Origin of the sequence: Corynebacterium ihumii, from assembly GCF_028609825.1 — a bacterium.
Classification (GTDB): Bacteria; Actinomycetota; Actinomycetes; order Mycobacteriales; family Mycobacteriaceae; genus Corynebacterium; species Corynebacterium afermentans.
Genome location: NZ_CP063190.1, coordinates 1,464,733 through 1,522,403 on the forward strand (window position 1 = coordinate 1,464,733; position 57,671 = coordinate 1,522,403).

50 protein-coding genes (2 of these 50 only partly in view) are annotated in these 57,671 nt (G+C 65.6%); 17 read left to right on the forward strand and 33 right to left on the reverse strand.

The window, feature by feature from the left end:
• The 5 genes in view from CIHUM_RS07200 to CIHUM_RS07220 are tightly spaced (at most 59 nt apart) and all read left to right on the forward strand, a layout consistent with a single transcriptional unit that may run on beyond the window.
• On the forward strand, positions 1–197 hold the final stretch of the coding sequence (locus CIHUM_RS07200; RefSeq protein WP_243427139.1) for a DUF4921 family protein. The gene continues 1,144 nt to the left of window position 1, outside the view; the window shows 197 of its 1,341 coding nt (coding positions 1,145–1,341); its start codon lies beyond the left edge, outside the window; the stop codon is at positions 195–197.
• Positions 198–200: 3 nt separating this feature from the next.
• Positions 201–1,454 (forward strand): amidohydrolase, encoded by a 1,254-nt coding sequence (locus CIHUM_RS07205; protein ID WP_034998617.1) that lies wholly within the window; start codon positions 201–203, stop codon positions 1,452–1,454.
• Positions 1,455–1,506: 52 nt separating this feature from the next.
• Entirely contained in the window at positions 1,507–3,891 is a 2,385-nt protein-coding gene (locus tag CIHUM_RS07210) for a glycogen/starch/alpha-glucan phosphorylase (RefSeq protein ID WP_034998615.1), read from the forward strand.
• Between the two features lie 59 nt (positions 3,892–3,950).
• Positions 3,951–5,792, forward strand: a complete 1,842-nt coding sequence (locus CIHUM_RS07215; RefSeq protein ID WP_034998613.1) for a chorismate-binding protein — start codon at positions 3,951–3,953, stop codon at positions 5,790–5,792.
• Positions 5,785–6,525, forward strand: coding sequence for an aminotransferase class IV (locus CIHUM_RS07220; RefSeq protein ID WP_034998612.1), 741 nt, complete (start codon positions 5,785–5,787; stop codon positions 6,523–6,525). Before CIHUM_RS07215 ends, CIHUM_RS07220 begins: the two co-directional genes overlap by 8 nt.
• Positions 6,526–6,563: 38 nt before the next feature.
• Here the strand turns inward: CIHUM_RS07220 and CIHUM_RS07225 are convergent, their stop codons facing one another.
• The 8 genes from CIHUM_RS07225 to CIHUM_RS07260 are packed head-to-tail and all read right to left on the reverse strand — an operon-like array spanning position 6,564 to position 15,728.
• Complete coding sequence (locus CIHUM_RS07225; protein ID WP_034998610.1) at positions 6,564–8,975, reverse strand: excinuclease ABC subunit UvrA; 2,412 nt, start codon at positions 8,973–8,975, stop codon at positions 6,564–6,566.
• 18 nt (positions 8,976–8,993) lie between these two features.
• A complete protein-coding gene (gene pyk / locus CIHUM_RS07230; protein WP_034998608.1) occupies positions 8,994–10,418 on the reverse strand; it encodes a pyruvate kinase in 1,425 nt (474 codons plus the stop codon).
• Entirely contained in the window at positions 10,411–11,361 is a 951-nt protein-coding gene (lgt, locus tag CIHUM_RS07235) for a prolipoprotein diacylglyceryl transferase (protein WP_074432022.1), read from the reverse strand. Before lgt ends, pyk begins: the two co-directional genes overlap by 8 nt.
• A gap of 26 nt (positions 11,362–11,387) precedes the next feature.
• Entirely contained in the window at positions 11,388–12,206 is an 819-nt protein-coding gene (locus tag CIHUM_RS07240) for an indole-3-glycerol phosphate synthase TrpC (protein WP_034998605.1), read from the reverse strand.
• A 44-nt stretch (positions 12,207–12,250) separates the two neighbouring features.
• On the reverse strand, positions 12,251–12,952 hold the full coding sequence (locus tag CIHUM_RS07245; RefSeq protein ID WP_034998603.1) for a TIGR02234 family membrane protein: 702 nt from the start codon (positions 12,950–12,952) through the stop codon (positions 12,251–12,253).
• A 3-nt stretch (positions 12,953–12,955) separates the two neighbouring features.
• Positions 12,956–13,768 carry an inositol monophosphatase family protein gene (locus CIHUM_RS07250; protein WP_316244761.1) on the reverse strand — a complete coding sequence of 271 codons (813 nt, stop codon included), beginning with the start codon at positions 13,766–13,768 and terminating at the stop codon, positions 12,956–12,958.
• 4 nt (positions 13,769–13,772) lie between these two features.
• Positions 13,773–14,402, reverse strand: coding sequence for a type 1 glutamine amidotransferase family protein (locus CIHUM_RS07255; protein ID WP_034998601.1), 630 nt, complete (start codon positions 14,400–14,402; stop codon positions 13,773–13,775).
• Positions 14,403–14,429: 27 nt separating this feature from the next.
• Positions 14,430–15,728 (reverse strand): MFS transporter, encoded by a 1,299-nt coding sequence (locus CIHUM_RS07260; protein ID WP_051106356.1) that lies wholly within the window; start codon positions 15,726–15,728, stop codon positions 14,430–14,432.
• 282 nt (positions 15,729–16,010) lie between these two features.
• On the opposite strand from CIHUM_RS07260, the gene CIHUM_RS07265 reads away from it, so the two are divergent.
• Positions 16,011–17,063 (forward strand): YbjN domain-containing protein, encoded by a 1,053-nt coding sequence (locus tag CIHUM_RS07265; RefSeq protein ID WP_034998599.1) that lies wholly within the window; start codon positions 16,011–16,013, stop codon positions 17,061–17,063.
• Here the strand turns inward: CIHUM_RS07265 and CIHUM_RS07270 are convergent.
• Positions 17,060–17,515: a hypothetical protein gene (locus CIHUM_RS07270; protein ID WP_034998598.1), complete on the reverse strand. Its 456-nt coding sequence runs from the start codon at positions 17,513–17,515 to the stop codon at positions 17,060–17,062. The two genes, CIHUM_RS07265 and CIHUM_RS07270, sit on opposite strands and share 4 nt — an antisense overlap.
• A 53-nt stretch (positions 17,516–17,568) precedes the next feature.
• Complete coding sequence (locus CIHUM_RS07275) at positions 17,569–18,309, reverse strand: hypothetical protein (protein WP_034998590.1); 741 nt, start codon at positions 18,307–18,309, stop codon at positions 17,569–17,571.
• 246 nt (positions 18,310–18,555) lie between these two features.
• Between CIHUM_RS07275 and CIHUM_RS07280 the strand changes: the two genes are divergently transcribed.
• The 6 genes from CIHUM_RS07280 to CIHUM_RS07305 are packed head-to-tail and all read left to right on the forward strand — an operon-like array spanning position 18,556 to position 26,775.
• Positions 18,556–19,104 (forward strand): TetR family transcriptional regulator, encoded by a 549-nt coding sequence (locus CIHUM_RS07280; RefSeq protein WP_034998588.1) that lies wholly within the window; start codon positions 18,556–18,558, stop codon positions 19,102–19,104.
• 22 nt (positions 19,105–19,126) lie between these two features.
• Entirely contained in the window at positions 19,127–21,295 is a 2,169-nt protein-coding gene (gene glgX, locus CIHUM_RS07285) for a glycogen debranching protein GlgX (RefSeq protein WP_273680171.1), read from the forward strand.
• Complete coding sequence (locus CIHUM_RS07290; RefSeq protein ID WP_034998584.1) at positions 21,295–22,689, forward strand: exonuclease domain-containing protein; 1,395 nt, start codon at positions 21,295–21,297, stop codon at positions 22,687–22,689. The genes glgX and CIHUM_RS07290 overlap by 1 nt, the downstream gene beginning before the upstream one ends.
• 54 nt (positions 22,690–22,743) lie before the next feature.
• Positions 22,744–23,325, forward strand: a complete 582-nt coding sequence (locus CIHUM_RS07295; protein ID WP_063938781.1) for a hypothetical protein — start codon at positions 22,744–22,746, stop codon at positions 23,323–23,325.
• A gap of 10 nt (positions 23,326–23,335) precedes the next feature.
• Positions 23,336–25,711, forward strand: coding sequence for a malto-oligosyltrehalose synthase (treY, locus tag CIHUM_RS07300; protein ID WP_034998582.1), 2,376 nt, complete (start codon positions 23,336–23,338; stop codon positions 25,709–25,711).
• 14 nt (positions 25,712–25,725) lie between these two features.
• Positions 25,726–26,775 (forward strand): GTP pyrophosphokinase, encoded by a 1,050-nt coding sequence (locus tag CIHUM_RS07305; protein ID WP_392389860.1) that lies wholly within the window; start codon positions 25,726–25,728, stop codon positions 26,773–26,775.
• Position 26,776: 1 nt separating this feature from the next.
• Here the strand turns inward: CIHUM_RS07305 and CIHUM_RS07310 are convergent, their stop codons facing one another.
• The 4 genes from CIHUM_RS07310 to ilvA are packed head-to-tail and all read right to left on the reverse strand — an operon-like array spanning position 26,777 to position 29,362.
• Positions 26,777–27,145 (reverse strand): RNA-binding S4 domain-containing protein, encoded by a 369-nt coding sequence (locus CIHUM_RS07310; protein WP_034999225.1) that lies wholly within the window; start codon positions 27,143–27,145, stop codon positions 26,777–26,779.
• A gap of 16 nt (positions 27,146–27,161) precedes the next feature.
• Entirely contained in the window at positions 27,162–27,395 is a 234-nt protein-coding gene (locus tag CIHUM_RS07315) for a hypothetical protein (RefSeq protein ID WP_034998578.1), read from the reverse strand.
• A 19-nt stretch (positions 27,396–27,414) separates the two neighbouring features.
• Positions 27,415–28,056 carry a YigZ family protein gene (locus CIHUM_RS07320; RefSeq protein WP_034998576.1) on the reverse strand — a complete coding sequence of 214 codons (642 nt, stop codon included), beginning with the start codon at positions 28,054–28,056 and terminating at the stop codon, positions 27,415–27,417.
• A 4-nt stretch (positions 28,057–28,060) separates the two neighbouring features.
• Positions 28,061–29,362 (reverse strand): threonine ammonia-lyase IlvA, encoded by a 1,302-nt coding sequence (gene ilvA, locus CIHUM_RS07325; protein WP_034998575.1) that lies wholly within the window; start codon positions 29,360–29,362, stop codon positions 28,061–28,063.
• A gap of 136 nt (positions 29,363–29,498) precedes the next feature.
• Here ilvA and CIHUM_RS07330 point away from each other — a divergent pair, with 136 nt between their 5' ends.
• From CIHUM_RS07330 to CIHUM_RS07340, 3 genes are all read left to right on the forward strand, one after another.
• Complete coding sequence (locus CIHUM_RS07330) at positions 29,499–31,358, forward strand: choice-of-anchor I family protein (RefSeq protein ID WP_034998573.1); 1,860 nt, start codon at positions 29,499–29,501, stop codon at positions 31,356–31,358.
• Between the two features lie 153 nt (positions 31,359–31,511).
• A complete protein-coding gene (locus CIHUM_RS07335) occupies positions 31,512–31,967 on the forward strand; it encodes a hypothetical protein (RefSeq protein ID WP_034998571.1) in 456 nt (151 codons plus the stop codon).
• Between the two features lie 36 nt (positions 31,968–32,003).
• Complete coding sequence (locus CIHUM_RS07340; RefSeq protein WP_051106353.1) at positions 32,004–32,525, forward strand: hypothetical protein; 522 nt, start codon at positions 32,004–32,006, stop codon at positions 32,523–32,525.
• Between the two features lie 73 nt (positions 32,526–32,598).
• Here the strand turns inward: CIHUM_RS07340 and dnaE are convergent, their stop codons facing one another.
• The 7 genes from dnaE to lspA form a co-directional block, all read right to left on the reverse strand.
• Complete coding sequence (gene dnaE, locus CIHUM_RS07345; RefSeq protein WP_034999224.1) at positions 32,599–36,159, reverse strand: DNA polymerase III subunit alpha; 3,561 nt, start codon at positions 36,157–36,159, stop codon at positions 32,599–32,601.
• A gap of 57 nt (positions 36,160–36,216) precedes the next feature.
• Entirely contained in the window at positions 36,217–37,485 is a 1,269-nt protein-coding gene (locus tag CIHUM_RS07350; protein WP_034998565.1) for an ABC transporter permease, read from the reverse strand.
• On the reverse strand, positions 37,486–38,223 hold the full coding sequence (locus CIHUM_RS07355) for an ABC transporter ATP-binding protein (RefSeq protein WP_392389859.1): 738 nt from the start codon (positions 38,221–38,223) through the stop codon (positions 37,486–37,488).
• Positions 38,224–39,915: an efflux RND transporter periplasmic adaptor subunit gene (locus tag CIHUM_RS07360; RefSeq protein ID WP_158293371.1), complete on the reverse strand. Its 1,692-nt coding sequence runs from the start codon at positions 39,913–39,915 to the stop codon at positions 38,224–38,226.
• A 114-nt stretch (positions 39,916–40,029) separates the two neighbouring features.
• A complete protein-coding gene (locus CIHUM_RS07365; protein WP_051106352.1) occupies positions 40,030–40,524 on the reverse strand; it encodes a hypothetical protein in 495 nt (164 codons plus the stop codon).
• Complete coding sequence (locus tag CIHUM_RS07370) at positions 40,525–41,454, reverse strand: RluA family pseudouridine synthase (RefSeq protein ID WP_034998563.1); 930 nt, start codon at positions 41,452–41,454, stop codon at positions 40,525–40,527.
• Positions 41,444–41,953, reverse strand: coding sequence for a signal peptidase II (gene lspA, locus CIHUM_RS07375; protein ID WP_051106351.1), 510 nt, complete (start codon positions 41,951–41,953; stop codon positions 41,444–41,446). Before lspA ends, CIHUM_RS07370 begins: the two co-directional genes overlap by 11 nt.
• A 72-nt stretch (positions 41,954–42,025) precedes the next feature.
• Here lspA and CIHUM_RS07380 point away from each other — a divergent pair, with 72 nt between their 5' ends.
• Positions 42,026–42,964: a hypothetical protein gene (locus CIHUM_RS07380; protein WP_051106350.1), complete on the forward strand. Its 939-nt coding sequence runs from the start codon at positions 42,026–42,028 to the stop codon at positions 42,962–42,964.
• Here the strand turns inward: CIHUM_RS07380 and CIHUM_RS07385 are convergent.
• Positions 42,961–43,539 (reverse strand): WKL family lipoprotein, encoded by a 579-nt coding sequence (locus CIHUM_RS07385; protein WP_034998562.1) that lies wholly within the window; start codon positions 43,537–43,539, stop codon positions 42,961–42,963. The genes CIHUM_RS07380 and CIHUM_RS07385 overlap by 4 nt on opposite strands.
• Before the next feature lie 74 nt (positions 43,540–43,613).
• On the opposite strand from CIHUM_RS07385, the gene CIHUM_RS07390 reads away from it, so the two are divergent.
• Complete coding sequence (locus tag CIHUM_RS07390) at positions 43,614–44,504, forward strand: asparaginase (protein ID WP_034998557.1); 891 nt, start codon at positions 43,614–43,616, stop codon at positions 44,502–44,504.
• On the opposite strand, the gene CIHUM_RS07395 is transcribed toward CIHUM_RS07390, so the two are convergent.
• From CIHUM_RS07395 to murC, 11 genes are all read right to left on the reverse strand, one after another.
• Complete coding sequence (locus CIHUM_RS07395) at positions 44,493–45,875, reverse strand: DNA polymerase IV (protein ID WP_034999217.1); 1,383 nt, start codon at positions 45,873–45,875, stop codon at positions 44,493–44,495. The genes CIHUM_RS07390 and CIHUM_RS07395 overlap by 12 nt on opposite strands.
• 43 nt (positions 45,876–45,918) lie before the next feature.
• A complete protein-coding gene (locus CIHUM_RS07400; protein ID WP_034998555.1) occupies positions 45,919–47,217 on the reverse strand; it encodes an HNH endonuclease signature motif containing protein in 1,299 nt (432 codons plus the stop codon).
• A gap of 386 nt (positions 47,218–47,603) precedes the next feature.
• A complete protein-coding gene (gene ileS / locus CIHUM_RS07405) occupies positions 47,604–50,780 on the reverse strand; it encodes an isoleucine--tRNA ligase (protein WP_034998553.1) in 3,177 nt (1,058 codons plus the stop codon).
• Between the two features lie 239 nt (positions 50,781–51,019).
• On the reverse strand, positions 51,020–51,985 hold the full coding sequence (locus CIHUM_RS07410; protein ID WP_034998552.1) for a DivIVA domain-containing protein: 966 nt from the start codon (positions 51,983–51,985) through the stop codon (positions 51,020–51,022).
• A gap of 126 nt (positions 51,986–52,111) precedes the next feature.
• On the reverse strand, positions 52,112–52,423 hold the full coding sequence (locus CIHUM_RS07415; RefSeq protein WP_034998551.1) for a YggT family protein: 312 nt from the start codon (positions 52,421–52,423) through the stop codon (positions 52,112–52,114).
• Positions 52,424–52,441: 18 nt separating this feature from the next.
• The gene (locus CIHUM_RS07420) at positions 52,442–52,936 is read right to left on the reverse strand and encodes a cell division protein SepF (protein WP_034998550.1); all 495 of its coding nucleotides are present in this window, start codon (positions 52,934–52,936) and stop codon (positions 52,442–52,444) included.
• Between the two features lie 39 nt (positions 52,937–52,975).
• Entirely contained in the window at positions 52,976–53,674 is a 699-nt protein-coding gene (locus CIHUM_RS07425; protein WP_034998549.1) for a YggS family pyridoxal phosphate-dependent enzyme, read from the reverse strand.
• Positions 53,667–54,392 carry a peptidoglycan editing factor PgeF gene (gene pgeF, locus CIHUM_RS07430; protein WP_034998547.1) on the reverse strand — a complete coding sequence of 242 codons (726 nt, stop codon included), beginning with the start codon at positions 54,390–54,392 and terminating at the stop codon, positions 53,667–53,669. Before pgeF ends, CIHUM_RS07425 begins: the two co-directional genes overlap by 8 nt.
• A 14-nt stretch (positions 54,393–54,406) precedes the next feature.
• Positions 54,407–55,597 (reverse strand): cell division protein FtsZ, encoded by a 1,191-nt coding sequence (ftsZ, locus tag CIHUM_RS07435; RefSeq protein WP_051106411.1) that lies wholly within the window; start codon positions 55,595–55,597, stop codon positions 54,407–54,409.
• Positions 55,598–55,730: 133 nt separating this feature from the next.
• Positions 55,731–56,378 carry a cell division protein FtsQ/DivIB gene (locus CIHUM_RS07440; protein ID WP_034998543.1) on the reverse strand — a complete coding sequence of 216 codons (648 nt, stop codon included), beginning with the start codon at positions 56,376–56,378 and terminating at the stop codon, positions 55,731–55,733.
• A 1-nt stretch (position 56,379) separates the two neighbouring features.
• Positions 56,380–57,671, reverse strand: partial view of a UDP-N-acetylmuramate--L-alanine ligase gene (murC, locus tag CIHUM_RS07445; RefSeq protein ID WP_273680172.1) — the 3' portion only. 130 nt of this gene lie beyond the right edge of the window; 1,292 of the gene's 1,422 nt are visible here — the last part of the coding sequence; its start codon lies beyond the right edge, outside the window; its stop codon occupies positions 56,380–56,382.

Here is a 57,671-nt window from a genome sequence, read left to right on the forward strand (position 1 = left end):
TTTCCACCCTCGCCGGCTTCGAGGGCGGCACGCAGATTTACGTGAACACGCTGTCGCCGTTTGATATGCGCGATCGCGCCACGGCTGCACTTCGCACCTTGCGTAGCGACGGACACGTGGCCCCCTCCCTGCGCATCGCCGAGGAATGCACCCCGGCGCCCAATCTATTGCGATATAACCCAAATTTGGAGAGATGAATTTTGAGTAATATTTCCGAGATTTTGCGCTCCTACTCCGTGGACGAGGTGTGGCAGCGCCGCCTCTACGAGCTGCTGCACGCCAACCCGGAGCTGTCCATGCAGGAGGAGGAGACCTACAGCCGCCTGATGATGGAGCTTTCGCGCTTCGACTGCGAGGTCATCGCCCCCATCGGCAAGTTCGGCATCTGCGCCGTCTTCGAAAACGGCCAGGGCCCGACAGTGATGCACCGCGCGGATTTCGACGGCTTGCCGGTGACCGAGCAGACCGGCGCGCCGTACGCATCCCACACGGTGGCCAAGACTGCCGACGGGCAAACCGTGGGCACCATGCACGCCTGCGGCCACGACATCCACACCACCGCACTGCTGAGCATGTGCGACTTTTTGGACAACACCCGCGAGCAGTGGTCCGGCACGTTCATCGCCCTGTTCCAGCCGGGCGAGGAGATCGGCGCCGGCGCCCAGGACATGGCCGACGGCGGCCTGACCGAGAAGGTGCCCGCCCCGGACGTGGTCTTCGGCCAACACGTCATGCCGGGCCGCGCCGGAGAGGTGATGTCCAAGCCGGGCCCGCAGTTCGCCGCCTGCGACTCCATCCGCATCAAAATCCCGGGTCGCGCCGCTCACGGCTCCATGCCGCACAACGCCATCGACCCCACCTACACCGCGGCGATGATCATTGCCCGCCTGCAGGCGATCGTGGGCCGCGAGGTAGACCCGGCGGACTTCGCCGTGGTCACCGTGGCCAGCATGCACGCCGGCACCACCAACAACATCATCCCGGGTGAGGCCGAGCTGGTGCTCAACTGCCGCTTCTACTCCGACCGGGTCAAGGCGAAGGTCTACTCCGCCATCAAGCGCGTGGTCCACGCCGAGGTGCTGGCCTCCGGCTCGCTGGAACAGGCCATGATCTCCTTTTTCGCCCACGGCGAGCTGCTGGACAACGACGAGGAAGTGTTCACCCGCGTGCGCGAGCAGTTCGACGGCGTCTTCGGCGACGCCTCCGTCACTGCCGACCCGAAGACCGTCTCCGAGGACTTCCCCGTCATCGGCCAGGCATACGGCGCGCCGTACTTCTTCTGGCTCGTCGGCTGCACGCCTCACGACGTGTGGGACAAGGCCATGGAAGAAGACCGCGTCGGCGAGGACGTGCCCGTCAACCACATGTCCACCTTCCTGCCGGAGTACGAACCCACCATCGACGCCTCCACCCGCGCGGGACTGACCGCCGCGCTGAGCTACCTGGCCAAGTAGCGCGGCCGCGGTCACCTGCACACACCCGGCAGCGCCGGTACGCTCGGGAGACATGACTGCATCTCAGCCAGCATTCGAGCAGACCGTCGAGGGCCACGTCCGTAGCTTCTCCGGCCGCGCGCCGCAGGACTCCACGGTGAAGAAGTTCTGGACGGGCCTGTCCGCCGCCACTGTCGAGCAGATCGCCGACAACTGGGCGAAAACCCGCAACACGTACAAGACCACCCGCCGTGCGGCGTACTTCTCGGCGGAGTTCCTGGAGGGTCGGGCGCTGCTGAATAACCTGACTAACCTTGGGCTCGTCGATAAGGCGAAAGCAATTGCGGAGGACAACGGCTTCGAGCTTTCAGACGTGCTGGAGGCCGAGCACGATGCCGCCCTGGGCAACGGCGGCCTGGGGCGCCTGGCCGCCTGCTTCCTCGATTCCGCCGCCGAGCAGGACTTCCCGCTGACCGGCTACGGCCTGCTCTACCGCTACGGGCTGTTCCGCCAGGAGTTCGAGGACGGCTTCCAGCGCGAGCACCCGGACGCGTGGAAGGAGTCGTTCTACCCCTTCATCATCCGCCGCGGTTCCGAGCAGCGCATTGTGAAGTTCGACGACATGCACGTGCGCGCCATCCCGTACGACATGCCGATCACCGGCTACGGCACGGACAACGTGGGCACGCTGCGCCTGTGGGACGCCTCCCCGATCGCCGAGTTCGACTACGACGCGTTCAACTCCCAGCGCTTCGCCGACGCGATCCTTGAGCGCGAGGCAGTCCACGACATCACGCGCGTGCTCTACCCCAACGACTCCACCTACGCCGGCAAGCTGCTTCGCGTTCGCCAGCAGTACTTCTTCTGCTCCGCATCGCTGCAGGAACTCATCGACGATTACATCGCCGCCCACGGCGACGACCTGCGCAACTTCCACAAATACAACTCCATCCAGCTCAACGACACCCACCCGGTGCTGGGCATCCCGGAGCTGATGCGCCTGCTAATGGACGAGCACGGCCTCGGCTGGGACGACGCCTGGGAGGTGACAACTCACACGTTCGCCTACACCAACCACACGGTGCTGCAGGAGGCGCTGGAGACGTGGGAGGAGTCCATCTTCAAGCAGCTGTTCTGGCGCATTTGGGAGATCGTGGAGGAAATCGACCGCCGCTACCGCCTGGACATGGAGTCCCGCGGCGTGGACGCGGACACGGCGCACCACTACTCCCCGGTGCACGACGGGCGCGTGCACATGGCGTGGATCGCCTGCTACGCCTCCTACTCCGTCAACGGCGTGGCGGCGCTACACACGGAGATCATCAAACGCGACACGCTCGGCTTCTGGCACGGCCTTTACCCGGAGCGCTTCAACAGCAAAACCAACGGTGTCACGCCGCGCCGCTGGCTGCGCATGTGCAACCCCCGCCTGTCCGCACTGCTGGATCGCCTCGCCGGTTCCGACGAGTGGGTCACCGACCTGGACAAACTCAAGGAGCTTCGCCCGCTTATGGACGACCCAAAGGTGCTCAGCGAACTCCGCGACATCAAGTCGGCGAACAAGCGCGACTTCGCGGAGTGGATCGCCGCCCGCCAGGGTGTGGAGATCGACCCGGACTCCATCTTTGATACACAGATCAAGCGCCTGCACGAGTACAAGCGACAGTTGATGAACGCGCTGTACATCCTGGATTTGTACTTCCGCATCACGGTCGACGGCGAGCAGGACGTGCCGAAGCGCACCTTCATCTTCGGCGCGAAGGCCGCCCCCGGCTACGTCACGGCCAAGGGCATCATCAAGCTCATCAACACCATCGCGGAGCTTGTGAACAACGACCCGGATGCCTCGAAGTACATCCACGTGGTGTTCGTGGAGAACTACAACGTCTCGCCTGCAGAGCAGATCATTCCCGCCACCGACGTCTCCGAGCAGATCTCCACCGCCGGCAAAGAAGCTTCGGGCACGTCGAACATGAAGTTCATGATGAACGGCGCGCTCACCCTGGGCACCATGGACGGCGCGAACGTGGAGATCGTCGACGCTGTCGGCGAGGACAACGCCTACATCTTCGGCGCCCGCGAGGAGGAGCTGCCGGAGCTGAAGGCGCACTACAACCCGCGCCAGGTGGCCGAACAGACCCCGGGACTTATGCGCGCCCTCGACGCGCTCGTGGACGGCACGTTGGACGACCGCGGCACCGGCGCCTTCCACGACATCCGCGCCTCGCTTCTGGAGGACAACGGCTACGGCGAGCAGGACGTCTACTACGTCCTCGGCGATTTCGCCGCCTACCGCGAGGCCCGCGACCGCATGGCCGCGGACTACTACGCCGACCCGGACGGGTGGGCGCGCAAGTGCTGGATCAACATCTGCGAGTCCGGCCGCTTCTCCTCCGACCGCACGATCCGCGACTACGCCGAGGATGTGTGGAAGATCGAGCCCACCCCGATCAGCTAACGAGTCGCGCACCATGCGCTTCAAGGTGACGCTGTCACCCTCTATACGATCACGGCACAATGATTCTGCTCGTTGACAATTACGACTCATATACATTCAACCTCGCCCACCTGGTCGCGCAGGCCGCCGGCCACGAGCCCCTGGTGGTCCCCGCGGGCGAGGCCGCTGATCTTCCTCAGCGTGTGCGCGCCGGCGAGTTCAGCCACGTTGTCATCTCCCCCGGCCCCGGCACCCCGGAGCGCGAGGAGGATTTCGGCGCGTCCCGGCGCGTCATCGAAGCAGCCGCCGACGCCGACATTCCGCTGCTCGGCGTGTGCTTGGGCCACCAGGGCTTGGCCATGCTGGCCGGTGCGGCCGTGACCCGCGCGCCTGAGCCGCGCCACGGGTTTGTCTCCACCGTCACCCATTCCGGCGAAGGCATCTTTGCCGGCATCCCGCAGGATTTTGAGGTGGTGCGCTACCACTCGCTTCACGTTGACAAGGTCCCCGGCATCACCGTCCACGCCCGCAGCGAGGACGGCGTCATCCAGGCGCTTAAGGTCGACGGGTTGAATCACTGGGGCGTGCAATTCCACCCCGAGTCGGTGCTCACCCAGCACGGCGCGGCGATCATGCGCAATTTTCTCGGCGGCTGGCGCCTGCTCCACCGCGAGGTGCCCGGCGTGCTCGACTGCCAGCGGGTATTCAACGCCATCAGGTGCGACGGCAACGACGCGTTCTTCCTCGACTCCGCCGACGCGCGCGGGCGTTTCTCCATCCTCGGCGACACCGCGGGAACGCTGTCGCGCTCCATGAGCTATTCGCTTGACGACGGCAACGTGCTCGACACCCTCGACGCCGAACTGTCCACCCCAGTTGTTGATGCGCCCGACCTGCCGTTTAACGGCGGGTGGATCGGGTACTTGGGCTACGAGTGCGCGCAGCTGACCATGCCGATTACGCTGCGCCACCACTCGCCCTACCCGGACGCGTATTTCGTGCGCCCGCAGTCATTCATCGTCTACGACCACCAGGCCGAAACCGCGCACCTGTGCGCCCTGGCGGGTGACGGCGATACCGGCTTGCTCGACCGGCTGGAGCAGGCATTGAAGGGGGCGGAGGGGGCCGGAGGGACGTCGATAGGCGAAGGCTCCTGGAGCAACCCGGACTACCTGGGCAGCATCGAGCAGGCCCAGGAGTTGCTCCGCGCGGGCGAGAGTTACGAGGTGTGCTTAACCGACACCTACACCGCCGAAGCGACCGGTGATATTTACCGCCAGCTGCGCGAACACAACCCCGCGCCGTACGCCGCGCACCTGATCTTCGACGGCGTGGAGGTCGCCAGTGCCTCGCCCGAGCGCTTCCTCACCGTGCGCGGCCGCGAGGTGGAGGCCAAACCGATCAAGGGCACCATCGCCGCCGACCAGGATCCCGCGCTGCTTGACGACGACAAAACCCGCGCCGAAAACCTCATGATCGTGGACCTGTTGCGCAACGACCTTGCCCGCGTCTGCGAACCGGGCACCGTGCGCGTGCCCGGGCTGATGCAGGTGGAGTCGTACGCGACGGTGCACCAGTTGGTTTCCACCATTACCGGGCATCTGCGCGAGGGCCACACTGCCGTCGACGCGGTGCGCGCGACGTTCCCGCCTGGCTCCATGACCGGCGCGCCGAAACTGCGCACCTGCGAAATCATCGACCGCTTAGAGACCTCCCCGCGCGGCGTCTACTCCGGCGCGCTGGGCTACTTCGGCTTCGACGGTCAGGCCGACCTGTCGGTGGTCATCCGCACCGCCGTGCGCGCCGGCGACACTATCACCGTGGGCGCGGGCGACGCGATCGTGCTCGCCTCCGACCCCGAGTCCGAACTCGCCGAGCGCAACCTCAAGGCCCAGTCCGTGTTGGGAGCATGGGATGCGTAGGTACGCCTGGCGCGGCGACTTCGTCGAGTGCGACGTCCCCGACGGCCCCCTCGATGTGGCCGACTCGTGGCGCCACTCGAACGGCCGCACCAACGGTCTTCACCTGCACCTGGAGCGTTTCGCCCGATCTGCTGGACCGCTGCCCGACGGGTTCGTCGACAAGCTCATGCCGCTGCTGCGAGACGGCGAGCTGTTTCCCCGCATCGCGTTGTCGCAGGGGCTTTTGCTTCTCGACGTCCGCCCCGCCCCTCCCCCTCGCTCGTCTACCACGTTGACGTACACGCAGGCTCCCGACCCGCGCACCCAGCCCGAGGTGAAGGGCCCCGACTTCGCCGCATTTCACGCATACCGTTCGCGGTACCAGGTGGAGGGCACGGACGACACGGTGATCGTCGATAAGCATGGCTCCATGCTGGAGACCACCACCGGCGCGCTCGTGATGTGGGACGGCGACACCCTGTGCGTTCCCGACGGAGTGTGGCTGCCGAGTATCACCCTGCACCAGGTTGTTTCGAGGGCTGAACGGCTAGGTATTCGCATCGAGCGGCGTCGGCTCACGCCCGAGCTCGCTTCCGCACACCCCCTGTGGTTCCTCAACTCTCTGCACGGCATCAGCCCGGTTCGCGAACTGCACGTCGGCGACACCGTGATCACTTCCCCGGCACACCCTTGTTTCGACGAGTGGCGCGACTGGTGGTGGGGCGGCTTCACGGTCGAATGGCCCGGATGCTGAAAAAACTATGCAGCTGCATAGTCCCCACACCCAGCGACCTACGCCGACGGCTCGGCGAGCACCTTCCCGGTCGCGGTATCGCGCTCGGCCAGCTGCGCCGGGGTGCCGGTGGCGACGATCTGCCCGCCGTCGGCGCCAGCGCCCGGGCCCATCTCGATCACGCGGTCGGCCTGAGCGATTACGGAGAGGTCGTGCTCGACCACGATCACGGTCTGTCCCGCGTCGACCAGGCTGTTGAGTTCTTGCACCAGCAGAGCAACGTCGGCGGGGTGCAAACCTGTGGTCGGCTCGTCCAACAAGTACACGGTGTGGCCCCGGCGCGAGTTGCGGGAGCGCTGCAGCTCCGTGGCCAGCTTGATGCGTTGCGCCTCGCCGCCGGAAAGTTCTGGCGCGCCCTGGCCGAGGCGCAGGTAGCCCAGCCCCACCGCCTGCAGGGTTTCCACGGCGCGAAGGATCTTCGGCTCGTTAGCGAACACGTCCGCGGCTTCGTCGACAGTCAGCTCCAGCACTTCCGCAATAGTCAGGCCCTCCCACGTCACCTCGAGGGTCTCGTCGTTGTAGCGCGCGCCGCCGCAGTCCGGGCAGGTGGTGTACGACCCAGGCAGGAACACCAGCTCCACCTCGATCTTGCCGGCGCCGCCGCAGGTCGGACACTGGCCTTGCTTCACGTTGTAAGAAAAGCGCGACACGGTCCACTTGCGCCGCTTCGCCTCGTCGGTGCCGGCGAACAGTTTGCGCACACCGTCGAAAAGCCCGGTGTAGGTGGCCAGCGTCGAGCGCGGCGTGCGCCCGATGGGCTTCTGGGTGATCTGCACGACTCGGCTCACCGCGTCGAAGCCTTCTTGCTTATCGACGCCCCACTCGCCGTCCTGCCCCACCTCGTCGTCCTCATCGACGACGGTGGATGCCGCCTCGCGCAGCACCCCGGCGAGCACGGTGCTCACCAGCGTGGACTTGCCGGAGCCGGACACGCCGGCCACGGCGGTGAACTGGCCCATCCCAAACGACACGTTCAATCCATCGATGGAGCGGGCCGAAACGCCGGCCAAAGACAGTTCCCCGGTGGCGGTGCGGGGGTCGTCGTTAAGCGACGGCGCCCGGTGCGCCAGCGCTTTCGCGGTGGGCGCGTCGCCGGTGTACTCGCTGGTGGGGCCGGCATACACCACCTCGCCGCCGCGCTCGCCAGCGAGCGGGCCGACGTCCACGAGATAGTCGGTCTGGGCGACCAGTTCCATGTCGTGCTCGACCAAGAGCACCGAGTTGCCGGCGTCGATGAAGCGGCGGCAAATGTCCAGCACCGCGCCGCGCTCGGCGGGGTGCAGGCCGGCGGACGGCTCGTCCAGCACATACGCCACGCCGAACAGGCCCGAGCGCAGCTGGGCGGACAGGCGGATGCGCTGCAGCTCACCGGCGGACAGCGTCGGCGCGGGACGGTCCAGGCTTAAGTGCGCAAGGCCCAAATCAAGCGCGGACTGCAGGGCGGGCAGGATCTGCTTGAGCAGCAGGTCCTCGGCCGAGCCCTCAGACGGTTCCTGCGCTGCCAGCACCTCGTAGACCTTATCCAACGGCAGGGCACCGAGCTCGTCGATAGGCATCCCTGCGTAGGTGACCTTAAGTGCCTCCGGGTTGAGGCGGCGACCGTGGCAGGTCTCGCACACGCGCGACTCCATGTAGGACAGCACGCGTTTGCGCAGGGTATCCGACTGGGTCTCGGCGAGCGTGTTGGTCAAATACGACGCCACCGAGCGCCACGTGCCCTTGTAGTTGCGCTGGATCTGGTCTTCGCCGCGCAGGGGCTTGACGGTGACCACGGGGCGCTCCTCGGTAAACAGGATCCACTCGCGGTCCTCTTGAGGCAGCTCCTGCCAGGGCGAATCCAGGTCGTAGCCCAGGGTGGCCAGAATGTCGTGGAAGTTTTTGCCGGCCCACGCGCCCGGCCATGCCTGAATGGCCCCGTCCTCGATGGACAGCGTCGGGTCCGGCACCATGGATTTCTCGGTGGGCTCGTGCACCACGCCGGTGCCCTGGCACGTCGGGCACATGCCCTCGGGCGTGTTCGGGGAGAACGAGTCGGAGTACAGCCCCTTTGGGTTGCCGCCGGCGCGCGAGTACAGCAGGCGGATGCTGTTGGACAGCGCGGAGACGGTGCCCACGGTCGAGCGCGCGCCGCCGCCGGAGGTGGACTGCTCCAGCGCCACCGTCGGTGGCAGCCCCTCCACCGAGCCGACCTGCGGATCCACCGCGGAGCCGATCAGGCGGCGGGCGAACGGCGCGACCGATTCGAGGTAGCGGCGCTGGCCCTCGCCGTGGATGGTGCCGAACGCGAGCGAAGACTTGCCGGAGCCGGACACACCGGTCACCGCAACGAGTGTGCCGCGCGGGATGTCCACATCCACGTTGCGGAGGTTGTGCAGGTGGGCGTCGCGAACTTCGATTCCGGTTTCTGGCATGCCCACCAGCCTAACTACTTAGGGGTTGCGCGTGTCCTCGCCGAGTTGGTGGACGTGAATGGTGTTCGTCGTGCCCGCAACACCCGGCGGGGTGCCGGCGACAACGACCATGGTGTCGCCCTCCTTGTACTGCTCCATTGCCAAAAGCTGGCGGTCCACCACCTTGATCATGTCGTCGGTGCTGTGGACCTGCTCGCACAGGAACGTCTCCGCGCCCCACGTCATGGCCAGCTGCGAGCGCACCTGCTGCACCGGCGTGAACACCAGAAGCGGCAGGTCCGGGTGCAGGCGCGCCACGCGGCGTGCGGTGTCGCCGGAGGTGGTGAACGTGACAATCGCGCGTGCGTTGAGGCGGTCGGCGATGTCGTTGGCCGAGTAGGACACCACGCCGCGCTTCGTGCGCGGGATGTGGTTCAGCGGCGGCACGCTGCCCATGGTCTCGGCGGAGCGGACGATGCGGCTCATGGTGCGCACCACGTTGTGCGGATCGACGCCCACAGACGTCTCGCCCGAGAGCATGACGCCGTCCGCGCCGTCAAGCACCGCGTTGGCCACATCAGACGCCTCGGCGCGCGTCGGGCGCGAGTTCTCAATCATGGAGTCGAGCATCTGCGTAGCGACGATCACCGGCTTGGCATTCTCGCGCGCAATCTGGATCACGCGCTTCTGCACTGCCGGGACCTGCTCGAGCGGGATCTCCACGCCTAGGTCGCCGCGGGCGACCATCACTGCGTCGAACGCGAGGATGATGGATTCCAGCGCGTCCACAGCCTCGGGCTTTTCAAGCTTGGCGACGACAGGCACACGCCGGCCGACCTCATCCATGATCTCGTGGACCTGCTCCACATCCGCCGGAGAACGCACGAACGACAGGGCGATAATGTCCACGCCGAGCTCGAGCGCGAAGCGCAGATCAGCCTTGTCCTTCTCGCTCAGCGCCGGCACGGAGATGTCCATGCCCGGAAGCGAGACACCCTTGTTGTTGGACACCGGGCCGCCCTCGGTGACGCGGCAGACCACGTCGTTGCCGTCAACCTCGGTGCAGACCAGGCCAACTTTGCCGTCGTCCACGAGCAGGCGGTCGCCCGGCTTCGCGTCCTGGGCGAGCTGCTTGTAGGTGGTGGACACGCGGTCGTGCGTGCCTTCGACGTCGTCCACGGTGATGCGGACAGTCTCGCCGGTTTCCCAGTAGGTCTTGCCGTCGCCTTCAAAGCGGCCGAGGCGGATCTTCGGCCCCTGCAGGTCCGCCAGGATGCCCACGGCGTGGCCGGTTTCGTCGGTGGCCTCGCGGACCCAGCGGTAATTCTGTTCGTGGTCCGGGTAGTCGCCGTGCGAGAAGTTCAAACGCGCCACGTCCATGCCGTCGCGCACGAGTCCCAAAATCGCATCCTTGCTGGCTACAGCCGGGCCGAGGGTGCAGACGATCTTTGTCCTTCTATCCACGTGTACCAACCTCACCTTCGTAGGTGTCATTCGTGTTCTTCAGCGCCCCACGGTACTCCCGATCCTGGGAGTCTGCCGTGGGCGCTCGGTTGTACTCCGGGTCCACCTCCTCCGGGGTCTCCCTGCCCTTTTGCAGCATGAAGAAGACCACCACGGCGACGATGAACAAGATGGCGGACACCCACGTGTTCACGCGCAGGCCGAGGATCAGGTTCGCCTCGTCGCGGCGCATGAACTCGATGAAGAAGCGGCCCAGCGTGTAGCCGGCCACGTACAGCCAGAACACACGGCCGTGGCCGAGACGGAAGCGGCGATCCGCCCAGATGAGCACGAAAAACACCGCCACGTTCCAGATCAGCTCGTAGAGGAACGTCGGGTGCACGCTCGCGATCACCTCGCCGGTGGAGCGGCCCGTCAACGGGGCGTACTGGCCGGCTTCGTTCACGCGGTAGTAGATATCCAGCGCCCACGGCACATTCGTCTCCGCGCCGTAGAGCTCCTGGTTGAAGTAGTTGCCCAACCGGCCGATGCCCTGGGCGAGGATCACCGACGGCGCGATCGCGTCCGCAAGCGGTGCAATCGGCAATCCCTTGCGCCGCATCATCACCCACACCGCCAAAGCGCCGAGCGCGACCGCGCCGATGATGCCTAGGCCACCTGCGGTGATGTTGAAGGCCTGCCAGGGGTTTTTGCCCTCGCCGAAGTACTTCTGGTGGTCCGTGATCACGTGGTACAGGCGCCCGCCGATGATGCCGGCGGGGATGATCACAATCGCTGCGTCCCACACCGTCTCCGGGTTGCCGCCGCGCGCTTTGTAGCGGCGCAGCGAGATCGCCATCGCGACGATGATGCCGGTGATGATGCACAGCGCGTAGGCGCGGATGGGAATGGGACCGAGGTACCACACGCCCTGCGGCGGCGACGGGATGTTAGCCAAGTTCAGCGTTTGCACGCCAAACAGTGTGCCATTTAGCGTCGCGACGGGCACGCGGGGTGCTGGCCTGCGGTGGCCAGCGAGCGCGTCGCCGAGAGCACATCGCCGGCGGCCATGACGGCCTCCGCCGCGAGCACGGCGTCCGCGCCGCAGGAGGCTGCGTTGATCAGATCGCGCGGGGTGGACACGCCGCCCAGACTAATTTTGATTACCTCGCTGGGAAGACCGGGCGCGATCTCGGCGAAGGCGTTGCGGTTCAAATTGTTGGTGTCGAAAGTCCAGGAGTTCACCGCCACGACGGTCACGCCCGCGCGCAGCGCTCGGTCCGCCTCCTCCGGGGTGCGCACCTCCGCCACGGCGGCTATGCCGAGGGACTCGGCGCGGTCCAGCAGCGCCTCGAAGCGGGCCTGGTCCAAGATGCCCACCTGCAGCGGGATGGCGTCGGCGCCGTAGCAGCGGGCCTCGTGAATCTGGTACGGGTCCACGATCACGTCGCGGCACACCATCGGCAGTTCCACCGCTGCCCTGGCCTGGGCCATGTCTGCCAGGGAGCCGTCGAAACGCAACCGTTCCGTCTGGCACGCGATGAGGTGGGCTCCACCGGCCTCGATGTTTTGCGCCAGCGCCTCGATGCTGGAATGCCCCGCGCCGGTGGGACCGAAGACCGGAGAGTTGCGCTTGATCTCCACGATCAAGCTGCAGCCATGACGCAAAAGCGCCGCCCGGGCGTCCCGGGTCGGCGCCATATCGCGCGAGCGCGCTTTGATCTCTTTGAAGGAAACGGCGGCCTCACGCTTGGCAACGTCGCGAAGCACACCAGCGACGACATCGTCGAGTGTGCTCGGTGCCGGCATGGCTACCTCCCAGTTGCAAGGGGCCTGGCCTGTCACGGATAAGGCTAGCGGGTGGACTTCGAGGATCGGAAATCCGGTCCGCCCCCGCCGCCGCGCGGATCGGTCGGATCAATATCTGCGCTGATCGCGTCCCACAGCACACGGCCGGACTGGGGGTCCTCCTCCAAGTCCTCGCGCACCTTCTCCCGGCGCACCGTTTCCTTCTCGTACTTGTTCTGCCGCGGCGAATCCTCGCCCGGCCGCGCGACCAGCAGCACCCCGCCGGCCAGTCCGAGCACCGCCGCCACCAGCGCCAACCCGGGGCCGAACGCTTGCGTCGTAGTAGAGGTGATATCCGCCCACTGCGCAATCGCCGGCGCGGAATTGCCCTGCTGCGCCTCGTCCGCACCCGCCGTGAGCAGAGCGTGCACACGCTCCGGATCCGCCCCGCCAACCAGCAAACGCACCGCCGGCACCGCCAAGCCCACGGACGCCACTGCGCAGATGGCGCCGATGACGCGGCGGCCGAGACGTCGTAAAGCAAATGCCGCGACCATCCCTGCGAGCAGCAGCACGGCAATAGCACCGGTCTCCGTGGACCAGTCCGCACCGTTGACACTTGCCTCGCCGCCGCCGGAGATGTCTTCGACGAATTCCGCGCGCACCCAATCCATCCGCGAGCTGATCCAGGTCAGCGCGCCCGCGACACCAAGTGCGACCGCCCCTTTGCGGGCGGCCTTCTTGTCTGGTTGTGCAGCTGTAGTCATGCGTTAAGCCTCCTCGCCCGCATCATTTTGGACCGTTTGTAGCGCCTCCATCACCGCGGCGTGGGCTTTGGCGGTGCCCACCACAGCCCCAACCTTGCTGGGCTTCCACGGCGTGCCGTCGCCGGCGGTGGCCACCGCTCCCGCGCTGCGCGCCAGCAGGATGCCCGCGGAGTTATCCCACACGTGCGGCGAGAAACTCACCGCGGCCTGGTAGATACCTTGAGCCGCAAACGCAAGGTCGATGCCCACCGAGCCGGAAATCCGCGGACGCAGGTGCGCCCGCGCCAGCTCGCCGGCCAGGTCCAGACGCTGGCTGGTCGGCATACGTCTGCGGTCGCGGGAGTGCAGGGAGCCGACGCCCACGTGCGGCGCGGACGTGGCCGCGCTCACCGGCGGCAGCGCCGCGCCGTTGAGGTGCACCGGCTCGCCGTCGATGGCTGTCATGCGCATCTCCAGCAGCGGCGCATCCACCACCGCCACCACCGGCTGCCGCTCCACCAGCAGGGAGACCAGGATCGCGCAGTTGGGGTTGCCAGTGGAATAGTTCGACGTACCGTCGATGGGGTCCACCACCCAGCAGGCGTGCTCGTCCAGTTCGCCGCCCTGCTCCTCACCGAACACGCCGATGCCGGTCGCGCCGGTGAGCTTGTCGCGCAAAAGTTCCTCCACCGCCAGGTCCGCGGCGGTAGCGAAGTCGCCAGAGCCTTTGTGCAGGGCGGGCGCGGCCCCGAGTTCGTTGACGAAGATCTCTCGGGCAGCGTCAACCGCCGCCTCCGCGGCCTGCAGGTGGCCCATCAGCTCCGTCATACCCGTCATCGCGCTACCCCAGCTGGGCGATCCAGTTTCGTAGCACGCCGGCGCCAGCCTCGCCGGAGGCCTCGGGGTGGAAACGCGTCGCCCACAGTGGGCCGTTTTCCACCGCGGCGAGCACCTCGCCCGCCCAGCTCAGCTTGGGGTAGGCAATGAACTCGTCCTCTTGCAGCTCAAAGTTGCGGGCGCCGGTGGCAGCGTTGAACTCGAATTCCTGCGCACCGTCAAGCATCAGCGAACCCTGCGCAGGCGCAACCTCCGCTCGTTCAACGGGGGCATCTAGCTTCTCGACGCCTCCCGGCCACTCCCCGAACCCAGCCGCGCCATCCGCGCCGCGCTCGAACAGCGCGTCCATGGCGGCGCCAACCACAAGCACCGGGCGCGAACCGGCGAGGCGCTGCCCCACAACGCGGTCCGCCTGGGCTTTGTGCAGAGCACGCAGCGCCTCGGCGGCATCAACGGAGACGGCAATAACGAGACCATCCGCGGCGACGGCATTCGCCGGGTCAGAGGTGACCTCCGTGTCCACACCTTCAGCCCGCAACGCAGCGTGCAGCGCCGTCACCGCGGGATCCGCGCCCGCAAACGGGTCGAACACCGCAACAGCGGCAGTTTTCGGGCTGGAGGTTGTCTCGCTCATAGGTGCGTAGTGTAGCCCCCACGCTGCCTACTGGCGCTTGCGCGGGTAGGGCCGCGGCACCTGCACCGACTTCAAGCGCGCGGACAGGTTGTTGACTTCCACCACGCGGTGGCGGCCCAGCTGGCGGTCCAGCAGCGTAATTGCCAGGCCGATGGTGATCACGGCAGACGCGATGCCGAACACCGGGGCAAACGCCATCTGCGCCACCAACATGCCGTAGAACGTGGAGCCCAAGCCGGTGCCGCCGTCGAAGCCGATGTTCCAGATCGCGGAGGCCTCCGAGGTCTTGTGGCGCGGCAGGCGGTAGAACAGCATCGTCAGCGCCTCGTTTTGCACTCCGCCGAAGCCGGCGCCGTAGAACAGCGCGGCGATGAGCATGGTCCACGCGGGCAGCTCCATGGACAGGATCATGGCCATCAGCGCCACACCGACAGCGGCGATGATCTGGCACGGGATGACGACGGAGCCCGGGTAGCCGCGGCGGTCCATAATGCGGCCGGCGACGTAGCGCGCGACCATCGCAGCAAAGTTGAGGACGGCAAGCATCACGCCCGCCAGCGCAGCGCCCGATACCGGGTCGAGCTCGCGCATGGACACCGGCAGGAAGTTCGTGATCGCGCCGTATGCGGTAGTGACAAACATCAAGGCGAGCGCCGGCACGAGCGCGAGGTGCCACATGGGCACGCGCACGCTTTGCTGCGTTTCAGCGTCCGGGTCCGCCGGTGGGATGGGCGGGATAGCCAGGCAGGCCACCAGCGAAACCGCGCCGATGGAGGCGGCGATCACGTACACCGCGTCGTAGCCGATTTTATCCACCAACGCCAGGCCGGACGGCAGCGCCACCATCTGCGCCAGGCCCACGACCATGCCGAAGATGCCGGTGGCGCTGCCCAGCAGGCGCAGCGGGACAAGCTCGGCGATGATGGCGGCTTCCGCCACGGACAGCGCACCGAAGCCGATGCCGCGGATCGCACTGACGGTCAACAGCGGCACGGCGTCCATGCCGAGCATGTAGCCGAACGCGGGGATGCCCAGCAGCAGCGAGGAGATGGCCAGCACCCAGCCGAAGCCGAACGTCTTCAGCGCCTTTGGGGTGAAAATTTGGGTGATCACGGTGGCGAACATGAACACGCCGGTGGAAAGCCCTGCCAGGGAGGCTGGCTGGCCAGCGTCGATCACGGCTGTGGGGACCACAGGCAGCAGCAACGCCCACGCCGCGAAGGCCGAGGCCACCGCAACGAGGACCGGGATCAGGCCCCGGGCGCGCCACACGTTGGTCAGCGATTCAACTTCCCCACGGGTCAGCGGCTGTTTGGACCATGCCATCTCACATCACCTCCATAAGCGCGAGGGCTGCGAAAAGCAGGGCCATGACAGCTAAAAGCGCAAGCACCGCGGTAAATGCACGGGGTGCTCCGCGTTGATAGCTGGACCAGACTCCGCCGACGAGAAGCCCCGCCACAAGGCTGAGCACCACCACCAAAATCGGATTCCCGACAGCGGACACCGCAAAGACCTCCTTCGCAACCAAGTCGATTCGGCCGTCATTGTAGACGCTGCGTAGGAATCCATGGATGCTGCCTTCACAGTGGGCGTTATGCTCGCTGTATGGGAAAGCACGCTGCACCGGCGGGCCCTCAGCGCCCCGGCGAGGTCACGCTCGAGCGCGTCGCTGCACTGCTGGAGGGCCTCGGCTTCGAACCGCTGGTGCGCCCGGACCGCGTGGTCATCGGTGCACACGCTTTCACCGTGGCCCTGTGGGTGGATTACTCGCGCCCAATGGCGCTGGTCATTGACACTGCGGAGCGCATCCCCACCGACTTCGAGCACGCGATGGCGCTCGCCCGCTTTATCAATACCTGGAACCACGACCGAGTTGGCCCGTGGGCGAGCTACCGTCTGATGGAGTCCGGGGATCTGTGCGCGCGCATGCGCCGCGGCGTGCACATCAAGCATGGGCTTAGCGACGATCAACTGGCCGCCGAATTGTTAGACACGCTCGAGCACGCGGCCGCGTTTTACCGGCGGTTGCGCGAACGATTCTTGGACGCGGGCCTGGACCAGCCCCTGCCGCCGCAGCTGATGCGCGCCCAGGACACCGAACTGCTGCTGGGCCGGCATCCCTTGCTGCGCCACTTGCCGCGCGGCGGGCGGCAGGAGGTGTCCACCGCACCGGAGCTCTACCGCGAAGTGGAAGGGCCCGCAGGTGAGATCGCGCCGGTGGGCGTGAGCGATCTCACCGACGCGTTGGAGCAGCTGGAATTCCGCTACGGGGTCGGCGAGGACGACGTGATCGCCACCGGTGTCAACAGCGTGCCGTTTGCGCTGACTATCGAAGGCAAACCGGGACCGCGCTACGCCCGGGTGACAGGCATGTGGGACACCGGCCGCGACGCCCTCGACGCGTTCTTGCCGCTGTGGCTGGTGTGCAACGACGTCAACGAGCGCACGTGCGCCACGGCCGCTTACCTGCACGAATTCGACGGCACCGCCCACATGCACGCCGAGTCCACCATGCTCGTGGCTGAGGGCGCCGCACCCGAGCAGGTCAGCGAATTTGTCATCTCTGCGATGGCGGCGTGCTTGGCGGCCATCGACCACGTCAGCCAGCAGACGGCTGGCCAGTCAGTGGTGGATTGGCCCGGCAGAGGCGCTAACTAGCGCTCTTGCCTGGTGTAGGCCAAAAGGTTGGCGGTCCAGTACACCAGCACCGCCGCGAACGGGCCCGCTGCCCAGGCGACACCTGGTCGCACGGGCGGCACCATGGTCAACGTGTCGCCGTCCGTAAGCGCCTCGGGCGCCGGCAGGGGGTGCATAAGTCCCACGAACCAGCCGCCGAAGATGTAGAGCGCCACGGCGGCTACCGCGCTGACGATTCCGGCCCAGATCAGCCAGGCCACGGAGCCACGGACTTTCCCGCGCTTCGCGGCAACCAGCGCCACCACCGCCACCACAACACCGGCCAGGGTGGTCAGCAGAGCGAACGAGCCGAAGCCTGCGAATTCGGCGTTGACGGGGCTTTCCGCCTGGTCCACGCGCAGCCCGCCGCCTTCAACCACGCCGATGTACGCGGGCCGCACGAGCGCCCACATCCCACCGCCGAGGATGCCCAAAACGCAACCGAGCGCCAGGAGCCCAGCTCCGGCGCTCAGTGTGGATCTACGGTTTAGTTGCACAGCTTCCAGCGGCCGTCTTCCTTCTGGAAGATCATGGTCGAGGTTTCCTCGCCGTGCTCGCTCTTCGCGGTCAGGCTCGCCGACGCGCGGTCGCCGTCGATACGCACGTCATCCAGGCTGACCTCCGTCTCCGGCAGCTCGATGCCCTGGCCCTGCTCCTCGGCGAGGCGGCTGGCCTCCTGGACCTGCTCCAGGCTCATGCCCTGGCGCTCAAGCTCCTCGAGCATCGGCTCGGTCACGGCCTTGCACGAGTTCTCCAGGATGGTCGGGGTCCAGTCCGCAAACGATCCCGGGTTGAGCACGGCGCGGGCGGTATCTTCCAACTCCCGGCGGTCGTCCTCGCTGCCTTCCTCACCGTTGGCCAACGGCTCATTGGTGTTTTCCGGCATGCCGTTTTCAAACGGGTTGACCAGTGTCGGCGGCTGCTCCTCGCCACCCTGTGCCTGGTTGGACTTCTGCTTGTCGTCCGACTTGTCTTCCTTTTTCTTTTCCTTCTCGGAAGTCTTCGAAGTCTTCTCGGACTTTGCAGACTTCTCGGTCTTTTCAGACTTCGCGGACTTCTCCGCAGAGGCTTCCGTGGAAGAGTTCGCGGCGGACGCCTCAGGCGCCTCGGCGGCGGTGGACAGACCGCCGGAGGTTCCTTCATCGTCGGACCCGCACGCGGTGAGCGGGAGTACGAGGGCGAGCGCCGCCGTCGTCACTGCCAAGCCCTTCTTCGTTTGCAACTTCACGGTATACCTGTACCTCTCGTTGTCGGACCCGCCCGGAAATTCGGTGCGGGCTGGCACCCGCGACTGTGTTTTTCTGTGTTTTTCGGCATCAGCACATGCAGTCGCGGTGAAGATCCATTCAGAAATAGTACCAACTACTCACTGTTGCACTCGTTGGACATCTATATAAGCATTCTGGAGGCTTTCTGTGAGGACGCGTAGAGCCTTTTCGGCCGCAGGTGACCTTTGTGCGTCTATGTTGGAGGAATGCTATTAACCCGTGAGCGCATCACCGAAGCGGCGTTGGCCATCCTCGCCGAGTACGGGCTCGCGGACGTGTCCATGCGCCGGGTAGCCACCTCACTTTCGGTCGCGCCCGGAGCGTTGTACTGGCACATCTCCAACAAGCAGGAACTCATCGCCACCATGGCGGAAGAGCTTGTGCAGGTGCTTATCAACGGCCCCCTGCCGGACCCCGCATGTCTGAGCCGAAAGCTGCGCGAAGCGCTGCTTGCCACCCGCGACGGCGCGGAGGTCGTCGTCGCGGCGGTGAGCCAGCCCGGCTCGCAGGTGCAAAAGGAGTTGGAAACCCGGTTCGCGGCGTCGGTTAGGGCGTGGCTGGGCGAAGCGGCGTCGGAAAGCAATGTGCGCATCGCCGCCAGAGGTTTGCTGCGACTGACCTTGGGCGACGCGGCGGTGCAGCAATCCGCCGCGCAGCTGGCGCAGGCCACTGGCGCGCCTGCGGAGTCGGACGGCGCAGGCGAGCACGCCGCGGCGGTGACCTTCCTGCTCGACGGCCTAAAGCGAAGTGTCTGAGGGGGCACTAAGCTGTGACCCCATGAGTGAGACCATCGTCTGGCCCGGTTCTTCTTACCCCCTGGGCTCCACCTTCGACGGCGCAGGCACGAACTTCGCACTGTTCTCCGGCGTCGCGGAGAAGGTGGAGCTTTGCCTTATCAACGACGACGGAGCGGAGACCCGCATCCCGCTGGAGGAAGTGGACAACCACGTCTGGCACGCCTACCTGCCCGGAGTGAGCCCGGGCCAGCGCTACGGCTACCGCGTGCACGGGCCGTGGGATCCGCACAACGGCAAACGCTGCGATCCGAGCAAGCTGCTGGTGGACCCGTACGCGCGCGCCTTCGACGGCGAATTCGACCAGCACTCCTCACTGTTTTCCTACGACATGCACGCCGACGAGCCGGGCACCGGCCGCAACGAGGAGGACTCGTTGGGCCACACGATGCTGTCCGTGGTGATCAACCCGTTCTTCGATTGGGGCGATGACCGTGCGCCGAAGATCCCGGAGGGCGAATCCGTCATCTACGAGTGCCACGTCAAGGGCATGACGCAGACCCACCCCGCCATCCCGGAGGACCTGCGCGGAACCTACGCCGGCATGTCGCACCCGGTGATGGTGGATTACCTCAAGGACCTGGGCGTCACCGCCATCGAGCTGTTGCCGGTGCACCAGTTTTTGCAGGACGACCGCCTGCGGGACCTAGGTCTGCGCAACTACTGGGGCTACAACACGTTCGGCTTTTTCGCCCCGGAGAACAACTACGCCTTTTCCACCGCGCCGGGTGACGCGGTGGCCGAGTTCAAGCAGATGGTGCGCACGTACCACGAGGCGGGCATCGAGGTCATCCTGGACGTGGTGTACAACCACACCGCCGAGGGCAACCACATGGGCCCAACCATCGCCTTCCGCGGGATCGATAACGAGGCGTACTACCGGCTGGTGGACGACGACAAGTTCCACTACATGGACTACACCGGCACCGGAAACTCGTTTAACGTGCGCTACCCGCACTCGCTGCAGCTGATCATGGATTCGCTGCGCTACTGGGTCACGGACATGCACGTGGACGGTTTCCGCTTCGACCTCGCTTCCACCCTGGCCCGCGAGTTTTCCGACGTGGACCGCCTGGCCACCTTCTTCGACCTGGTGCAGCAGGACCCTGTGGTCAGCCAGGTCAAGCTCATCGCCGAGCCGTGGGACGTGGGCGAAGGCGGCTACCAGGTGGGCAATTTCCCTGCGCTCTGGAGCGAGTGGAACGGCAAGTACCGCGACACCATGCGCGACTTCTGGCGCGGCGAGGACTCCACCCTCGGCGAGTTCGCCTCGCGGCTGACCGGTTCGTCGGACCTGTACCAGCACAACGGCCGGCGCCCCACCGCGTCTATTAACTTCATCACCGCCCATGACGGATTCACCCTCAACGACCTGGTCAGCTACAACGACAAGCACAACGAGGCCAACGGCGAGGACAACCGCGACGGCGAGAGCCACAACCGCTCCTGGAACTGCGGTACGGAGGGCGAGACGGACGACCCGGAGGTGCTGGACCTGCGGGCGCGGCAGCGCCGCAACTTCCTGACCACCCTGCTGCTGTCCCAGGGCACCCCGATGCTCGCCCACGGCGACGAAATCGCGCGCACCCAGGGCGGCAACAACAACGTCTACTGCCAGGACAACGAGATCGCCTGGATGGACTGGTCCAGGCTCGAAGAAGCGTCGGACCTGCACGACTTCACCCGTCGGCTGATTGAGCTGCGCCGCGACCACCCGGTGTTCCGCCGCCGCCGCTTTCTCGCCGGCGGCGCGTTGGGCGACGAGGAGCACGGCCGTGAGATCGCGTGGCTGACACCCGAGTGCACGCTGATGACGCAGGACGATTGGAATACCCCGTTCGGGCGTGCTCTGATGGTGTTCTTGGACGGCGAAGCTATCGCCGAGCCGGACGCGCGCGGACAGCGCGTGGTGGACGATTCCTTCCTGTTGATGTTCAACGCCCACTACGAAGACATCGACTTCACGGTGCCGGACGCCGAATTCGGCGACGAGTGGGAGGTAGTCGTGGACACCACCGAGGCGCTCGGCGTGCGCGAAGACGCCGAGCCGGTCCAGCCCGGCGCGGCTGTGACCGTGGGCCAGCGTTCCACCGTGGTGCTGCGCCGCACCCAACCACCTGCAGGCGAAGGAAATTCGGAGGCCAGCCAGTAATGATCACCGCGCACGGCGCAACGTTGACCGTGACCAACGAGGCACTGACCCTCACTCCCACCGCACTCGCGGCATCGTTGCGCGGCGGCAGCAACTCCCGCGAGGTGGCCATCGCCGACATCGCAGGCACCACCTCCGTGCCGGGCGACGCGTGGACCCGTCCGCGTGTGGACATCGACACTGCCGGCGACGGCACTGTGGCTGTCTGGTTCGCCCCCGGCGACGAGGAGGGCCCCGCCGAGCTTTGCAAGCTTCTCGACGACGCAAAGCACGGCCACGCTCCTGCCACCGGCACCGTGGCCGGCGGCGCCGGCATCCCTGGCTTTTCCTTCGTCGGCTTCGACGTGGAGACCGCGAACCGTCGCTGGGGCTCGATTTGCCAGATCGGCCTGGTAAAGATCGTTGACGGCGAGGAGGTGGACCGCGCCTCGTGGCTGTGCAAGCCGCCGGCGTCTCTCGCGCAGTTCGAGGAGGGCAACGTGGCCATCCACGGCATCACCGAGCAGGACGTCGCCGACGCGCCGGATGTGTGCGACTGCATCCCGAAGATGGCCGAGTTCGTCGGCGATCTGCCTCTGGTGGCGCACAACGCCCAGTTCGACGCCTCCGCGCTGCGCGACGCCTGCCAGGCATCCGACGTCGAGGTGCCCCAGATGCTGTTCGCCTGCACCCTCGCCCAGGCGCGTGCCACCAAGCTGGACGTGGCCAACCACCGCCTGCCCACCCTGGCGGAGCACTTCGGCATCACGCTGGACAACCACCACGACGCCTGCGAGGACGCCGCGGCCTGCGCGGGCGTGATGGTGGGCCTGGCGCGCCAGGCCGGTCACACCGGCAGCCTGATGAGCTTCGTGCACGACTCCGGTTTCACGCTCGGCTCCATCGACGCCGCCCGCGTGACCCCGGTGCTGCGCGACCGCTCCGGCGCGGGCCGCGCGATGCAGGCGGAAAAGGCGGCCCAGGGCGGAGTGGCTGCCGCGGTTGCGGCATCGGCGGCACCGCAGGGCTCGAATCAAGCGGGCCCTGCCAAGCGGGCGCAGCACAATAAAGGTCCCCAGCGCCCTTGGCAGTCCGTGGCCACCCCGGACACCGTGCCGGAGCCGGACCCCGAGGCGGACCCGAACGCGCCACTGTACGGCGAACACGTCACGCTGACCGGCGAGTTTGAGCCGCACGACAAGGGTGAGCTGTGGCAAAAGATCGCCGAGCAGGGCGCGCAGGTGGGCAAGAACGTGACAAAGAAGACCACCGTGCTGGTGGTGGGCGAATGGGCCACGATGACCTCGAAGGAAAAACGCGCTCGCGAGCTGAAGGACAAAGGCCAGGACATCCAGATCTGGCAGGCCGACCAGCTGCTTGAGGCGCTGGGGCTAAACGAGCAGCCGCCGTTTTAGAAAAATCTTCGGCCTCTAGGGAACCGGGGCGGGTGCGGCTGCGTCTAATTAGCCATGCAGCTTCTCCAACACGCACCTGTTCCCGCCACGGCGATCACGTTGCGGCTTGCGCACGTGGACGGCGCGGCAACTCGCGCGCGCATCGCCGCCGGTTTTAGCACCTCCACCGCTTTTATCAGCCTCTCGCCTGGCTTGATGTGCGTCTTCGACTCGCCTGACTCCACCGGCCTTACCCACCAAGAGGTCGGCGCCGCGGGTGTGAGCGCCCATCAGCTGTGGAACGTCTCAGCAGAACAGCTGATATCCCGCGCGCAGCGCGACGACGGCGTGGAGTTCTTAGTACGTTGCCCCAGCGTCGCGCTGGACTGCGACGAGTTGCCGCGAGGCTTCGAGGTGGACGGACACGACTCCCCCGCCGCCTGGTGGCTTTCCCACCCACGCCCCTTTACCTTGCTGCACCGCCACTTCGAGGCCGTTCTGCGGCCGGAGACCGGGCTGGTCTACGCCACCCGCGACTGGCGCGAGCTATTCGTTTTCGACGCGGACGCCGACGAGGTGGCGCAGCACTTGCCCGGCGCGAATGTGCTGGCCTATTCCGTGGGGTTTCCCCTGCTGCGCCACGCAAAATCCAGCTAGGGTGTGGGGCGTGAAGCGCCCCATCACCTCCACGTACCGCCTGCAACTGCGCGGCCCGCATGCGGACCCTCACGGCCGCGAGTTCGGCTTCGCCCAGGCCGCCGAGCTTGTGCCCTATCTGTCCGATCTCGGGGTCTCGCACCTCTACCTCTCCCCGATCTTCGCCGCCGCGCCGGAGTCCAACCACAACTACGACGTGATCGACCCGACCGTGGTCAACCCGGAACTCGGCGGCATTGACGGGCTGCGCAGGCTTGCCCGTGTGGCGCACGACGCCGGGTTGGGGCTGGTGGTGGATATCGTGCCTAACCACCTCGGCGTGGAAGTGCCGCGGCGCAACCGGTGGTGGTGGGACGTACTCAAGCACGGGCAGGATTCGAACTACGCGCACTTCTTCGACATCGACTGGGCCGAGGACAACGGCGCGGGCGGCAAAATCGCGCTGCCGGTCCTTGGCGCACCCGGCGACACGGACGCGCTGAAGCTCGAACACCTCGATGGCGAGGACGTGCTTACCTACTACGACCACGTCTTCCCGCTCGCCCCCGGCAGCTACGCGGGACTCGACGACGACCCGGCCGCCGTGCACGAGCGCCAGCACTACCGGCTGACGTACTGGCGCGACGGCATCATCTCCTACCGCCGCTTCTTCTCCATCAACGGCCTCGCCGGCGTGCGTCAGGAGGACGAAGACGTCTTCAACGCCACCCACTCCTGCCTGCGGGAACTTGTTGGCGAGGGGCTTATCGATGGCGTCCGCGTCGACCACCCCGACGGCCTGACCGACCCGTTCGGCTACCTCACCCGGCTGCGCGAGCTGATCGGACAGGACGCCTGGCTGATCGTGGAGAAGATCCTCGCGGCGGACGAGCCGCTGGACCCGCACTTGGACATCCACGGCACCACCGGCTACGACGCGCTGCGCGAATTCGACGGCGTGTTTGTCAACACCGACGCCGCCACCGCGCTGGGTGCGGTGGCGTTGCGCTTCAGCGGCACCACTTGGGACGCGCACGCTGTGGAAAAGGCCGAGTGGATGCTCAAAGCGCGCGTTGCGGAAGACGAGCTCGCTGCGGAGATCCGCAGGCTCGCCCGCGCGGTGCGCCACGACAGCCTCTCTTCCGCAGGCTCCCAGGTCAGCGACACGGCGCTCACCGAGGTGCTTGTGGAACTGGTTGCCGGCATGCCCGTCTACCGCGCTGACTACCGTTCGCTATCGAGAGTGACCGCGACGCTGATTGCGGACTTGGCCCAGAGCCCAATCGGGTTTGACGCGGCGGCGCTCGACCTTGTTGCGGCTGCCTTGGCCGCGCACGGCGAGGCGGCCCACCGCTTCGCCCAGGTCTGCGGAGCGGTGATGGCCAAAGGGGTGGAGGACACCCTGTTCTACCGCGCGTGCCGTCTGGTAGCACTGCAGGAAGTCGGCAGCGCACCCGGGCGATTCGGCGTCAGCCAGGCTGAATTCCACCTCCTGCAGGACGAGCGCAGCAGGTTATGGCCGCGCACCATGACAACGCTGACCACGCACGACACGAAACGCAGCGAAGACACCCGCGCCCGCATGATCGAGATCTCTGAGGTGCCAGGCGAATTCAGCCAGCTCGTCGACGACGTGTTCGCGCTCACCCCGCCGCCTGACACCGCCACTGGCCTGTTTCTGTTGCACAACGTGCTGGGCGCGTGGCCGCGTGACGGCCGCGCGGACGAAGCATTCACCCAGCGCCTGCAGTCGTACGCGGTCAAAGCTGTGCGTGAGGCGGACACGCTGACGAGCTGGTACGACAACGACCATGACTACGAGGCACAAGTGACCGAGTGGATTGCGCACCTCACGCATGGCCCCGCTACGCGCCTCGTCGCGGACTTCGCCCGCGACCTCGACCGCGGCGGCGTGGCTGTCTCCCTCGGCCGCAAACTGCTACAGCTGGTCGGCCCAGGCATCCCCGACACCTACCAGGGCACCGAGTTTTTGGACTTCTCGCTGGTGGACCCGGACAACCGCCGCTTCGTCGACTATCAGGCGCTTTGTGCTGGTGAGGGGGCTCCGGAGGACGTCGATAAGCAACGCGTTGTGCGCGCCGCCCTCACCTTGCGCCGCGAGCGCCCACAGCTCTTCCTCGACGGCGGTTACCGCGCGATCTTCGCCGCAGGCCCCGCGCGCGAGCACGTAGTGAGCATGGCTCGCACACTTCACGACGAACCGCAGGTCATCGCCGTAGCAACCCGCACGCCACTCAGCTTGGAGCGCGCCGGAGGCTGGCGCGGCACCACCCTCACCCTTCCCGAAGGCACCTGGACCGACCAGCTCACCGGGCAGAAATATTCCGGCACTGTGGAAATGTCGCAGCTGTGCGCCGAACTACCTGCGGCGCTGTTGTCCATGTAAGCTATCCCGCCGTTATGAGCACAGCAAAGCATCCCGCGAAGCCGGCGAAACCCAGGAACAAGGCGATGGACGACACCATCGCCCGCCTCGGGTCAACCTACTTTGCCTGGATGCGCGAACACGACGACATCGCGACGGCGTTTCGGCACGCGCTGCACGAACTCATGCGCGACGCCGGCGTCAACTTCGACCGCGTGGACGCGCGCGTGAAGTCCTGGACCTCGCTGAAGGAAAAGGCCCGCAAGACGCGCGACGACGGCGAGATGGTCTACCCCGACCCGTGGCACGACATCAAAGACATCATCGGCGCGCGCATCACGGTGCTGCACTCCACCGAGATCCCGGCAGTCCAGCGCCTCCTCGCGGACCAGTTCGAGGTTTTGCGCAGCGTGGACAAGGCCGAAGAAACGCGCGTGGCCGGCGGCTTCGGTTACGGCTCGCACCACATGATCGTGCGGGTGCAGGAGCAATCCGAAGGCCTGGAAGAGTACGTCGGGCAGGTCTTTGAGGTGCAGATCCGCACCGTGCTGCAGCACGCCTGGGCCGAGTTCGAGCACGACATTCGGTACAAGCGCGCCACCGAGAACCTGGACCCACAGGTGGACCGGGCGTTCACCCTGGCGGCCGGCCTGATAGAGCTTGCGGACCAGCAGTTCGACCAGATCGCGTCGCTGGCAAACCCGGAGGACCCGGCAGACAAGGTCAACACCGATGTGGACGCGGAAATCTCCCCGGAGACCCTGCCGGGCATCCTTACCGTACTGCTGGGCAACCAGTTCCCGCTGTCGCGCGCGGGCGACTACCGCTTCTGCACGGAGCTTTTGCGCGCCCACGGCATGGAGCACGTCTCCGAGGTTGCGGAGCTGACCAACCCAGCGGACATCGAGGCGATCTCGAACTCGCTGTCCTACCCCTTCGTGCCGGGCCAAGTGCGCATCGTGGACGATTTGCTGCTCAACCGCTACGGCACCGAGCACATCGAGCGCACCTGGGACGCCGGCAACCGACCGCAGGTACGGCGTAAGCGGCTGACTAACCGTTTGCGGCTTTTGCGCGGCGAGTAGTTCAGTTGCGCCGGCCCATCAGCCGGTCGATCTCGCGTCGCTGTTTCTTCGTCGGCCTGCCTGTGCCGCGGTCGCGCACCGGCGGTGCTGCGAATAGCTCGCGCGGCGGGAGCGGCGGCGAGTGGTCGACGTAGCACGACCGGGCAACCGGTGCGCCGACGCGCTTGCTCACGGTCGCCGCCACCTCGAGGATGTATTCGTGGTGGTCCTTCCACACGCGCACCGTCTCGCCGGGGACGACCTGCTGGGCGGGTTTGACGGCCTTGCCGTCGATTTTCACGTGCCCGGCGCGCACCGCGTCCGCGGCTTGGCTGCGGGTTTTGAATATGCGCACGGCCCACAGCCAGGCGTCGATGCGCACCGCTGCCATGGTTGGCTGGGTCAAGCTAGTACTGGTCCTTGTGGTTGACGATTCGCTGGACCTTGTTCCAGTTGGTAAACCCGCCTGCAACAGCAACGACCAGGCCGAGGAACAAGATGGTCCAGGAACCGAAAATCAGGCCGAAGGCGATGCCTCCGGCAACGCCGCCGCCGGCCCACAGGACGGCGTTGCGGGAGTACTGGCGCACGGCGGCCTTGCGCTGTGCGATCGGGTCATTGGGGCGCGGCTGCATGGTCATGAGGTCTAAGTGTAGCGCCTTACGCGCCGCGTTCGACCCAGCGGTAACCGGCCTCTTTCATCTCGGCGCCGCCGTGAGTGGTGGCGGCCAACAGGGCGTCCACACGCTCGCGCTCCCCCGGTGTGAACGCCAGGGTGTAGGTGGCGGCGCGTCCGTACTCCACATCCACGATGTCGATGCCTGCGGTGCGCAGCTCCGACTCAATGCGCCCAGCTTCGGCGTGCGCGAAGTCCACGGTGCCCAGCTCGCGCACTTCGCGGGTGACGCGGGTGACGTGCTCGAGCGTGTCGGCCACGGACTCGGTGTATGCGCTGACCAACCCGCCGGTGCCGAGCTTGATGCCGCCGAAGTAGCGGATCGCAACCGCCACCACGTCCTGCATGCCGGAGCCTTTGAGCACCTCCAACATGGGTTTGCCGGCTGTGCCGGAGGGCTCGCCGTCGTCGGATGAGCGCTCGATGGGCTGCGCTGCGTCCTGGTGCACAATGAACGCGGAGCAGTGGTGGCGCGCGTCCGGGTATTCTTCGCGGGCGGCGTTGATAACCTCGCGCGCCTCTTCCTCTGTGGTTGCGCGGGCGATCCAGCCGATGAACCGGGAGCGTTTGGCTTCGAACTCGTGGGTGACCAGCTCATCTGCGGGGCGTACGTACGACTGCTCCATCGGTTTACCCCGCCACGATGTAGTCGTACTCGGGCGTGCCCGGCTCCAGGCGGCGGCAGTCGATCGCCGACTCATCCATCCGCCCCAGCAGCGGAGCAAGGTCCTCGGCGCGTGCAAGCTCGATGCCCACGAGGGCTGCGCCTGTTTCGCGGTTGTTCTTTTTCAGGTACTCGAACAGCACGATGTCGTCTTCCTCGCCGAGGATGTCGTTGAGGAAGTGGCGCAGTTGGCCTGCCTCCTGCGGGAAGTTGACCAAAAAGTAGTGGCGCAGGCCGCGGTGCACCAGGGAGCGCTCCATCACCTCGGCGTAGCGCAGCACGTCGTTGTTGCCGCCGGAGATGATGCACACCACGGTCGAACCGGGCGAAAGTTCCGTCAGCCCCAGGCCCGCCACGGACAGCGCGCCGGCGGGCTCGGCGATGATGCCCTCGTTTTGGTACAGCCCGAGCATCTCGGTGCACACCGCGCCTTCGTCCGCGGCGTAGAGCTCGGTGGCGTCGCGGTGGGCGTTGAAAACCTGCCACGGGATGTCGCCGATGCGCTTTACCGCCGCGCCGTCCACGAACGGGTCGATGGCCTCCAGGGTGACGGGTCCGCCCGCATCGTGCGCCGCGTCTAACGATGCCGCACCTTTCGGCTCCACCCCAACCACCTTCGTCGCCGGAGACATGTCGGCCAGGTAGGACAGCACGCCGGAGATAAGCCCGCCGCCGCCCACCGGCACCAGCACGGTGTCCAGCTCTTTGCCCAGGCTGGCCAGCTGCGCCACGATTTCGGCGGCGACGGTGCCCTGGCCGACCACGGTGTCGCGGGAGTCGAACGGCTCGATCACCGTCGCACCGCGTGCCGCGGCGTCCGCGCGGGCGGCCTGCGCGGCCTCGTCGAACGTGTTGCCCGTGACCACAAGTTCGATGGCGTCGCCGCCGTGGACGCGGATGCGGTCGCGCTTCTGCTTCGGGGTGGGCTTGGGCACGAAGATCCTTCCCTGGATGCCCATCGCGCGGCAGGCGTAGGCCACGCCTTGGGCGTGGTTGCCGGCGGATGCCGCCACGACACCGGCGGCGCGGGCGTCTTCGCTCAGCCGGGAGATGCCGTAGTAGGCACCGCGGATCTTGTAGGAGCGCACGTCCTGCAGGTCCTCGCGTTTGAGGTAGACATCCACGCCGTACTGCTCCGACAGCCGCGGGCAGTACTGCAGTGGAGTCGGAGAAATCACCGATGAGATCCGGCCTTGCGCGAACCGGATGTCGGCTGCGCGGACTTCCTCGAAGTCGGAGTCGGACGTGTTCGGTGTGGCTGTGCGCATGGTTAGCGAGTCTACAACTGCCCGTCTTGTTTACTCCCCCTTCACCTCACCGTAACTTCGCGCCCACCTTCAGGCTGTACACAAGAGCACGTACTCATTTTCAGTTCGTTTTTACAGCCTCTTGAAAGGTTCACCTATGTCCGGAAATCGCATCTCCCGCACCGGCCTCGCCGCCGGGTGCGCCACCGCCCTCACCCTCGGCCTTGTCTCCCCGGCAACCGCCGCCGTCGTTGCTGAGCCGGTGAAGGATCTTGCCGACGGTGCTACCGCCGACATCTCGGTGCTGGGTTCCTACGGCGCAGGCGCCTTTGACGATTCCGCCGCCGAGATTGTCGCCTTCCACGCCGATTCCAAGCGCATCCTCACCGTCAACGCGCTCTCCGGCAAGATCGACGTCCTCGACGCGGCTGACCCCTCCACACCCACCAAGGTCGGCGAGGTTTCCGGCGGAGAGAACACCACCATCAACTCCGTCGCTGTGCGTGCCGACGGCCTCGCGGTGGCCACCGTCGAGCCAGAGAACAAAACCGATGCCGGTGAACTGATCTTCTTCGACGCCGGCGCTGACACGCCCGGCACCGTGCTCGGCCGCGTGGGTGTCGGTGCCCTGCCGGACATGGTGACCATCACCCCGGAGGGCGATTACGCACTGGTGGCTAACGAAGGCGAGCCCGCTGAGGATTACTCGGTTGATCCGGAGGGCAGCGTAGCCGTCGTAAAGCTGCCTGATGCTCTAAAGGCCGCGACCCAGGCCGATGTGCGCACCGCTGACTTCACTGCGTTCGAGGGCACCTTGGCGGACAAGGGCGTGCACATCTACGGCCAGGTGGGCGCCTCCACCACCGAGGCACAGAACCTCGAGCCGGAATACATCGCAGTTTCAGGCGGCAAGGCGTACGTGACGCTGCAGGAAAACAACGCCGTCGCCGTGGTGGACATCGCCACCGCCACCGTCGAGGACGTGTGGCCACTGGGCTACACCGACCGCCGCGAGGTGCCAATGGACATCTCCGACAAGGACGACAAGATCGACCTCCGCACCGCACCGGTCAAGGGCATTCTGCAGCCGGATTCCATCGCCGCCTACGAGGTCGACGGCACGACCTACCTGGTCACGGCCAACGAGGGCGACGCGCGCGACTGGGATGCCTACTCCGAGGAGAAGCGCATCAAGAAGCTGGGCGGCAAGAAGGCGGCCCCGATCTGCGAGGGCTACGCGGGCATGACCGCCGGCGAAATCGAGGAATTCCAGGCCGACGAAAACGCGGGCCGGTTGAAGATCACCACCGCGTTCGGTTTGAACGAAGAGAAGGACTGCTACGAGGACCTTTACACCTACGGCGGCCGCAGCTTCTCTATCTTCACCGCCGACGGCAAGCGCGTGTTCGACTCCGGCGCCGAGTTCGAGGCGCTCACCGCGAAGCTTCTGCCGGAGCACTTCAACACCAACCACACGGAAAACGAGTTCGAGTCCCGCTCCGACGACAAGGGGCCGGAGCCCGAGGGTGTCACCGTCGGCGAGATCAACGGCCGCACTTACGCGTTCATCGGCTTCGAGCGACTCGGCGGCGTGATGGTCTACGACATCACCGATCCGGCGAAGCCGACCTACACCGCCTACATCAACAACCGCGACTTCTCCATCAATATGGAAGAACTTGCCGACGAGAGCGACGACGCCGTAAAGGCCGGGCTAGAGAAGGTTGGCGACTTGGGAGCTGAGGGCCTCACGTTCGTGTCGGAGAAGGACTCCCCGAACGGCGAGAACCTGCTGATCGTGGGCAACGAGGTCTCCGGCACCACCACCGTGTTTAAGGTGGACTCGCTCATCGAGGCACCCGCCAAGCCTACCGAGCCCGCGCAGCCGGGCCAGAACGCTGCCGGCAGCACCCTTTCTCACGGCGGTGTGATTGCGATCGCACTTGCTGCTGTGGCGCTGGCGATCGGCGCTCTGGGCGCACTCGGCAACGTTGTGAACTCGGTGTTTGCCAAGTAACTCGATGGCGGCGGACAACTGTTGTCCATGAAATAAACGCCACCGCTTCACTACATTTTTAACCATAAACCTGCTAGGTTCATCGGGGTGTCATGTAAGGCACAGCGCCTACATCGACAGTTTTGGATCTTTTACGAGGAGAATAAGAAAACAATGAAGCGTATTTCCACCGCAGCCGTGGCTGCTGCAACTGCCCTGTCCCTGGCCACCGTCCCGGCGATGGCTCAGGAGGCTGAGACCAACCAGACGGCATCTGACCAGCCGGCAGGCCAGCCGGAGGGTGAGACCAACCAGCAGGAGGGCGAGACCAACCAGCAGGAGGGCGAGACCAACCAGCAGGAGGGCGAGTCCGACCAGCCGGCCGACCAGGGCAAAACCAACCAGGGCAAAACCAACAAGTCCTCCGGCTCCTCCCAGGGCACCTTGGTGGGCGTCTTCTCCGGAACGCTCGGTGCTGTGCTGACCACCGCTCTGATCGTGTTCTCCGACCCGCGTGGCGCGAACAAGATCGTCGACATGGTCAACGCTCAGTTCGGCCTGGGTCTGCCGCACCTGCACACCCCGAAGGTTGAGCTGCCTAACTTCCAGCTCCCAAACCTTCCCTTCTAACCCACCCGCTCTCTTTCGCCTGAGGAAGGTCAATCAATGAAGTCCCGTTTCGTAGCCGTGTCCTTCGCGGCCACCGCAATTGCAGCTGGCTCCCTTGCGGGTGCCGCAGCCGCCGCCGAAGCTGATACTTCGACGACGACCACGTCCGCCTCTGCGGAGCCGACCACCACGGCAACGCAGGATTCCGCCCCGACCACCACGGCGTCCACCAAGACCAACGAGCCAGCCCCCACAAAGGAGGGTCCGGTAGTGGTCGAGCCGACCGGTACTACCACTCCGGCGACCACTGGCACCACCACCCCGGCTACCACCACTCCGTCCACCACCGGCAATGAGAAGCCGACGGGCAGCAACGTCGCGACCGTCACTCCGACGGCGACCTACACCCCGCCGGCATGGCTGCAGCCGTCCTCCTACGAGGAGCAGGCGCTCGATATCATCGGCAAGATCTCGCTCTGGGTCACTGCACTCGCAGCGGCGATCAGCTCCCTCATGGTTGTCGTGGGCGCTGTCCCAGGGCTGAAGGAGAGCATCAAGAAGATGGCTAACAAGAAGTAAGGCCTGCTGCGTATACGCCAAGCCCCGTCCGGTGTGACCGGACGGGGCTTTCCGTTTGGTTTGGGGCCGAGCGCTAGCCCAAGATCCCGGCGCCGAGTGTCGCCTTGAGGTCACCCATCAAGCTAGCTGAGCGGTTCACGCGCAGGTGGTCACCCAGAATCATCAGCTGGCTGTGTTCTCCGTTGACCAGATTCAGGTAGACATCGGAATCGCCAGCGTTGTTCACCAGCACGCCTTTAAGCTTGGCGATGTTCTCCGCTGTGCACTGATCGGTGCGCATGGTCAACCGCAGCGGCAGCCCGGCACCGTTGCCGGGGCCGAGCTCCGGCACCTTCACGTCGTCGCCGAACAGGCTCATACGATCGTCGCGGATGGAAACATGCGCCTTGACCAGAATGATGTTGTCCTCCACGATCTGAGGCGCGACCAGTGCGTACACCTTGTTAAACAGCAGCACATCCACCTGTGCGCCGTGGTGGTCCTCGATGGTCACGATCGCCCACGGAGAGCCGTCCTTCTTGGAAAAACGGCGGTCCACGGTGGAGATCAGCCCGCCGATGGTCACTTCTGCCCCGTTGCGCATTTCGCCGGAGAGGATGGTGGTCAGCTGGGTATCCGTCTGCGCGTCGATGGCCTCCTCGAAGCCGTCGAGCGGGTGGCCGGAGACGTACAGGCCGAGCATCTCACGTTCCAGTGCGAGCTTGTGTTTGCGGTCCCATTCGTCGTCAGGCACCTCGATGGTGAACGCGGAGTTGTCGGCGCCATCTTCCCCGCCGAAACCGGCGAAGAGGTCGAACTGCCCCTTGTCCGCCGCCTTCTTTGTGGCAAGAACGGAATCGACGGCGTCTTCCTGGATGAGCATGAGCCCCTTGCGCGGGTGCTCCAGCGAGTCGAATGCCCCGGCTTTAATCAGCGATTCTGTGATTCGCTTGTTGCAGGCCGCCAGCTCGATCTTGTCCAGGTAGTCCGAGAAGCTGGTGAAGGAGCCCTTTTCCTTCCTGGTTTTCTTGATGGACTCCACCACTTCCACGCCTACATTTCGCACAGCGGCAAGCCCGTAGCGGATGTCTTCGCCAACAGCCATGAAGTTTTCTTCGGACTCGTTGATGTCCGGTTGCAGCACGCTAATGCCCAGGTGGCGGCAGTCCGACAGGTAGATCGCGGACTTATCTTTCTTGTCGCCCACAGAGGTCAGCAGTGCCGCCATGTACTCGGCGGCGTAGTTCGCCTTCATGTACGCCGTCCAGTAGGACACCAGCGCGTAGCCCGCGGCGTGGGACTTGTTAAACGCATACGAGGCGAACGGCTCGATCGTGCCCCACAGCGCATCCACGGCCTCCTTGGAGTAGCCGTTGGAAAACATGCCGGCGGAAAACGTCTCGTACTGCTTCGCCAGCACCTCCGGCTTTTTCTTACCCATGGCCTTGCGGAAGCCGTCTGCTTGGCCCGCCGTGTAGTTCGCCACTTTCTGCGAGATGTTCATGATCTGCTCTTGGTAGACGATCAGGCCGTAGGTCTCATCCAGGATCTCCTTGAGCGGTTCTTCCAGCTCCGGGTGGATCGGCGTAATCGGCTTGCGCCCGTTCTTACGGTCGGCGTAATCCCAGTGGGCGTTCACACCCATCGGACCCGGGCGGTACAGCGCCAGCGAGGCGACAATATCGTTAAATCCGGTCGGTTTCATGCGCTTGAGCAGCTCCTGCATGCCGCCCGAGTCCAGCTGAAACACGCCTAGTGTGTCGCCGCGCGAGAGCAGCTCGTAGACCGCCTGGTTGTCGGTGTCGAGTGCCTCAAGGTCGATGGTTTCGCCGCGGTTTTTCTTCACGTTCTCCAGCGCGTCGCCCAACACCGTGAGGTTGCGCAGCCCCAGAAAATCCATCTTCAGTAGGCCGATGGCCTCGCACGCCGGATAGTCCCAGCCGGTGATGATCGCACCGTCCGCCGGACGTTTCCACATCGGAATGTGGTCCATCAGAGGCACCGACGCCATAATCACGGCACACGCGTGCACGCCTGCCTGCCTGACCACGCCTTCTAGGCCACGGGCCGTCTCATAGATCTTGGCCACGTCCGGATCCGTCTCAATCAGCGAGCGGACCTCCGCAGCCTCGTTGTAGCGTTCATGCTCCGGGTCTGTGATACCGGATAGCGGAATGTCCTTCGCCATGACCGCCGGCGGCAGTGCGCCGTTGATGCGGTCCGCCATCTGAAAGCCGGGCTGGCCGAAGTTCACCTTGGCCGAGTCCTTAATCGCCTGCTTGGTCTTCACCGTGCCGAAGGTGATCACCTGGGCGATCTTGTCTTCGCCCCAGCGCTCTGCGGCGTAGGTGATCATTTCTCCGCGGCGGCGGTCATCGAAGTCGATATCGATATCCGGCGCGGACGGGCGCTCCGGGTTCAAGAATCGCTCGAAGAGCAGGCCGTGTTCCATCGGGTCAATGTTGGTGATCGTCAGCGCGTACGCGACCAGGGCGCCCGCCGCAGAACCGCGGCCCGGTCCGACGCGGATGCCAATCTCACGGGCGTGCTTGATCAGCTCCGCCACGATAAGGAAGTAGGACGGGTAGCCCTTCATGTCGATGACATCGATCTCGTAGCTCGCGCGCGTCAGGTATTCCTCCGGCACCTCTCCACCATCGAAACGCTCCTTTAGACCGCGCAATACCTCTTCGCGCAGCCAGGTCGTCGGGGTGTGGCCTTCGGGCACGTCCGCGATCGGCATGCGGTCGTGCGGGTGCTCCTCCCACAGCTCGCCGTAGTCGCCCACGCGCTCCGCGATCCACAGTGTGTTGTCGCAGCCGTCCGGCACCGTGGAATCCCACAGTTCACGCATCTGCTCTGCGGTTTTGATGTAGTAGCCGGAGCCGTCGAACTTAAAGCGGTCCGGATCAAGCAGCGTCTTGCCCGTCTGCACGCACAGCATCGCCTCGTGCGCCGGCGCCTGGGACTCGAGCACATAGTGGCAGTCGTTGGTCACCAGCGGCGGCAGGTCGAGCGTTTCACCGATGCGCAGCAGGTCCTCGCGAACACGACGCTCGATGTGCAGGCCGTGGTCCATCAACTCCAGGAAATAGTTGTCCTTGCCGTAGATGTCCTGCCACATCGCAGCCGCCTCGAGCGCCGCGTCGTATTGGCCGAGGCGCAGGCGCGTCTGCACATCACCCGACGGGCAGCCCGTAGTGGCGATGATGCCGTCCGCATGCTCGGCGATCAGCTCCGCGTCCATGCGCGGCCACTTGCCTAGCTGGCCCTCGTAGGACGCCAGCGACGACAGCTTGAACAGGTTACGCAGACCCGTCGCGTTTTCCGCCAACATCGTCTGGTGCAAGTACGCGCCGGAAGCGGAAACGTCGTCACGCTTTTGATCCGGGGTGCCCCAAAGCACGCGCTTTTTGTTGAAACGGGACTCCGGGGCCATGTACGCCTCGATGCCGATGATCGGCTTGACCCCGGCATCCACCATACGGCGGTAGAACGCGTTCGAACCGAACATGTTGCCGTGGTCGGTCATACCCACCGCAGGCATGCCCTGGCGCACAACTTCGTCGGCGAGCATGTCCACCTTCGCCATGCCGTCCAACATGGAGAACTCGGTGTGGTTATGCAGATGCACGAAGGAGGATTTTTTGGCCATGCGGGTCATCTTAGACGGCACGCCGACAGGCGCGAATCCCCTCGAAAACCGGTGCGGTTATTCGTACCGCAGCGCCTCGATAGGCTGCATCTTTGCTGCCTTCGAGGCGGGGTACGCGCCGAAGAACACACCTGTGGCAAGCGAGAACAGCAATGCGAAGATCACGGCACTGATCGGCGGCCATGTCATGTCCAGCACCGCGGAGCTGGCGATCATGCCGATCGCGCCGCCGAGGATCACACCGATGATGCCGCCGATGAGGCACACCAGCATCGCCTCGACGATGAACTGCACGCGGATATCGTTCTGCGTCGCTCCGAGCGCCTTGCGCACGCCGATCTCGCGGGTGCGCTCGGTCACCGTGATCAGCATGATGTTCATCACGCCGATACCGCCGACAAGCAGCGAGATGCCGCCAATGGCGGACAGCACCGTGGACAGGGTGCGGAAGATCGTGGTGAGACCTTCCAGTCCTGCGGAAATATCGAAGACTTCAGCCTCGTAGTTCTCGTTGCCCGCGTACTGGCGGTCAAGGTAGGACTGCAGGTCCCCACGGAACATCTCTGCGTCTTCATCGGCCGCGGAACGCACGCTAAACGACGCTGTCCAGCTCGCGTCCAGCCCAACCCGGTCCGACGCCGTGGCGGGAATGAAAATCTCGGCGGCGGCGGACGGGCCGAACGCCGGGGCCTTGTCCGCCCGTTCCAGCACGCCGACGATGGTGAACACGCTGGTGGTGCCGTCCACGTCCACGTCGAAGCGGGAGCCGAGGGCGGCGGCGGAATCGCCGTCGAAAAGCGCCTCCACAAGCTCCGGGGAAACCACCGCAACAGGGCGGCGGCCGTCGAGCATGTCCTGCGTGATGCCGCGGCCGTACTGCACATTCAAGCTGCGCATGTCGAGAGAGCCGGTAAGTGCGGGGTTGATGCCGACGGAGACAGAGTCATCGCCCGTGGTGGCCTCGCCCTGACCGGAGATGTCGATGTCGACGCCTTGGATCCGGTCACCGAAAGCGTCACTCAAATTATCGAGTTCTTCAAGGCTCATACCGTCGCGCTCTTCGGTCGGCCCGGCCATGCCAAAGCCCGCGAACGGGTCGTCACCGCCCTCGCCCTCCTCCGGGCGTTCGTGCACCATGACCGGGTAGGTGGTGGTGCCGGCGTCCTCGAGGCCGCCCATAACGTCGTTTTCCAGGGCGCGGCCGAGCGTCATGATGATGATCACGGCCATGATGCCGATGATGATGCCCAACAGCGTCAGCAGCGAGCGCAGCTTGTTGGTGTTGAGGCTGGACACGGCCAGCCGCATGGATTCGCGGATGTTCATTTAGCTCGCTCCTCCCGGTGCACGCACGCCAGCAATGCGGCCGTCCATCATTTCCACCACGCGCCCGGTCTCTTCGGCGAGCTCCGGGTTGTGGGTAATAAACACGATGGCCTTGCCCAGCTCCTGGTTCAGCTCGTGGAACAGGTCCATCACCATGCGGCCGGTCTTGGAGTCCAGCGCGCCGGTGGGCTCGTCCGCGAGCAGCAAATTCGGGTCGTTGGCCAGGCTGCGCGCGATTGCCACGCGCTGCTTCTGGCCGCCGGAGAGCTCGTTCGGGTTGTGGTGCAGGCGATCGCCCATGCCCATGCGGTCCAGCAGTTCGGCGGCGCGCTCGTCACGCTCCTTGCGCTCCACGCCCGCGTACATCATGGGCATGGCCACGTTCTGCAGCGCATCCATGCGGCCGATCAGGTTGAAATTCTGGAAAATGAAGCCGATGTTCTTGCTGCGGTAGGACGCGAGTTCTTTGTCCTCTTTGGCATAGACCGGCTCGCCGTTGAAGGCGTAGGCCCCCTCTGTCGGCCGGTCCAGCATGCCAATCAAGTTCATCAATGTGGACTTGCCGCAGCCGGACGGACCGACGATGGAGACGAACTCGCCCTGGTCGGCGTAGAAGTCCACTCCGTGTAGAACCGTCAGCTCGCTGGGTTCGCCCTCGTTGTAGGTTTTGACCACATTGCGCATGTCGATGAGCAAGCCGGAATCGGCCATGCCATTGTGCTTCGAAGCTTGCGTCATCTACTGCTGCCCCTCGGCCGCACGACGGGTGCTGGTGACCGTCACCGTGGCCGTGGTGCGCTCTTTCTTCTCCCGCGCCTCGCGCACCTGGTCCGGGTTGAAGTTCGGGTCCGTGATCTCCACGTTCTCACCGACTCGGTCTTGGTACTCCTCCGGCCAGTTGATCACGATGTCGCCCGGCTTCAGCTCGCCGCTGGTGACTGCGACGTCCACGTCGTTGGATGCGCCGGTTTTCACAGAACGCTCCTCGACGGTGCCCGACGTCGCATCATCGCCGTCCGTGGCGAGCACGAGCACCTTCTTGTCGCTGTCCTCGCCGTAGACGGCGTCTAGCGGTACGTTCAGCGCGTCCTTCGCCTCGGCGGTGATGATTTCCGCGCGGGCGGAACCGCCGAGCAGCAGGCCTTCCTTGTCGCCGGTGACCTCGATCTCCACCGGGAACGTCACCTCGTTGGACTTGTTGTTGCCCTGCTGCGGCATACCTTGCATCGGGTTCTGGTTGCCGCTGGCAACGGAATCAGAGGCCGGCGCGATACGGGTGACGCGGCCCTTAAACGTCTTCTTGCCAGTCGCGGCGGTGGTGAACTCCACCCGGTCGCCTTCCTTGATATTGGGCACGTCCGATTCGCGCACGTCGGTGCGGATGACCAGGCGGGAATCGTCCGCGATGGTCAAAAGCTTGCCCTGCGGGATGTCACCTTCGCGCACGTCCACGCTAGTGACCAGTCCCGCCATCGGGGCGTAAATGGTGGATTCGCGCACCTGGTATTCCAGGGTGCCGTCACCGTCGCCGAGCTGGGCAGTTTCGGCCTGTCGAATCGCGGAATCCAACTGCGCCTGCAGCTGGTTGCCCTCCTGCGCGGCCGCGGACTGCGCCGCAGCCAGGGCCGCCTTCGCGTCCTGCAGCGCCGCGCTTGCTTCTTCGACGCTCATGCCCGGGCCCACGGCAGCGCCGCCACCAGCACCGCCAGCGCCAGCACCACCAGCAGCGCTTTCCCCCGTCAGCTGCGCCAGCTGTTCAGGGCTCAGCTCACCGGGCGTGCCCGGTTGGCCCGGCGTGCCCGGCTGGCCCGGCTGGCCAGGAATGGCCGGGGCCTCCGGTGCCGCCGGGGCCTTCGGCGCAGCCGGTGGTGCCGGAGGCGCCGTCCTGATGCCGAGGTCCGAGGAAATGCCGCCGGCGACACGCTCGACGGCCGCGATGCCGCGGTTGACAATGCGGGCACCGCCGTTGGCGGCCACGGCAGCGTCGTACGCCGCCTGCGCCTGATTAACCTGCGCCTGGGCGGCGCGGATGGCCTCGTTAGTGCCGTTGTTCACGCTTTCCTGGTGGGCGTTAAGCGCCGCGCGGGCCTGATCCACCTGCGCTTGGGCATCCGCCTGCGCGTTGGCCTGCTGCTTCTGCTGAATCTCCAGCTGGCGCTCCAGCTGCTCGGAGTTCATGGAGGCCAAGAACTGCTGCGGCTGCACGCGATCGCCGGCCTTGACGGCCACCTGCTCCACCTCGGACTGCACCGAGGTGGAGATGTTCACGGAACGGATCGGCTCTATGGTGCCGTTGACCACAACACTGTCGGACACGCCTTCGTTGGTGGCCACGGTGTAATCGCCGGGGTTCAGGCCAGCCCCCTCAGCGTTGTCGTCGTCGCCTCCGCCGAATCCGCACGCGCCGAGGAAAAGCGCGGAGGTTGTCACCAACGCAAGTCCTGCTCGGCTAAGACGCTTGTGTCCGGTTGATTTTTCGGTAGAGGAAGTCAAGAGCTCTCCTTGCCTAACGGTGCAAAACGGGCCTGCGTACAACTCCGCAAACTATACACCCCCGCGTGTTGCGGAAGCCGAGAGAGAAAACGCTCCCCACACCGCATCGGCTTGCAGCATTTCCACAGCAAGAACTGTCTCCGTGGCGTTAATCTGCTCCAGTTGTGTGCGCGGGGCAAACACCACTGCTCCGGCGATTGGAGATGCGGTGGCGGACCGGAGGACGTCGATACGCATTTTGCCTATCGACGCCTCCGGGACCACCACCGGAGCTACCCCCGGCACCACAAGCGCACTGACGCGCGGGGCGGGTGCAAGTGCTGCGGCGGCCTCGTCGGGACCGAGCGGCCGAGCGAACGTCACCAGCGCAAAGGACGATTCCTCATGGTCGAGGGTTGCCGCGGCGCGCTGGGCGTACTGCTGTGGGGTTTCCCCGTCCTCCGGGCCGAGCTGGTCGCCCTGCAGCACTGGTGGGGCGGGCGGGTTGGCCTCCCCCACCAGCCAGAATCCGGCGACCAGCGCAAGGACCACCGCGAGCGCGCGCATCTAGCCGTTCCGCACTTTATCCAGCGCGGCGCGCAGATCCTCCGGGTATTCGGAGGCGACCTCCATGTATTCGCCGGTGCGCGGGTGGGTAAAGCCCAGCTTGGTGGCGTGAAGCCACTGACGCTTCAGCCCCAGCCCCTTGGCCAGGTTCGGGTCCGAGCCGTACATGGGGTCGCCCACGCACGGGTGCCCCACAGACGACATGTGCACGCGGATCTGGTGGGTGCGCCCGGTTTCCAGATGGATGTCGAGCAGGCTCGCACGGCGGAATGCCTCGATGACGCTGTAGTGCGTCACGCTCTGACGGCCGTCCTGGGTCACGGCGAACTTCCAGCCTGCCGACGGGTGGCGCGCGATCGGCGCGTCGATGGTGCCCTCGATCGGGTCCGGCAGGCCCTGGACCAGCGCGTGGTAGGTCTTGTCCACCGTGCGCTCCTTGAAGGCGCGCTTGAGCACGGAATACGCGGGCACGCTGGCCGCCACGATCATCACGCCGGAGGTGCCCACGTCTAAGCGCTGCACAATGCCCTGGCGCTCCGGGGGCCCTGCGTCCGGCAAGGTGAAGCCCATCGCCTGCAACCCGCCGACCACGTCCGGGCCCTCCCAGCCCAGCGTCGGGTGCGCGGCCACGCCCACCGGCTTGTCCACGGCGATGACGTCCGCGTCCTGGTAGAGGATCTCCAGGCCCTCCACCAGCTCGGTCACTGGCTGCGGGGCGCGCTTCGGCTCGGGCAGGGTGACTTCCAGCATCGCGCCTGCGGTGACGCGGTCGGATTTCTGGGCGGCAGCTCCGTCGACAAGCACATCGCCCTCCGCCGCCATCTCGGAGGCGACGGAGCGGGACACGCCGAACAGTTTGGCAATCGCCGCGTCCACCCGCATGCCCTCAAGCCCCTCGGGCACGGGCAAAGCCCTGAACTCACCGCCCATCGTCGCCCCCGTTCAGCTCGCCCGTGAGCGCCGCGATGAAATACACCACCACGCCGACGGTAATCGCCGCATCGGCCAAGTTGAACACCGCGAAATTGCCCACAGAGATGTAGTCCACCACGTGCCCGAACCAGAAGCCCGGGTCCCGGAACAGCCGGTCGATTAAGTTACCCAGTGCCCCGCCCGCGATCATCGCGACGCCGAGCGCCTCCCACTTCGAGGACATGCGTGGTCCAAACCACAGCGCCCCCAGCACGAACGCCAGTTGAATCGCGGTGAACACCCAGGTGAGGTTCTCCCCCATGGAAAACGCCGCGCCGGAGTTGAACAGCAGGTAGAAGCGGAACCAGTCACCAATCACCGGCTGCGGCACGCCAGGCTCCAGCCAGTTCAGCATCAGCTGTTTGACGCCTTGGTCCACCGCGCCAATAGCGAGCATCACGGCCACCACCAGTCCGAGGTAGCGGGGGGTGCGTTGTGCTGTCGTGTCCTGCTTCATCGCCAAACCACTTTAGCCGGTCGCACACGGCCTGCCTGTATTCCGCTGCGCGGGCCAGGTAGCTTGAGAAGAATGTTCCGCACCCTCCGCAGTATCGCCGCCGCAGCCACCCTCACCCTCGCGCTCACCGCCTGCTCCTCCGCCGAGGACGATCCGGTGGCAGGGGTGCCAGCATTTCCTCTCGACGCCCCTTCGGTCACCCTGGTCAACCCCGGCGAGAACCCGGAGGAAGTGCGCTACTCACCGGGCGAGGAGTGGGACACCGCCGTCGCCGTGTCCGCCGGCGTGGATCAGCACGTGGCCGCCGCTGGCGAAGCCGAGGTCGCGGACGCCCCCGCCGGCGGTAGCGTGAACAAAACCACCCTGCCGCTGACCGCGACGGCCGACGAGGCCCCCGCCCCGGGCGACGGCGAGGAGGACGCCGATTCCCGCATCGACTTCGTGGTCGGCTCTGGCAAGCACTCCGACTTGGACATCGGTCAGGACGTCGCCGCTTCCGAGGGGTTCCGCATGAGCTGGCGTACCGACGACACCGGCCGCATCTCCACCCTGAAACTGCTTGCGCCCGCCGACGCGCCGCAGCGCGGCCTCCAGCTTGTCGAGCCCACCCTGATCACCCTGATCAACAACTCCGTCGTCTTCCCCGACGAGCCCATCGGCCCCGGCGCGACCTGGACCGTGGGAAGCCGTGTCGCGGGAGACACATCGATGACGCGCACCACCACCTACACCCTACTCTCCCGCGACGGCGACACACTGACGCTGGACACGAAAGTTGAGGAGCGCCCCCAGAACAACACCCTCACTATCGACGGCCCCGGCGAACTCGAGGGCGAAAGCGTGCAGGTAGATTCCTCCCGCACCACCTCCGAGGGCCAGATCGTGGTGGACCTTCAACGCCCGCTGCCAGTGTCGGGCCAGACCGCCTGGACCACCCGCCTGATCTACGGCGGAGACGACAAAGCGCGGGTGGTCCAAGACATCACCCGCGCTGTGGAGTTTGGCGTTTAGAGGGCCGGCGCCTGCTCTGCCGGCGCTTCTGCCGGCGCTTCTGCCGGCGCCTCGGGGGCAGCCGGCGCACCGGTCTTGCACATGTCCGGCACCTGCTCCGGGGCGAGGGTGTTGCTGACCAGGAAGCAGGCCCAGCTCTGGGAGATCTTCCACTGGCCGCCTTCGTTAATGAACTCCACGTCCTCCGCCAGCTGGGACTCCGCGTTCGGGCGGGTGAAGTTCACGGTGGCCAGCACCGAGTTGGCCGTGTAGCCCGGCAGCACCGGGTCGACCACCTGGAAGTTCGCGCCGGATTCCTGCTGCGATTGCGTCATCAGGTCGAACAGCTCCGGCGTGGTTTCGCCCCCCTGCACGGTGTTCGCACGCTCGGCGATGGGCAGGTTCGGGTCAGCAGCGCGCTGCAGCACAGCGTTGAGCTCTTCCGCCGTCGGCATTTCGGCCACCGGCGCGGCCTCGGAGGAGGCCGCCTGGGACGAGGCGGTGGTTTCGGTCGTGTCCGAATCCTCGGAGCAGGCCGTCAAGCTCAGTGCGAGGCTAGCGACAGCTGCGGCTGCGACAAGTTTCGGTGCTTTCACGTGTTCTCCTTGCGTAGCGTAAATCTCTTGCTTCACGTTACTGCACACCCGCAACTTTCTGGCACTCTGTGTGCATGAACGTGTTAGTCATCTCAACCGGCGGCACGATCGCCTCCACCACAAACGACCGTGGCGCGCTCGTGCCCACGCTCACCGGCGACGAGCTCGTTGCCCGCTGCGGCACCACGCGCCAGGTGCGCGCCATCGACGTGGCCAGCCTCGACTCCTCGTCCATGGACTTGGCTGAGATCGATCTGCTGCGCGAAACCGTGCGCACTTCGCTTCTCGACGACTCCGCCTCCCTTGTCATCACCCACGGCACCGACTCCATGGCCGAGACCGCCCTCGCGCTGGACCTCGTCCACGCCGGTCCCCGCCCCGTTGTGCTCACCGGCGCGATGCGCTCCGCCGACCACGCCCACCCCGACGGCCCCGCCAACCTGCGCGGCGCGATCGAGGTGGCCGCCACCCGGCGCGACTGCGGCGTCCTCGTCCATTTCGCGGGCGAAACCCTCCCGGCGCGCGGGTTGATGAAGACGCAAACCACCGCCGAGCACGCCTTCACCCTCACCAGCGGCACACCCCTGCCCCGCCCCATGGCGGTGCCTGCCGCGCCGCTGGCCGGGTTGAACATCCCCATCATCCGCTCGTGGGCAGGCGCCGACGACGCCCTCATCCGCGCACTCGGGCCTGTCGACGGGCTCGTCTTAGAAGCCCTCGGCTCCGGCAATGTGTCGGTGTGCATGGGCAGCGCCGTCGCAAAGCTGCTGCGCCGCGGGGTACCTGTGGTCGTCGCAACGTCGGTGCCCTACGGCGAGGTGTCGTTCGCCTACGGCGGCGCCGGCGGCGGCTCCACCCTCGGCGACCTGGGCGCGTTGCCCGCCGGCTGCCTCAGCGCCGGGCAGGCCCGCATCGCGCTGGCCACCGCGCTGGCCACCGGTGTTAACCCGCGCTCACTGCTGTGAGAACCAGTCCTCCCATGCCAACGAATCCAGCGGGTCAGCTTGCTGGAGCTGCGGATCATCCGCGCGAAGGCTTTTGATCCTGCCCGGCCCCGTCGCCCGCGTTTCAAACCGCACCGTCACCCACCCCTTGCCGGCACCTTGGACCCAGCCGTGCCCGTAATCCGGGTGGTAGACGTCCTGCGTCGCGCGCCACACGCCGCGCTCCGGAGCGGTCTCCTGGTGCACCTCCGTGTCGAATTGCGTTTCGTGGTCGCTGACGCCGGTTTCGTAGTCTGCCGACACCGGTGAAGGCTTCACAATCGCTTGGTCCAACTCCGGAAACAGCACGTCCTGCAGAGTCTCCTCCAAGCCGGAGTATGACACTCCCACCAGCCGAATCGGGCCCACCTCGTCGGGGTAGCGCACGATCCGGAAGGCGGTGGCCAGCAGCGTCTCCGCGTCGTCGGTGGCGTACGGCAACGTCGCCGAGCGCGACTCAATGCGAAAGTCCGCCATCCGCAGCTTCACCGTCACCGTTCGCGCCCCGCGCCCATCCTTGCGCAACCTGCGGTGCGACTCTGCAGCCGCCCGTTCCAACGCCGCGTCCACCTCCGGCGGGGTGGTCAAGTCTTGCGGGTACGTGTGCTCCGAGGAGATCTGCTTCGACTCCGCCCTCGGCGCCACCGGCCGCTCATCCACCCCGCGCGCCAACCACCACAGCTGCCTGCCCACCGCACCGCCGATGGCGATGTCCAGCTCTTTCTCGCTGAGGTTCGCTAGGTCCCCGATCGTTTCAATCCCGGCACTGAGTAATTTCGACTCAGTCACAGGTCCCACGCCCCACAACTCGCTGACCGGCATCGGGTGGAGGATCTCTAGTTGCCGGTCGTGCGGAATGACAAACACACCGTCCGGCTTCGCCCGACCCGAGCCGATCTTGGCGTACTGCTTTCCTGGACCCGCGCCGATCGAACTGGGCAGGCCTGTCTCTTCCTTGATCGCCGCCCGCAGCTCGTTCGCCCATTGCTCCACGTCTTCCGGGCTCGCCCCGACCAAATCTTCCGGCTCCATGAACGCCTCGTCGATGGACAGCTGCTCCACCACGTCCACGTACCTGCCGATGATCTCGAACACCCGGCGCGACGCGACCGCGTAAACCGGCCTGCGAGGCGCCACCAGCACTGCTTTCGAACCCACCAGCCGCGCGGCCCGGTGCGTCGGCATCGCCGAGTGCGCCCCGTACTTGCGCGCCTCGTAGCTGGCGCCTGCGACCACGCCGCGGCCGGACACTCCCGCCACCAACACGGGGCGCTCTTTGAGCGTCGGGCGGGTCAGCTGCTCGCACGACGCGTAGAACGCATCCATGTCGATGTGCAGCACCCAACGGTTCATGCCCACCACTGTGCACCACCGGTAGCACCATGTTCCAATCCGATCACACGGCGAACGAATCCCCGGTGACGTACTCCATTCGCCTCGGCAGCGACCTGTTGCGCGAGACGAACCTGGCACCGTTTTTGAACGTGAAGAACAGGTCAGCCCCTTGGCGCTCGATGGTGACCACTCCGTGGCTCACCTGAGAGTGGCAGCTCGAGCACAACGGGATCAGATTGTCTAAATCAGTCATGCCTCCGTGCTCCCACTCCTTAATGTGGTGCATTTCTATGAAGCGCCTATGCGAACATCCAGGCATAGCGCATTGATACCCCCAGATCGCCAACAGTGCCTGCACTTGGCCGTCGGTGGCGAACCGCCGCGAACGGCCGACGCGGATCGTCAGTCCCGTGTCATCCAGCAAGTGCAAACGCACCATCGCATTTGCAAGGTAGCTGCGCACATCCTCAGAACAGGCTGAGCGGTTTTCCGGCATCCAACATTGACCGAACTGGTTGACCATGAGGTTGACCTGCACGCCGGGACTGCGAAGCGGACTCTTTGGGTTCGCGCGAACCATATCGATCATGGCCAACAACGCCGCGTAAACGTCTTGCTTTTCTGGAGGCCCGTACCGCGACACCGAACGCACGATGTCGCCCATGGTGATCTTCGTGCGCTTTCGCGGAGCGCGGTCTTGCTCTGATGGGACGGCGTCTTCGGCGGCAGCTGCGTCGTCGACAAGCTTCTGCACCTTCTCCGGATCCTGCAGATCATCTGGGTCCACACCCTCGAGACCGAAACTGGCAAGCTGAGCCACCTTTAACGCGGTCAGGAGCTTTTGGCCAGCTAACGCCGGAAGCCGCGCCTCGAAGGCAAGCATGCCGTCGTCGCACTCGCGGGCGCGGGCATACGGCTCAGTCGGGTCCTCCTCTTTGGGCCTTGCCCCGGCAAGCACAAGCTGGAGATCAGCAAACGACATGCTCAACGCGAGTTGGACGTATTGCTCCTCGTTGCACTCCTCCAAATACTGGAGCAGGAAGCGGACTGTCGAATACGGCATCACCCCCGATTCGAATGCGTCGAACAAGAGCCTGAACTTTCTCAGCCCTCGCGCCACGCGCACGTACTCGAATGCCGTGGCCTGCGGGAGGTTGAGCTCGCTGCGCAACCACGTTGCCGTCGACTTCTCCCCGTACTTTTCCGCAAGCTCCTGTTCGTCGAACTGCCCCACCGCATCGAGCATCCGAGCCCGGTGGTGGTTCGCCGACAATTGATTGCACTTGATCTGATCCTCGAGCACCTCTGCCGACAGGTCACTCGTTCGATCTTCTGTCCGTTCGTCCACCGCAATTGTCATGGTTGATCCCCTTACTCATGAACATTGACACCTTTATAGAACGCTCATGTGTTCGAGTCAAGGGTTTTGCAGAAAATGTCCATTGAAGTGGACAACACATACGGTTTCACGAATCCGGGGATCGAACATAAACCCCATTCACTATGCCGCTGCATAGTTGGTGCCACCCCAGTATTGGCACGAGAAACTATGCAGCTGCATAGTCAGCAACCCACACGAACGCCTCCAAAAAACTATGCCGCTGCATAGTTGGTGCCACCCCAATATTGACAAGAAAAACTATGCAGCCGCATAGTGCGAATCATCGAACGACGGTGCGACGCCCCCGCTGAGCAGCCAAAAAAGGGGCCCCACTCTGCACGAGTGAGACCCCAGCCCGAAAGAACCTAGCTGTTCTTACGAACAGTGGCGGTCACGCCATCGATGACGTCGTGACCCTCGACCGGCTCGGTGACCACGTCGAAGGATGTCGCCAGGGTTTCGGCGGCGATGTGGTCGGCGTGGGTGCGGGCCCACTCCTCCTTCTCCGCAGGCACGGCCAGCACCACAGCGATGCGGTCGGAAACGTCGAAGCCCTCGCGCTTGCGGGCATCCTGCAGACCGCGGATCACGTCGGCAGCCCAGCCCTCAGCCTCGAGTTCCTCGGTGACCTCGGCGTCGAGGACGACCAGGCCAACGGTGCCGTCGGCGTCGACACGCGCGGTGCTCTCCGGGTTCTCCGCCACCAGACGCTCGGAGTATAGCTCCGGGGTGAGCACGATGTCGCCGTCGACCACCACATCGTCTCCGCGGCGCTCGTAGTTGCCGGCCTTGACGTTCTTGATGGCACGCTGCACGTCCCTACCCAGCGACGGGCCAGCCACCTTGGCGTTAACCACGACTTCGAAGGATCCGGCCGCGTCGACGTCGTCAGTCAAAGCGACGTCCTTCACGTTCACCTCGTCGCGGATGGTGGAGCGGAACGCCTCAAGCTTGGCCGAATCCGGCAGGGCGACGGTGAGCTTCGGCAGCGGCAAGCGGTTGCGCAGCTTGTTCGCCTTGCGCACTGACGACGCCGCAGAGCACACCGCACGGGTCGCATCCATGGCGGCGACCAGCTCGGCATCCGCCGGCAACTCGGAGGCATGCGGGTAGTCCGTCAGGTGCACCGAACGGCCGCCGGTGAGCCCGCGCCAGATGACCTCGGAGACGTACGGCAAAAGCGGCGCCACCGCACGGGAGACGACCTCCAGCACCGTGTAGAGCGTATTAAACGCCTCGGGATGCGCCTCCTGGCCCTCCCAGAAACGGTCGCGGGAGCGGCGCACGTACCAGTTGGTCAGCGTGTCGGCGAAGCGACGCACCACGTCGCAGGCGTCGGCGATGCGGGTGTCGTCGAGCGCCTCGCCCACAGCTGCCACCATGTCGTGCGTCTTGGCCAGGATGTAGCGGTCGAGCACGTTGTCCGAATCCACAGACCACTGGGCGTCCGAGGACGAGTACAGCTGCAGGAACGTGTACGCGTTCCAGATCGGCAGCAGCGCCTGGCGCACGCCCTCGCGGATGCCCTGCTCGGTGACGATCAGGTTGCCACCTCGCAGGATCGGCGAGGACATGAGGAACCAGCGCATCGCGTCGGAGCCGTCGCGGTCGAAGACCTCCATCACGTTCGGGTAGTTGCCCTTGGACTTGGACATCTTCTGCCCGTCCGAGCCCAACACGATGCCGTGAGCGACGACCTTCTTGTAGGCCACGCGGTCGAACAGCGCGGTGGACAGCACGTGCTGCACGTAGAACCAGCCGCGGGTCTGCCCGGAGTACTCCACAATGAAGTCCGCGGGTTGGCGGGTGTCGAACTCCTCGCGATTCTCAAACGGGTAGTGGTACTGCGCGAACGGCATTGAGCCGGACTCGAACCAGCAGTCCAACACGTCCGGCACGCGGCGCATCATGGACCTGCCGGTCGGGTCATCCGGGTTCGGACGCACCAGCTCGTCGATGTGCGGGCGGTGCAGGGACTTCGGGCGGGTGCCGAAGTCGCGCTCCAGCTCATCCAGGGAGCCGTAGACGTCCACGCGCGGGTAGTCCGGGTTGTCGGAAACCCACGCCGGCACAGGCGAGCCCCAGTAGCGGGTGCGCGAGATGTTCCAATCGCGCGCGCCTTCCAGCCACTTGCCAAACTGGCCATCGCGGATGTGCGACGGCATCCACTCGATCTCCTGGTTCAGCTCCACCATCCGGTCGCGGATGTCGGTGACCTTCACAAACCACGCCGGCAGCGCCATGTAGATCAGCGGCTCGCCGGAGCGCCAGGAGTGCGGGTAGGAGTGCACGATGGTCTGGTCGCGCACGACGCGGCCCTTGGCGCGCAGGTCGCGGATGATGTCGCGGTTCGCGTCGAAAACGAGCTTGCCCTCGTATTCCGGCACGAGCGAGGTGAACTTGCCGTCGGCGTCGACGGGGATGGCCAGGTCGATGCCGTACTCCTGGCAGGTGAGCATGTCGTCCTCACCGAAGGCGGGTGCCTGGTGCACCACGCCGGTGCCGTCTTCGGTGGTCACGTAGTCCGCGTTGAGGATCATGAACGCGTTGTCGTGGTCGCGGAAGTAGTCGAAGACTGGCTCGTACTCCAGGCCCTCCAGTTGCGCGCCCTCAAAGGTAGCCACTACCTCGTACTCACCGAGCTCCTTCGCATAGGCGCCCAGCAGGGTCGAGGCAAGAAGCAATTGCTTATCGACGAACCCTGCGGCCCCATCCGCACCGACCTTGACCAACGAGTACTCCACCTCGGGGTGGACAGCCAGAGCCAGGTTGGACGGCAGGGTCCACGGGGTCGTGGTCCAGGCGATGGCTGCGGCGTCGTGAAGCTCAGGGTGCTCGGCCCACGTCTTTTCCGCCGCGTAGCCTGCGCGCCCACCGGTGAACGGCATGGTGACGGTGACGGTGGGGTCCTGGCGGTCGCGGTAGGAATCGTCCAGGCGGGTCTCCTGGTTCGACAGCGGAGTGTGCTCGGCCCACGAGTACGGCAGAACGCGGAAGCCCTGGTAGATCAAGCCCTTGTCGTAGAGCTCCTTGAACGCCCACATGACGGACTCCATGTACTCCGGGTCCATGGTCTTGTAGCCGTTTTCGAAATCCACCCAGCGGGCTTGGCGGGTGACGTAGTCCTCCCACTCGCCTGCGTAGTGCATGACGGACTTGGCGCAGTACTCGTTGAACTTCTCCAGACCCATGTCCTCGATCTGGGCCTTATCGGTGATGCCGAGCTGCTTTTCCGCCTCAAGCTCTGCGGGCAGGCCGTGGCAATCCCAGCCGAACACGCGCGGCACGTGGTAACCGTACATTGTGCGGAAACGCGGCACGATGTCCTTGACATAGCCGGTGAGGAGGTGGCCGTAGTGCGGCATGCCGTTGGCGAACGGCGGACCGTCGTTGAACACGTACTCCTCGCAGCCCTCGCGCTGCTCCAGGGAAGCCTTGAACGTGCCGTCGGCGTTCCAATAATCGAGGACGACGCGTTCCATCTCCGGGAAGCGGTCGCTGCCGCCAGTCATGTCCACTTTGGGGTAAACGTTGCCAACCATGACATCACTCCTTCAGCCGTGCAGGGACGCATTGCTGCGCGGTACCACCCTGCTTGGGGCGCGAAGCGCCCCCACTTCATTGCGGTGAAGGAAGTTACGTCTTCCGTGTGTGACGTCCGGGTCTATTAAGCACAAGCCGTTCTTCCGGATACGCTCCCCGGTGATGGCCGGATCGTTGCGTGTTACGAGTAACGCCCAGCATCCTACAGGGATGCTGGGCGTTTGTGAAGAGCCAGGAACTACTTCTCGTTCGGCGCGGTGCTGGAGCGCGACTCCAGCTCTTCCAGCTGGGACTCCAGCAGCGTCTTCAGGCGCGTGCGGTACTCGCGCTCGAAGGTGCGCAGCTCCGCGATGCGGTTCTCCAGCGCGGTCTGCTGCTGCTTCACCGTGTTCATGATCTCGGTGTGCTTGCGCTCGGCGTCAGCCTTGAGCTTGTTCGCCTGCTCCTCAGCCTGACGGATCTGCGCCTCAGCACGGGACTGTGCCTCGTTGGTGGTCTCCTCAGCCTTCTTCTCCGCTTCGGCGACCAGCTGCTTGGAGCGGGTCTCCGCATCCTGCAGCTGGGTGCGGGAACGAGTCTGCGCGTCCTCGAGCTGCTTCTTGGACTTGGACTCGGCCTCGGCGATCTCGCGCTCTGCAGCTGCGCGAGCATCGGCCAGCATGGAGGAAGCCTCCGCCTGCGCGTCACTGGTCAGGCGGTCCGCCATCTCCTGCGCGAGGCCGAGCACCTTCGCCGCCTGCACGTGGGTGTCAGCGGAGACATCACCGCGGGCCGGCTGGGACACGGCAGCGGCCGGAGCGGTCGCCTGCTTCGGAGCCTTCGTGGCCTCCTCAGCCTGCTTGCGGACCTTGGCGGCCTCGTCCTTGGCGGAGCGGGCCTCAGCTTCAGCCTTCTCCTGCGCCTGCTTCGCGGAACGCAGCTGCGCCTCGAAGTCAGCGCGGACCTTCTGCTCCACCTCGCGACGGATGGCAGCCTCGTCGACCTTCGCGGAATCATCGGAACGCTTCACCGGCGCTGCAGCAACTGCGTCCGTGCCGCCTTCCTCAAGACGGGAACGCAGCTCGTCGTTCTCATCCTGCAGCTGTGCAAGCGTGTCCTCGACGAGGTCGAGGAACTGGTCGACCTCGTCCTCGTTGTAGCCTCGCTTGCCAATCGGCGGCTTGCTGAAAGCGACATTGTGCACGTCAGCTGGTGTCAGCGGCATTTGCGTTCCCTTCGATAATCGTGTGAGTACTCGCTAGCGCGAAGCATTATTTGCTGAATTGTAACGGTTTCGCTCGACGAGTGTAGCCCAGCCTAGCTGTAAAGCCGGGTTAAAGCTCAAGTAAAGCTACCGCAGTGCCGGATTAATCAGCACGGCGCCGACGAGCATTTGAATAAGCATGAGGATGAAAAACAGGACAATGACACTCACATCCAGGCCCACCCCACTACCGCCGAGCTTTAGCGGCGGGATAAGTTTGCGCAGCGCATTCACTGGCGGGTCCGTCATCCGGAAGATGGGCTCGGCCACCATGATGAACCAGTGCGGCGGGTCGAACTGCTTGGAAAACGCCTGCACCATCTCGATGATGATGCGCACGATAACCAAAAGCGAGTACAGCCCCACAAGGGCGTAGATGATTGCTCCGAAAAGTGCCACGCCGAACCACCCTACCGGTTAGCGCAAGCCAGCAGCACGCTTGAGGTCGTCTTTCTCCAGGTTTGCGTTCTCCGGCACGATGGCGAACATCCGCTTGCGCGTCTCAACGCCGCGGGAGAGGTTGTGCATGCTACCGCGCAGCGCGAAGCACAGGCCAGCGGCGAAGTCCACAATGCGCTTCGCGTCGGCGGTGTCCAGGTCGGTCAGGTCCATGACCACAGCGTCGCCGTCGCGGAACGGCTCGCCGATCTCCTTGGCGTCGTTGTAGTTGCGCGGCGCTGCGGTCACGATATGCGGAGTGGAGCGGTAGCTCGGGCGGACAGCGTCGCGGCCGTAATCGCGGGGGGTGGGGCGGTCCATGCGGGACGGACGCTCAGCGCGCGGGGTGCGGTCATACGCGGTAGAACCGGCGGAGTTTGAGTTGTACTGCGGGTCATCGTAGTACGCGTCGTCCTCGGCGTTTTCCACGGGGCCGAGGCCGAAAAAGTCTTTAGCACTGTCGAAGAAGGACATGCGGGCGGCTCCTTTTATGGGGGTGATTCGCGGTGGATTTCAGACTACGGGCCGGGGCCCGAGCAGCGCTGTTCCGACACGCACGATATCGGATCCGCAAGCGATAGCGTCGGCGAAATCACCGCTCATACCTGCGGAAAGTCTCAAGTTTCGGTTGAGCTTGGCGGCGTAGTCGTCTGTCAACGAGCGCGCCTGAGCAAACACCTCGCGCGGCTGCGAATCCAGCGGCGGCACGACCATGAAACCGGCCATTTCAAGGTGCTCGGATTCCTCCACCGCTTCCACGATTGCGGGCACGTCGTCGAGGTGTGCGCCGCCGCGGGCAGAGTCGCCGTCGTAAGACAGCTGCACCATGCACGGCAGGATCTCGCCTGTGCGGTCGCCGCGCTCGAGCGCGAGCGCCATGCCTCGCTCGAGCCCGTGGGCCAACTTCAGCGAATCCAGCGAGTGCACTTCGGAGGCCCAGCGCGCCACCGAGTTGGCCTTCTTGGATTGAATCTGGCCGATCATGGCGATGCCGCAGCGGCCTTCAAGTTCGGCTGCCTTGTCGCGGGCCTCCTGCTCGCGGTTCTCCCCCACCAGCGCTATGCCGAGCGAGGCGAGCTCTTCGATGCGCTCTACCGGGTGGAACTTCGTCACCGGCAGAATCGCCACGCTGCCTTCTTCGCGGCCGGCGGCACGCTCCGCGTCGCGGATCTGTTGGCGGACAGTGTCGAGGTTTTTTGCGAGATCAGACATTAGGCATCCAAATTACGCCAGCCTGCCGCCCGGTTACACCTTCTCGCCGGTGGGAGAAGAAATCCTTGTCGGTGATGGTGTCGCGCGGGTCCGCGTCGATGTGGGTCACGCCCAGGCTGAGCAGCTGGCGCACCAGCCCGGCGCGCACGTCGATGCCTGGTGTGCCCTTCTTTGTGCGGGTGCGGGAGCCGGGCAAATGCTTCTCGACGTCTAAAGCCATCCCCTCCGGGACCTCGTACGACTCTCCGGCTGCGGCCGGCCCCAGCAGTACTTGGATGCGCGAGGGCTCGGCGCCGAGTTCCACCATCGCCTCGACGGTGTTTTTCGCGATCCCGTTGCGCGCGCCCATGCGCCCGGCGTGCGCCGCGCCGATGACGCCGGCGGTGTGGTCGGACAGCAAAACCGGAGTGCAATCCGCCACAAGCACGCACAGCGCCAGGTCCTTTTGCCTGGTGACAAGGGCGTCGGTGGCTTCCACGGGGGCGGCCGAAGGTCCGTCGACAAGTGTGACGGTGTTGGTGTGCAGCTGCTCCATCCACACGAAGCGCTCCTCGGGCAGGCCGAGCACTTCAGCGAGCCGGGCGCGGTTGGCGGCGACGTCGGCGGTGTCGTCGCCGACGTGGGCGCCGAGGTTGAACGAGTCGTAGGGGGCAGCAGAAACCCCGCCCGCACGGGTAGTGAACACCATGCGGACGGGGCGAGTGGAAAGATCTGGCATGTCTGCCAGCTTAACTAGCGCATGAAGTCCGGCACATCGACGTCGTCGAAACCGCCGTCAAAGCCGTCATCGCGAGGCTCGCGAGGCTCGCGGGGCTCGCGGTCGCGCTCGGTGAACAGGCCGCTGCGGGTGGACGGCTCGTAGCGGTGGCGCGGCTGGTACTCCTCCTTCTTGGCCGGCTCAGCCTCGACGACCTTGGTGGAGGTCTGCTCCGGCTGCGGCGCTTCCTGTTCCACCGGTTCAGCCGTGCGGGCGTTGGCCTTCTCGTCGAAACCGGTGGCGATGATGGTCACGCGGACCTCGTCGCCCAGGTTGTCGTCGATAATGGTGCCGAAGATGATGTTGGCGTCCTCGTCGGCCTTTTCCTCCACGATGGAGGCTGCGTTGTTGACCTCCATCAGGCCCAGGTCGGAGCCGCCGGCGACGGAGATGAGCACGCCCTTGGCGCCCTCCATGGTGGTTTCCAGCAGCGGGGAGTTGATGGCCTGCTCGGTAGCCGTCATCACGCGGTTGTCGCCGCGGGCGGAACCGACGCCCATCAGCGCGGAGCCGGCGTCGGCCATGACGGAGCGCACGTCCGCGAAGTCGACGTTGATCATGCCCGGGATGGTGATGAGGTTGGTGATGCCCTGAACACCGTTGTAGAGCACCTCATCCGCCGCACGGAAAGCCTCCATCATGGAAAGCTCGGCGTCGCCCAGCTGCAGCAGGCGGTCGTTCGGGATGACGATGACGGTGTCGCAGACTTCCTTGAGGTTCTCGATGCCCTCGAGCGCCTGACGGGTGCGGCGCTTGCCTTCGAAGGTGAACGGGCGGGTGACCACGCCGATGGTCAGCGCGCCCATCTTCTTGGCAATGCCGGCGACCACCGGGGCGGCGCCGGTGCCAGTGCCGCCACCCTCGCCGGCGGTGACGAAGACCATGTCGGAGCCCTTCAGGGACTCCTCGATCTCTTGCTTGTGGTCCTCGGCAGAAGTGCGGCCTACCTCAGGGTTCGCGCCCGCGCCGAGGCCGCGGGTGGCCTCGCGCCCGATGTCGAGCTTCGTGTCGGCATCGGTGAACAGCAGTGCCTGGGAGTCCGTGTTGATGGCAACGAACTCAACGCCCTTGAGGCCTTCCTCGATCATGCGGTTGACGGCGTTGACGCCGCCGCCGCCGACACCGACGACGCGGATCATGGCGAGGTAGTTGGCGGGAGAGGTCATAGTGGTGGTCTCGCCTTTCACAAGTTGGTTTTTGAAGTTGCTTCCCATCTTGTGCGAAAGTGCGCGGTTTTTTGTTTTCTGGGTCGGCGTGTCACAACCCTAAACCTGTACTTTAGGGTTGTGACCTGCGGTTTTAGCGCGAAGTGACCAGTTCCGGGTTGGAAATGTTGAATGTTTTTCCGTCCAACTGCAGCACCGTCTCAAGCGCAAGCGCCTTGTTCCGGTTGTCTTCGGACGCACCCCACGTGACTGTCCTGTCGCCGTCGAGCTTGAGCACGAAACTGTGGTCCCCGTCGCGGGTCAGTTCGCGGACCTGTGGGCGGGCCACATCCGTGATCGCGGAGGCGACCTCCACCGCCTTGGGCAGCTGCTCTTCGCCGATATCGACGAGCTGCACTGCCCCCACCGGCGGCTGAGCAACGACGAAATCCTTGCCCTCGCTGTTGATCAAGTGCGGCTCGCCACCCTGGTCGATCCAGGCCACTGGGGTGTGCTCCACCACCGTGACATCCACCGCGTTGGGCCAGTTGCGCTTCACCGTCACCGAGTCCACCCACGGGTTGGTGGCCACGTCCTGGGCGGCCCTGCGCACATCCACCCGCCCCATCGGGGTGCCCGTCTCAACGCCGGAAAGCGACGTCACCTCCTCGGCGGGCAGGTTCACCGCCCCCTCGACGTTGACGTCGTCGACGGGCATGGCCGGGGTAAACGGCAGCGCCGCCACAACCGCGAGCACAAGTGCGACGCAGCCGGCGACAATCGCGATGGCGCGGCGCGACATCCTATGCCTCCTGCAGGGCGGCGAGGATCTCGTCCGCAAGCATGGTCACGCTGCCCGCACCCATGGTCAGCACCAGGTCGCCGGGTTTTACTAGCGACGCCACGGTCGCGGGCGCCGCCGAGAAGTCCGGCTCCAGATGCACCGGCACGGTCATCTTCTCGGCGATGATCCGGGAGTTCACGCCCTCCACCGGCGTTTCACGGGCGGCGAAAATGTCCAGAAGCACGCATTCGTCGCTCAGCGAAAGTGCATCGGCGAACTCTTCGGCGAATTCCTGGGTGCGCGAGTACAGGTGGGGCTGGAAGCAGACCACCACGCGGGCGTCACTCCCCTCGGCCTCAACCTTGTCGCGCGCAGCCGTGAGCACGGCGTCGACTTCCGTCGGGTGGTGGGCGTAGTCGTCGTAGACGCGGGTTCCGCCCACCTCGCCTTTGAACTCGAAACGGCGGCGCACGCCTGTGAACTCGCTCAGCCCTTGGGCGAGCTTCTCCGGGTTGGCGCCCACGAGCGCGCCGGCAAGCAGGGCGGCGGCGGAGTTGAGCACCATGTGGCGGCCCGGAATCGCCAGCGTGTACATCACGTCGCCGGAGATGCGGTCGGTGCGAAGCTGCGCCTCGACCACGGTGTGCTCGCCCTCTTGGCGCTCGTTGGTGACCACGGCGTCTGCCGGGATCTTCGGGTGGCGCGCGGCTGCCTCCGCGGTGCCGTATCCGGTAACCGTCAGACCGCGCTCCAGGGCGCGTTCGCCGCAGGAGGCTGCGTTGTCGTCGTCGAGGCAGACAACCACGTGCTTGGCGATGTCCGCGAAGTCATCGAAAACCTGGAAATACTTCTCGCGGGTGCCGTAGAAATCCAAGTGGTCCGGTTCGATGTTGGTGATCACCGCGACGTCCGGCGAGTAGCGCAGCAGCGAGGCGTCGGACTCGTCGGCCTCCGCCACGAACACGTCGCCGTGGCCGTGGTGCGCGTTGGTGCCGGCCCGGTTGAGCTGACCGCCGATGGCAAACGAGGGGTCCTCCCCCGCCGCCTGCAGCGCCACCACCGCCATCGAAGTCGTGGACGTCTTGCCGTGCGTGCCCGCGAGGAGCAGCTGGGTCGATCCCTCCATCAACTCCGCGAGCAGGTCGGAGCGGCGCAGCAGAGGAATGCCTTCACGTTTGGCGCGCACCAGCTCCGGGTTGTCCTGCGGGATGGCGGCGAAGCTGGTCACCACCGCGGTGGGCAACTCGCCGGACAGCTCCAGGTTGGCCTCTGCGTGGCCGAGCGCGACCTTGGCGCCCTTGGCTTTCAGCG

What these genes read in the sequence shown, in the direction of transcription:
- CIHUM_RS07410 (WP_034998552.1), bottom strand. Translation starts at nt 51,985, where the DNA reads ATGCCGCTGACACCAGCTGACGTGCACAATGTCGCTTTCAGCAAGCCG.
- CIHUM_RS07400 (WP_034998555.1), bottom strand. Translation starts at nt 47,217, where the DNA reads ATGACAATTGCGGTGGACGAACGGACAGAAGATCGAACGAGTGACCTG.
- CIHUM_RS07255 (WP_034998601.1), bottom strand. Translation starts at nt 14,402, where the DNA reads ATGAGCGAGACAACCTCCAGCCCGAAAACTGCCGCTGTTGCGGTGTTC.
- CIHUM_RS07310 (WP_034999225.1), bottom strand. Translation starts at nt 27,145, where the DNA reads ATGGCAGCGGTGCGCATCGACGCCTGGCTGTGGGCCGTGCGCATATTC.
- CIHUM_RS07355 (WP_392389859.1), bottom strand. Translation starts at nt 38,223, where the DNA reads ATGACGCAAGCTTCGAAGCACAATGGCATGGCCGATTCCGGCTTGCTC.
- CIHUM_RS07250 (WP_316244761.1), bottom strand. Translation starts at nt 13,768, where the DNA reads ATGACGGGTATGACGGAGCTGATGGGCCACCTGCAGGCCGCGGAGGCG.
- CIHUM_RS07390 (WP_034998557.1), top strand. Translation starts at nt 43,614, where the DNA reads ATGAACGTGTTAGTCATCTCAACCGGCGGCACGATCGCCTCCACCACA.
- CIHUM_RS07320 (WP_034998576.1), bottom strand. Translation starts at nt 28,056, where the DNA reads ATGGAGCAGTCGTACGTACGCCCCGCAGATGAGCTGGTCACCCACGAG.
- ileS (WP_034998553.1), bottom strand. Translation starts at nt 50,780, where the DNA reads ATGGTTGGCAACGTTTACCCCAAAGTGGACATGACTGGCGGCAGCGAC.
- CIHUM_RS07260 (WP_051106356.1), bottom strand. Translation starts at nt 15,728, where the DNA reads ATGGCATGGTCCAAACAGCCGCTGACCCGTGGGGAAGTTGAATCGCTG.
- CIHUM_RS07395 (WP_034999217.1), bottom strand. Translation starts at nt 45,875, where the DNA reads ATGAACCGTTGGGTGCTGCACATCGACATGGATGCGTTCTACGCGTCG.
- CIHUM_RS07315 (WP_034998578.1), bottom strand. Translation starts at nt 27,395, where the DNA reads ATGACCATGCAGCCGCGCCCCAATGACCCGATCGCACAGCGCAAGGCC.
- CIHUM_RS07370 (WP_034998563.1), bottom strand. Translation starts at nt 41,454, where the DNA reads ATGGGCGGTGAGTTCAGGGCTTTGCCCGTGCCCGAGGGGCTTGAGGGC.
- CIHUM_RS07210 (WP_034998615.1), top strand. Translation starts at nt 1,507, where the DNA reads ATGACTGCATCTCAGCCAGCATTCGAGCAGACCGTCGAGGGCCACGTC.
- glgX (WP_273680171.1), top strand. Translation starts at nt 19,127, where the DNA reads ATGAGTGAGACCATCGTCTGGCCCGGTTCTTCTTACCCCCTGGGCTCC.
- CIHUM_RS07245 (WP_034998603.1), bottom strand. Translation starts at nt 12,952, where the DNA reads ATGACTACAGCTGCACAACCAGACAAGAAGGCCGCCCGCAAAGGGGCG.
- CIHUM_RS07330 (WP_034998573.1), top strand. Translation starts at nt 29,499, where the DNA reads ATGTCCGGAAATCGCATCTCCCGCACCGGCCTCGCCGCCGGGTGCGCC.
- CIHUM_RS07420 (WP_034998550.1), bottom strand. Translation starts at nt 52,936, where the DNA reads ATGTCCTTCTTCGACAGTGCTAAAGACTTTTTCGGCCTCGGCCCCGTG.
- CIHUM_RS07290 (WP_034998584.1), top strand. Translation starts at nt 21,295, where the DNA reads ATGATCACCGCGCACGGCGCAACGTTGACCGTGACCAACGAGGCACTG.
- CIHUM_RS07225 (WP_034998610.1), bottom strand. Translation starts at nt 8,975, where the DNA reads ATGCCAGAAACCGGAATCGAAGTTCGCGACGCCCACCTGCACAACCTC.
- CIHUM_RS07240 (WP_034998605.1), bottom strand. Translation starts at nt 12,206, where the DNA reads ATGCCGGCACCGAGCACACTCGACGATGTCGTCGCTGGTGTGCTTCGC.
- ilvA (WP_034998575.1), bottom strand. Translation starts at nt 29,362, where the DNA reads ATGCGCACAGCCACACCGAACACGTCCGACTCCGACTTCGAGGAAGTC.
- CIHUM_RS07340 (WP_051106353.1), top strand. Translation starts at nt 32,004, where the DNA reads ATGAAGTCCCGTTTCGTAGCCGTGTCCTTCGCGGCCACCGCAATTGCA.
- CIHUM_RS07305 (WP_392389860.1), top strand. Translation starts at nt 25,726, where the DNA reads ATGAGCACAGCAAAGCATCCCGCGAAGCCGGCGAAACCCAGGAACAAG.
- ftsZ (WP_051106411.1), bottom strand. Translation starts at nt 55,597, where the DNA reads ATGACCTCTCCCGCCAACTACCTCGCCATGATCCGCGTCGTCGGTGTC.
- CIHUM_RS07350 (WP_034998565.1), bottom strand. Translation starts at nt 37,485, where the DNA reads ATGAACATCCGCGAATCCATGCGGCTGGCCGTGTCCAGCCTCAACACC.
- CIHUM_RS07425 (WP_034998549.1), bottom strand. Translation starts at nt 53,674, where the DNA reads ATGTCTGATCTCGCAAAAAACCTCGACACTGTCCGCCAACAGATCCGC.
- CIHUM_RS07215 (WP_034998613.1), top strand. Translation starts at nt 3,951, where the DNA reads ATGATTCTGCTCGTTGACAATTACGACTCATATACATTCAACCTCGCC.
- dnaE (WP_034999224.1), bottom strand. Translation starts at nt 36,159, where the DNA reads ATGGCCAAAAAATCCTCCTTCGTGCATCTGCATAACCACACCGAGTTC.
- CIHUM_RS07380 (WP_051106350.1), top strand. Translation starts at nt 42,026, where the DNA reads ATGTTCCGCACCCTCCGCAGTATCGCCGCCGCAGCCACCCTCACCCTC.
- CIHUM_RS07220 (WP_034998612.1), top strand. Translation starts at nt 5,785, where the DNA reads ATGCGTAGGTACGCCTGGCGCGGCGACTTCGTCGAGTGCGACGTCCCC.
- CIHUM_RS07295 (WP_063938781.1), top strand. Translation starts at nt 22,744, where the DNA reads ATGCAGCTTCTCCAACACGCACCTGTTCCCGCCACGGCGATCACGTTG.
- CIHUM_RS07440 (WP_034998543.1), bottom strand. Translation starts at nt 56,378, where the DNA reads ATGTCGCGCCGCGCCATCGCGATTGTCGCCGGCTGCGTCGCACTTGTG.
- lspA (WP_051106351.1), bottom strand. Translation starts at nt 41,953, where the DNA reads ATGAAGCAGGACACGACAGCACAACGCACCCCCCGCTACCTCGGACTG.
- pgeF (WP_034998547.1), bottom strand. Translation starts at nt 54,392, where the DNA reads ATGCCAGATCTTTCCACTCGCCCCGTCCGCATGGTGTTCACTACCCGT.
- CIHUM_RS07265 (WP_034998599.1), top strand. Translation starts at nt 16,011, where the DNA reads ATGGGAAAGCACGCTGCACCGGCGGGCCCTCAGCGCCCCGGCGAGGTC.
- CIHUM_RS07335 (WP_034998571.1), top strand. Translation starts at nt 31,512, where the DNA reads ATGAAGCGTATTTCCACCGCAGCCGTGGCTGCTGCAACTGCCCTGTCC.
- CIHUM_RS07365 (WP_051106352.1), bottom strand. Translation starts at nt 40,524, where the DNA reads ATGCGCGCGCTCGCGGTGGTCCTTGCGCTGGTCGCCGGATTCTGGCTG.
- CIHUM_RS07280 (WP_034998588.1), top strand. Translation starts at nt 18,556, where the DNA reads ATGCTATTAACCCGTGAGCGCATCACCGAAGCGGCGTTGGCCATCCTC.